Origin of the sequence: Planomonospora alba (genome assembly GCF_039534085.1) — a bacterium.
Taxonomy (GTDB): domain Bacteria; phylum Actinomycetota; class Actinomycetes; order Streptosporangiales; family Streptosporangiaceae; genus Planomonospora_B; species Planomonospora_B alba.
In genome coordinates this window covers 63695-120374 of record NZ_BAAAUT010000004.1, presented here as the reverse complement: position 1 = coordinate 120374, position 56680 = coordinate 63695, and the positions used below count along the sequence as shown (strand labels likewise).

The following is a 56680-nucleotide window of genomic DNA, read 5'->3' as shown; positions in this document are numbered from 1 at the left end:
GGTCGTGCGGCCTGCAGTGTCGGCCTCGATGACGGCGGTGGCCGCATCCGGTCGGTAGGCCCCCATCACCCGCAGACAGCCGTCTCCGGCGGTCACCACGGCGATCCGGGGTCCGCCGTACGGGAAGGCGAGGACGGGCCGGTCCGAGAACACGGCATCGGCATCGTCCGGGGTGGGCGGGTCGGCCTCCTCCGCCATCACCGTCCAGTCCGCTCCCGGCAGGTGCGCCGTCGTCTCGCAGGGCGGCACCATCACGGAGGTCACGTGCTCCAGCAGCTTCCGGCTCTCGGCCACCAGCCGCAGCCGGAACCCGCCCAGGAGCAGATCGACGTCGGACTCCATCCACGACTTCCGGAGGGCGCTCATCCGGCCGCCCTCCGGCCGGCCGGTGACTCCGAGCGGGGGCCGCCGCGCCTGCGGCGATCATCGCGGCCGGTGGACCTGCGGCCCGTCATGAAGGTGGGAGAGACGGGCCGCAGGGGTCTGTCAGGGATCGGGTCCTGCTCGACCGTCCTCCCGGGCCGCGGTTGCGGCGTCGCCGTACCGGCGTTCATCGCACGCTCCTTCCGGTTCGTTCGGCAGGTGCTTGAAGCGAACCGCAGCCGGGGCGCGCCGAACATGGGATTCCCGCTCCCGCGGTGGTCAAAGTGATCAAAGATCGTTTCGGTTCGAGCGCCTGTCAGGAACGGCTCCGACCATTCGCAGTGGAAATGCCGATGCCGGCGACTACGGTGATCTGAGGCGGCCATACCGCGGACACGGTTCGGCCGAAGTGGTCAAAGATTCGCCTGGCATGCGGAGGGACCGTCATGGCGCGCGAACGGAATGAGCGACTCGCCGCACTTCTGGAAGAAGCGGGCTGGTCACGGGCACAGGCGGCGAGCGCGTTCACCCGCGTCGCCCAGGAGAGCGGCCTGCTCGATTACGTGTGCATCGGCCGTTCTCACATCAGCATGTGGGTGGCGGGGACGAAACCGTCCGGCGCGGCGCCCGTAATCTTGTGCCAGGCACTGTCCCGTCGCTTGAAACGTGTCGTCACACCGGACGAGCTCGGATTCGCAGTTCCCACCGCACCGGCGCAGGAGGCGCTGGAATGGCGCGTCGACCCTCTGATCGCGTTGACCGACCTGGGGAGAACGGACTTGGACGCAGACCGGAGAAATCTTCTGTCGGGTGCGGTGTACTCGGTGGCCGCTCTCGCGCTGCCCGGCAGGGAGTGGTGGGAGACGATGGCCGGCGGGTCTCCCGCACCGGCGCCGGTGAAGCACCAGCGCGTGGGGCGCGGTGACGTGACCACCGTTCAGGAGCTCACCGCCGCCTTCTCCCGGGTCGACCAGCGGCGCGGCGGCGGCCACGGCCGGAAGGCACTGGTGCAGTACCTCCAGTCCGACGTCGCGGGTTTCCTCCAGGGCACGTTCCCCGACGAGCAGGTACGGCGCGACATGTTCTCCGCGGCCGGGGAGCTGGCTTACCTGGCGGGCTGGATGGCGTTCGACAACAGCGAGCACGCCCTCGCCCAGCGGTACTTCGTCCTGGCCGTGAAGTTGGCCGCCCGCGCCGGGAACCCGCCGCTGGCCGGTCACATCCTGCGGGCCATGGCGCACCAGGCCATCGACCTCGGGTTCGCCGGACAGGGTCTCGACCTGTCGACGGCCTCGATGGAGGGACGGCGCTACGCGTCGGCCACGCCCCGGGAGCGGGCTCTGCTCGGCGTCGTCCACGCCCGGGCGCTGGCCGCGAACGGCAGGAAGCAGGAGGCGGCCAAGGCCCTGCTGAAGGCCGAGGACGATCTCGCATCGGCGAGCGACGGGATCGAGGAACCCCACCGCACGTTCTTCTTCTCGGAGGCCTCGTTGGCTCACGAGACCGCCTGCACCCTGAGGGACTGCGGCGACCGGCAGGGCGCCATCGAGCAGTTCAGGCGCAGCGTGCGGACCCGGGGCGCCGCCTTCCGCCGCACGCACGTCGTGACGCTCGGATATATGGGAGCCACGCAGATCGCCGACGGCGGCGTGGAGGAGGCCTGCGCCACCTGGAGCGGTGTCCTGGACACGATGCAGGAGGGCATCCACTCGGGGCGGGCACGGCAGACGGTCGTCGACATGCGCAACCTGCTCTCCCCCTACCGGCGCCGGAAGATACCGGCCGTCGCCGAGTTGGACGCGCGAGCCGCCGCCTACCTGGCCCACGTAGATTGATCTCGACACGACGGAGGGATGAGGGAAGCCCATGGCAGAGTCGCTGGAGATCAAGCCCATCGGCGTCGTCGTCGGCGGGCGCACCGAGCCCACCGACGACCACTGGAGCGGGACAGCGGTCATCCGGCTGAACCCGGACTTCCCCGCCGAGGTCGTCCAGGGCCTGGAGGAGTTCTCCCACCTGGTGGTGGTCTGGCACTTCCACAAGGCCTCACCCGACGACGTCGCCCTGCACGCCCGGAGTCCGCGGAACGACCCCCGGTGGCCGGCCACCGGCACGTTCGTGCACCGCAACCACCGCCGGCCGAACCAGCTCGCGCAGTCCTTCCCCCGGCTGCTGAAGGTCGACGGCCTGGACCTGCACGTGACCGACCTGGACGCGATCGACGGCACCCCGATCTACGACCTGGCGCCGTACTTCAGGGAGATGGGACCCCGCGGCGACGTGCGCGAGCCCGCCTGGCCGGGCGAGATGCTCAAGGACTACTGGGGCGACCCGCAAGCTTGAGCGCAGATCAGCAGCGGGACCCGGACTCCGAGGTCTTGAAACGCGATGAGCACACGATTCTGATCTTCATCTCCTTCATCCCGGAATCGCAGCTCAGAGCAGCTGAACCCTGCAGCAGATCGAGGCGTACGGGCAGATGCCGGCCGGTGCCGCGCTTCCCCGCGGTCGCTAGCCTCACCATCCATGTATCCCGTCACGCTCGCCTCCCCCCGCCTCGCCCTGCGTGAGTTCACGCCGGACAACGTGGACGCGCTCACCGCCGTCTACGGCGACCCGAAGGTCGTCGAGCACATGAGCTTCGAGCCGCGCAGCCGCGAGCAGGTCCAGGCCACCATCGCCGCCGTGACGGAAGCCGCCCAGGCCGTACCGCGGACCGAGTACTCCCTCGCCGCGGTACGGCCCGGCGGAGGCCTGATCGCGTTCGCCCGCCTGGCCGTCGACACCCAGCACCCGGGCCAGAGCAGCGGGCAGATCGGATTCGCGCTCCGCGCGGATCAGTGGGGACAGGGCCTCGGTACGGAGGTCGTCCGGCTGCTGCTGCGTTTGGCGTTCGACGAGCTCGACCTGTATCGGGTCTGGGGTGCGCGCAGCCCGCTCAACGAGGCGTCGGCTCGGGTGATGAGCCGGGCAGGAATGGTCGAGGAGGGGCGCATCCGCGGGCACCTCCTGGTCCGGGGCCGGTGGCGGGACTCGATCGTGCACTCGATCCTGGTGCCGGAATGGCGCGAGACGGAAGCGGCTCCTCGGCGCCGATGACACCGCATCGCCGTCGTACGGCTTGAGCATTGAGGACGTCCATGGCTACTGGCGATAGTCCGGGGATTCCGGTGCTGACCGTGGTCAGCGGCCCTCCGGGATCGGGGAAGACCACCCTGGCCCGTGAGCTGGCGCGCACGCTCGGGTTCCCGTTGGTCTGCCGTGACGAGATGAAGCAGGGGATGGTGCACCGCACCCCGGCGGACGAGCCGGGCGGTGAGGATCTGCTCAACCGGCGGACGCTGGCGGCGTTCTTCGCCGTCCTGGAGACCCTGCTGAGGGCCGGGGTGAGCGTGATCGCCGAGGCCGCCTTCCAGGACCGGCTGTGGCGTCCAGGGCTGGAACCGCTGGCCGGGCTGGCGGAGATCCGGGTGATCCGCTGCACGGTCGATGCCGCCGTCGCTCATGAGCGGATCGCCCGGCGCGCCGAGACCGACGCCCACCGGGCCGCGCACGCCGACCACGACCTGCTGGCGGCGATCGCTGCGGGCGCGTACTCGGCGGACTCCTTCGTCGGGATCTCCCTGCCGGTGCCGGCACTGACGGTGGACACCGGGACGGCGCAGGGCTATGACCCGGCTCTCGGCGACATCGCCGCTTTTGCTGCGGGAAGAGTTGACAATACTGTCTGATCCCGTTTCACGGGAAATGTCGCCATGGGCTGCAGGGAAAATCTGGGGCGTATATAGCCGATCGGCGCGCTCTGGTGAGCATTCGTAGCTGGGATGTGTGAATTATTCCAAGACCCTGCTTTGATGATGCATCTCCGTATGGTCCCGCCCTGTAATCGTGATCCATTGTAAAACCTTGGTTGCTTGGAGTCCGTGAAGATAATCGCGTCCGGGTAGACCGATGAGGCGCGCCGTGCGCGTCGGTATCGGCGTTTCCGGAGGTGGCGAGTGGGTGTAGGACGGGTTCTTCCGTCGGAAAAAGGATTTAAGCTTTTCTTGCTCTCGTTCGTGGCGGCTGGCGTCGGGATTCCTCCCCTGGGCGGGGAGGCCGTGGCGGAGGTCAGGGAGCCGTACTGTCCGCAGCTTTCCCAGCAGGCACGCGAGACCTACGACGTCGAAGCGTGGTGCGCCGCGGTCAGGAGAGACCTCGAGAACGGCCAGGTATCCGACTACATGGGGCGGCTTGAGGAGTTCCGGCGCCGCCCAGTTGCAGGGACTTCGACCAGGCCGAGGAGCGCGCCGGTGGCTCAGGTGAGGCCATCGGCGGCCGGCGTCGGAGATTCCGGAGACCAGCGTCCTCGGAGAGCTGTGAGCATCGCGGGCCCAGGGACGGAGACGACGCGGGACAGGAGGGGAAGGAAACCGACCGGAGAGTGGCTGCCCGTAGGCGAAGCCGGGTCTCCGGATACGCCCCGAACGGAGATCGATAGAGAACGGGACGCCAAGAAGCCTGGTGCCGCATCCCCGGGAAATCCATCTCCTGCGGTTCCGAGGGGGACCGCTCCGGCACCACCACGAGGCCTGGACCCCCACTCGCCTCCGACCGCTCTGGGTGATGCCCCACCCCGACCGCAGCGCCTGTTCGAGTCCGTTCCGCGGCCCTCTCCGAAGGTGGCGCTGGATGATGCCTCCCCGGCGGCCCCGCTCGGTGCGGCGACCCTGTTCGGCGCCATGGTCATGGTGCTCAGCGCGCTGCTCGTCCGCCGCTTCCGCACCCTCTCCGCTGCGAGCGGGGCGACCGCTCTCTCCACCGGCGTGGAGACACCCGGGCCAGGAGCCCTTACAGGTGATGATCGGCTGGGTGAGAGAGCCTCTCTCAGGGAGGTGATTCCGCCTGCCCCGAGGAAACCGGCGGACGATACGGCACCGCCGTCGACAGGCGTGACCGGTGCCGCCCCTGAGCCTGCTGGGAAGCCTCAGCCTCCAGCGAACCCTTCCGAGAGCGCGGAGGATGCGCCTCCTGCACCTGAGATCGCGGAACCTCGGCCGGTCGTCTCCTCGACGGCCGCCCGCATCGTGGGTCAACTGTTCGGTGTGACGCACCTGAGGGTGGACGGCAAGGAGATCTCCTTCGGCCGCTCCGAGGGACGGGATCTGTTCGCGTTGCTCGCGGCGTTCAAGGACGGCGAGCTATCGGAGACCGTGGTGGAGCGGCTCTGGCCGGACGAGGGGGAACGCGGGAACCGCCGCCTGGAGACAGGTGTGCGCGACATCAACGCCACCCTGCGGCACGCGATGGGGATGTCCACCGACGTGAGGTTCGTGGTGAAGACCGGGCGACGGCGTCACCTGCCCGCGGCCTACTTCGACATCGACCTGTGGCGCTTCGAGGAGGCCCGCCTCCAGGCAGGCATCGAGGCCGATGACAACGTCCGGATGCGGGCGCTGCGGGAGATGGTGACCCTGTACAAGGGACCGCTGCTCGTCGACCGCGATGACCTGTGGTGCCTGCCGCTGCGTCAGGCCGCCGCCACCCAGGCGATGAACGCGGTGTTGAGCCTGGCCGAGATGGAACACCGGGCAGCCCCGGAGCGCGCGCTGGACCTGCTGAACCACGGTGTCGACCAGATCGACCCGTACAGCGAGGTCCTGTGGTGCCAGATCATGACCATCCACGGTGAGCTCGGCCGCCTGGCCGCCGTCCACAGGACGTTTCAGCAGTTCACCGAGCGGCTCAAGGAGATCGATGCCCAGCCGAGCCGGCAGGCCCGGCAGACCTACCAGAGCATCATCGGATGACGGATATCGAGGTCCTGGCCGTAGGCGGCCAGGACCTCGATCGCGCTATGCGGGCAAGCCGGCCGGGTCATGCCTGCCGCGGTCTGTGTGCGTCTCGTCGGCCAGGAGCCGGTCCGAGGTGGTGCCGTAGATCCGCGCCAACCGCTGAAGCGTCCGCGCCGAAGGGCGCCGTCCCCCACCAGGCCAGAGCTCGTAGTCGTACAGCCTGCTCTCGCGCAGTGACGCCGTACCCGAGGGGTCCAGGTCGTTGAAGACCGCGACCACCTGGGCGGCGGTGAGCCCGGCCGCGTAGCGGTAGAGCCGCAGAGAGCTCACCTCGTGGTCGAGCGAGAGCACGACGGCGATCTGGTCGACGGTGAAGCCGTGAGCGCGCAGCAGGAAGCCGCGGCGCCGGCAGTCGAGCAGTGTCTGGTAACCCTTCCCCGACATCGTCACTCCGTCCTTTCGATGTCCGCGCTGGTCAGCGGCGGGCGGATCGTATGCCGCCTTCCGGAGGCGATCGAGTCTGCGCGGGGTGATCGATCCGCCCGCGATGGGGGAGCGGTTGGCCGGGTGACGCGCGTCCGTGCAGGCCGTACGGGGTGGTCGCAGGGGTGGTCGGCGGGGCGGGTGGTGGGGGTTCGATCCGGACACCGAGTCGATTCATGGTGCTGGCCCCTCCCGGAACCCCGGGACGACATGGAGGTGGCCACACCATGGACGAGCACGGCAGCGCGGATGCCGACGCGTTCCCCGAACCCCGACCCGCTCTGATCACCAGGTCGCGCCTGTGGCGCGGCTTCGGCCCGCTGCTGTGGCGTAAACGCTTCCCCGGTCGGGGCGACCAGGCGGCGTCGGCCCGGCGGCTGGTACGGCTCCTGCTGGACGACACCGACCGGGCCGACGACGCCGAGTGGATCACAGCCGAACTCGTCAGCAACGCCCTGCTGCACACCCTCTCCGGCCAGCAGGGCGGCCACTTCGTGGTGGAGGTCCAGCGCGGTATGCGCTCGGCCCGCATCACCGTCTACGACCTCGGCGGGAACGGCGTCCCGGTCTTCGACCGCGGGCCACGGGAGGAGGGCCTCCGTGAGAGCGGGCGCGGGCTGCACGGGGTGGCGGAGCTGGCGGACAAGGCGGGCGTGCACGGTGACCCGGTCGTCGGGCACGCGGTCTGGGCACGGCTCGCCCTGCGCCCCCAGGACGCGCCGAGGAGCGCCTGATGGGCGGCCACGGCGGCTACGAAGGCTCGGTGCTGGCCTACCGCCTCGAAGAATCAGCCCGCCAGGAACTGCAGCGGCTGCGCCGCGACTACCCCAACTGGGGCTTCCTGGTCCTGAGCCACGTCTGGGTCGCGGTCCGCGGGCAGAACATCGTGATCGTGGCCCCTACGCCCCAGGATCTGCGCGCCGCGTTGCCACCCGCTCCGGCCGATCCGCCGGTGGCGCTTCCGCTGGCCACGACGCGCCCGATGGCGGCCGTTCAGGGCCGGGCTGGGGTGCTGCCCGCCGAGCCGACCCGGACGGGGACGTGGGCCGTTACGGGGCGCGCGTCAGCGCTGACGCGCCTGGGGCGGTCGCTGCGGCGCTGGTGCCGACGGCTGTCCGGGCGGGCTTGACAGCCCGTATGAAGCGGAGTGTCCATCGTCACGGGCAGGGTGTGGTCCCGCTGCGAAGGGAGACGGCGGGACCACACCCGGTCGAGTACGGCGGGAGCCGGGCGGCGATCCGGCCTCGGACGCTGAGGCGACCGGCCTGGGGACGTCGCCCCGGCTGGGCCGCCCTGCCTTCCTCGCGTTCCGTGTCGCGCTCGGCGTTGCGTTTTGCTGTGGCGTTCGGTGGCGCTGCTTAGACCGCATCGACGGGAAAGTGAGGCTCTTGCAGGTCGGGCCGGTTTCGTCCGATGCGTTCCGCGGCCCGACTCGCCCCAAGGGCGAGGCGTGAATATGTGCGGGCCCGTACGGATGCAGGCTCATGCTCCCTGCGGCGGTGTCTGTCCTACGCGGTCTTCTCCATGCTGATCGGTTCCTGCCGTGCGCTCTCCTTTCACTCCCAGGCTCCGCCGGCCTCTGAAGGGGAACCGCTGAGCAGAACCCTGTTCGGCTCGGCTTGCACACGGATCGCTGCCCGCCGAGACGCGGCGCGCCGAGCGGCGGCCGAGGCGGTCAAGGACGCGGCTGTGGTCATGACGGGCGAGCCGGTGGAGCAGCGCGGGGGCGCAGCCGTACGGCTCCCGCCGTGCCGCCTGTAGCGGCGGGCCCCGGGTTCCGTCTGGCTGGCCTGCTGGCCCGGCTCGTCAGGCACCCCGCTGAACCTTCCGGAAGCGCGCGGTGCCGCCAGGCCGGATTCACCCGCCCGGCGGATGTGCTCGGCTGTCCTTCTCGCATCGGGACAAGCCCGCTGGTCGTTCTTCTTCGCCTCAAGCTGCCCTCATATATAAGAGGCGGCCTCCTTTCGTGTGAATAACGGAAGAGCTTGTTTGGCGTCTGAAGTCAAGCCGCACGGCGAGCATTATCGGAGAAGAATCGCCGCAGCTCATGAGAGGTCTTGCTAGGTAAGCCTCTCCATCCGAAGGAGTAATGAAAAAAATTCCGCGACCGCTTGAAAAGGCCGCGCACCAGAGACATGGTCGAGCTCCAACGAAATCCGGACCGGCGAACAACCGCCGGAACCCAACGGGAAAGGAGCCCTACCAATGGCCGCAATCATCACCCCGGAAACCGCCGCTGACGCCCCGCAGACCCTCGACCCGGACGCTGACCCCACCTCCGCCCCCAACGCCCGCGTCGAGGCCCTGTGGGCCGCTCTGACGGCCAACCCCGGCGGAACCGCCATCATGATCGGCGCCATGGCCGGGATGAGCCGCGCCGCCGCCTCCAAGATCCTCAACCAGCTCGAGGTCGAGGGCCGGGCCACCCGCGTCCCCGGCGGTCACGACGGGCGCGGCCGGACGCCGGACCGCTGGCACCCCGTCATCACCGACACGCCCGGCCCGGACAGCGGCACCGACGCCGGAGAGCCCGAAGAGGAGCACAACCCCGAGCCGCTCGCAGCCTCCGTTCCGCACGAGGACGCCCCGGCCGAGACGCCCGGTGACGAGCAGGCGGCCTCTGTCGAGGAGTCCGCGCCGGACCTGGAGGAGTCGGTCGTCTCGGCAGAGGCCGACGAGACCGGCCCGGATCCGGAGCCGACCGGTGACGACGAGGCCGAGCCCGAGATCGGGGATGAGCTCGAGACCGGGGACGAGCCGGAGGAGCACACCGACCACGACGTTTCGGAGGCCACGGAAGAGCCCGACCAGCCGGAGGACCCGGCCCGTTCCCAGGCCCGCGCCGAGCTGCTCGAACTCTCCGACCTCCTCCTCGGCACGGTCAACGCGATGGACACCGGCGAGGCCATCCTGGCGCTGGGACGGCTGGAGATGTTCATCGCCAAGAGCGCCCAGGCACACCGCAACGCCCGCGCGGTGCTGACCGGTACCACCCCCGCCCCCGGCCGCAGCAGCGGCGGCAGCCGCAGCGCCTCGGGCGGGGCGACGGTCCGGCCCGGCCAGCTCCGCGACCGGATCCTGGCCCACCTGACCGCCCACCCCGACAAGGACTTCACCCCCTACGAGATCGGCCGGGTCCTGGAGAGCTCCTCCGGCGCGGTGGCCAACGCCCTCGACCGGCTCGTCAACCTCGGCCAGGCCGAGCTGACCTGCGAGCGCCCCCGCCGGTTCGCGGCCACGGCCGAGGCCGCCTCCCAGGCGGCCAGCTGATCCCGGCGGGCGGGCCGCCACGCGGCCCGCCCCACTCCCGACCCATCCCGCTCCTGTCCGTATTCACCACGCCCAAGGAGGCATCTGTCATGGCTCACGAGATTGAGATCTTCGCTGACGGCTCCGCCGGATTCGCCGCCGCGACCAGGCCCGGCTGGCACCGGCTCGGCTACACCGCCCCCGGCCCGATGACCGCCGAGGAGCTCCTGTCCAACGCCCGGCTCGCCGGATGGAACGTCCGCAAGGTGCCGGTCGGCACGGTCACCGACCCCGACACCGGCCAGCCCGTCACCGCCGACGAGGACTTCCTGATCGTCCGGACCAACCCCGTCACCGGATCCCCGGAACGGCTCGGCATGGTCGGCAAGGACTACAAGATCGTCCAGAACGAGGAGGTCGCCGACTTCCTGCAGACCCTCGTCGACGAGTCCGGAGCCGTCTTCGACACCGGCGGTTCGCTGAACGGCGGACGCCGCGTCTTCGTCACCATGAAGCTCCCCGAGCCGCTCATGGTCGGCGGGTTCGACCGGGTCGACCTGTACCTGGCGGCCTTCTCCCGGCACGACGGCTGGGGCTCCTTCACCACGGTCGCCACCCCGGTCCGGGTCGTGTGCGCCAACACCGAGCGCGCCGCGCTGCGCGACTTCGCCTCCATGTTCAAGGTCCGCCACACCGGCCACATCGCCGGGCGGATCAGCGAGGCCCGCGAAGCCCTGAAACTCACCTGGCGGCACGGCGAGGCCTTCGCCGCTGAAGCCGAGAAGCTCCTGTCCACCCCGATGGATCTCAAGGAGTTCCGCGAGTTCACCGGGGTGCTCCTGCCGCTGGCCCCGGACGCCAAGGACCTCACCCGCAAGAACCACGAGACGGCGATGCGCGAGCTGGAGTGGCTGTTCACCGACGCCCCCACCAACGAGCCCATCCGGGGCACCCGTTGGGCCGCCTACAACGCCGTCACCGAGCGGCTGGATCACCGCAGCCCGGTGGTCGGCCGCCGCGAGGCCGCCGTCGTACGGGCCGAGCGGGCCCTGCTGGACGACCACGCCCACAGCAAGCTCAAGGCCCGCGCGTTCTACCTGCTCGCCGCCTGACCACCCGCCCGTGTCCGGTACGGCCCGCGCGCCGGGCCGAACCGGACCCCACCCCCGTCGAATCTGGAAGGAGAACGCCATGGGACAGCTGGAGAAGCTGGCCACCGACCACCACAGCCGCGCCGCCGAGGAGTGGGGCGAGGCGGTCGGCAGAATCGCCTACGTCGCCGACGAGGGCGCGGACTTCACCGCCGAGGAGTTCGCCCGTGCCTCCGTCGCCCAGCACGCCTACGGCTGGTGGCAGCAGGTCATGGACCTGATCAACGGCGAGGAGGTCGACGGCGCCGAGGCGATCATGCGCACCCGGCACCGGGCCGAGCAGCACCTGATCCAGGCCGGGCCGGTCTGCTACGGCGACCTGTTCCACCAGGCCATGGCCCAGGCCAGGCGGCAGGCCGCCCAGCGGTTCCTCACCGCCACGCAGCGGCTCGCCGACGCGCTCACCGGTCCCGCCGCCCGCGCCGGGGACGGGACCGGCCACGCCACGGTCGAGGGAGCGGCCCGATGAACGGCAGCGCCGAGATGTTCCACCTGCTCGCCTGGAGGTGGAACGTCACCACCGCCAAGGCGTACGCGGCAGGCCGTACCCCCAACACCCACCTCAACCCCGCCAGCTGGTCCGGGCTGCTCGCCCTGATCGTCATCGACGCCGAGCACGCCCGGACGGTCGACCTGACCGAGCCGCTGATCGCGGTCCCGGTGCCCGACGGAGGCGGCCCGCTGGTCATCGACGGCTGGCACCGCATCCACAAGGCGCTGGCGACCGGAGTCGAGCGCCTGCCGGTCATCTTCCTCACCGCCGAGGAAGAGCTGGCGTGCCGCGTCCACGGCGGAGAGAAGGGCCACGGCTGGCACTGCTGACGAGGCCCACGGCGATTGGTGTCCCGCCGCTCATACTGCGGCGGGACACCAATCGTCGTGGTCGTATCCGCAGTGGACAGGACTTCCTTGGCCGTGACATTGACGATGACTGCCGTTGAGCTCCAAACCCTGTCATGTCACGGTGGCAAGAGTGCACATTGGACATCGCCGGACGGAGGCCTTGGTGGATCAGGTAGCGTTGTTCATCGACTTTGAGAACCTGGCTGTGGGTGCGAAGGAAAACCTGCCTCCGCAGGCTGATCCTGTGCCCTTCCATGCGCTTGAACTACTGTGCCGCAAGTATGGAAACACTTCCGTGCGCCGAGCTTACGCAGACTGGACTTCTCTTCGTTCTTCAGGCCGGCAGCAGGACCTCGCCCTCAACGGAATCGACCTCATCCAGGTAACTCGCTTCGGCGCCAATCAGAAGAACGCCGCTGACATGCGGATCGCCGTTGACGCGATGGAAGTCCTGTTCACGCGGGCGGAGATCGCCAGCTTCGTCTTGGTCACCGGAGACAGTGACTACGCTCCGCTGGTGATGCGACTGCGTGAGTACGGGAAGTATGTGGTCGGAGTGGGAACCCAGGCATCGGCCAGTCAGCGGTTGGTCGCGGTCTGCTCGGAGTACAAGTACTGGGGAACCCTTGTTGCGGAAGTGGACCCCGAGGTTCGTAAGATCGTTGGCAAGAGGTTCCACATCGCGGATGCCGAACAGTGGGTTCGAGCCGCGCTCGAAGAGCGTCCCGACGGGAGCGCGCCCGGTGCATGGCTTAAACAGAGAATGCGTACGCTGAGCCCTTCATTCGATGAGCGTAACTACGGCTGCCAAACCTTCCGTGAGTTCCTTGAGCGTCTTCCCCATCTCGTCCGAATCGAGCTTGTTCAAGCATCTGATATGCAGGTGGTTCTTCTTCGCTAGGTGAGTACAGCGGCTTGTGCTCGTGTTCATGAGCGGTGCCCTTCGCTCTGAAGGGCAGTCGACCAGGTCAACTGTCCGAATGGAGACGTGTTGTCTTGCTCAGCGGGAGGAGCTTTCTCCTGCAAGGTGGGCGGGCCGAGTGAAGCCGACCAGGTCGGGCCGTTGATACGGGGCGACCTTCACGACGTCGCCGGTGCGGGGTGCGTGGATCATCCGGCCGCCGCCGATCACGATGCCCACGTGGCCCGGCCCGCCCGCCTCCATCCGGAAGAAGACCAGATCCCCGGGCTGCTCCTGGCCGGGCGGGACGGGCGGCCCGTGCCGCCACTGGTCGGCGGCCACGCGGGGGACGGTGATCCCGGCGGCCTGGTAGGCGCGCATGGTCAGCCCAGAGCAGTCGAACGAGGCGGGCCCCTCGGCTCCCCAGATGTACGGCTTGCCGAGCTGGGCCTGGGCGTAGGCGATGACGGCGGCGGCCCGCTCGCCGGGGATGACCGCGACGCAGGAACCGGTGAGGGCGTCGACGGCCCGCTGGGCGAGCGGTTCCCACCGGGCATAAGTGCCGGGGAAGGCCGACCGCTGCACGGCCTGCGCGGCGCGGGCCAGGGGGAGCCGTTCCCAGTCGGGCACGGTGACGAGGCGCTCGTAGAACCGGCGGGCCGCGTAGGCGGGGTCGAGGATCTGCTCGCGCGTTCCCCATCCCTGGGAGGGGCGCTGCTGGAACAGGCCGAGGGAGTCCAGGTGCCCGTGGGCGACGTTGCGGAGGCCGGACTCCTGCATGGCGGTGGCGACCGCGATCACGGCGGCGCGGGCAGGGAGCCCCAGCTGCACGCCGGTCTGGACGATGACGGCGGCGTTCCCGCTCTGCTCGCCGTCGAGGCCCGCGACTGGGCCGCCCTCCCGCGTGCCGCCGCCGCTCGGTATCGCCAGCAGGCACCCGAAGGCCCCGGGGACGGCGGAGCCGGTGAGAACGCTCACGGCTGCTGCGATGAAGGCGGCGAACAGGCAGAGCAGGAGGGCGGCGCCGGCCGCGGCGGACTTCACCTCCCGTCGTCTCCGGCGGGTTCGGAGGCGGCGCCGAGGATCAGATCGGGCCAGGCGTCGGCGAGCTGGGCCAGCCGCAGCCGGGGACTGGGTGAGCCGACCGGCAGCCAGACCGGCCCGGCGGGGCCGTCGCCGACGGTGGTGTGCACGGCGGTGGCGACCGGCACGTCCGTCTCGCCGATGAGCTCGCGCAGGTGGCTCTCGCGGGCGCGGCCGGGCAGCCACAGCAGTACAGGCGTGGTGATGCGGGTGGCCTCGGCCAGGTCGGCGTAGCCGTTCAGCTTGGCGGCGACCCTGGCCAGCGGCTCGCTGCCGGTGTCGTGTTCGAGGAAGAAGTCGATCTCGCGGCCGTTCTCGGCCCAGCGGCCGTAGGCGTCGGGCCGGGCCAGGTCTCCCCAGAGCTGGGCGCAGCGGCGCTCGGGCCACCACGCGCGGACCTCGGCGGAGCCCTCGGATCTGCGGGCGTAGTGGTGGAGGTCGGCGAAGAAGTCGTTGACGCCGATCTGGTGGCCGAGCTTCTTCGACACCGAGACGGCCATGGCCACGTCGGGGTGGTAGCCGAGCTGGCTGACAGTGACGCCCTCCTTGGCCGCGAGGAGGGCGGCTCCGGCGCGGCCGAGGATCCAGTGGGCGGGGGCCGAGCCGCCGCCGTAGGCGGTCCAGGGCCGGAAGCGGGTCACGGTGTGCAACCGGTGCAGGATCGCCAGGCGGCGCCGGGTGGGCTGGGGCAGGGTGAAGAAGATCTTCTGGATCTGGTGGGTGGTCAGCACGCGGTGCTGGTGCAGGCAGCCGAGGATGTCGTAGTCGCGCGGGGTGAGGCGCGCGGCCAGCTCTACCAGCGCGTCGGCGTCGAGGCGGGGCAGCCCGAGCGGGATGCGGGTCACCGGCATGAGTCATCTCCTTGGTGATCGAGGCGGTGCGGTGGCTGGCCGGTTCACCGGCCGAGGTGGGTGGCGCGCGGGTCGTGCCCGGCGGCTCTGCGCCTGCGTTTGCGCTCCGCCCCGCCGGTCGGGGCCGGTACGGCGAACCGTTCGCGGGACGCCTGCCGTACGGCCTGCTCCCGTCCGGGGACCACGGGAGGCAACGGGCGGGTCCGCAGAGTGAAGGCCGGGGCCTGCCGACCGGCGACGACCAGCCGGGCGGCGGCCTGGAACGCCCCGAGGTGGATGAGGTCGTGCGGGGCGATCAGCGGTGCGGTGTGGGCCTTGAGGTCACCGGCGTCCTTCGGCGAGGCCGCGAAGTAGATCTTGTTGCGGGCGTCGGCGGAAAGCGCCTCGCGCAGGTCGGCGGGGAGCTGGTCCAGGTGCTGGTGGGCCAGGACCAGCGAGAGCCGGTAGCCCCGTGCCTCGGCGAGCACGTCGTTGATGTGGCCGGGCAGGTTGAGGAAGTTGTGGCACTCGTCGATATAGAGCGCGGCATCGGATCGCTTGGCCTCGGCGAGGCGGGCGCGGCTGGTGGCGGCCTGCCAGGTGTGGGCGAGCAGGACCGAGCCGAAAAGGCGGGCGGCGTCGTCGCCGAGGATGCCCTTGGGCAGGCGCGCGAGCACCAGGCCGCCGTCGTTGAGCAACTGGCCGACGGGCACGGTCGTGCTCGGGTTGGCCAGAGCGTGCCGGATGAACGGGCGGAGCAGGACGGCGCGCAGCTTGTTCATCACCGGCCCGATCACGGTCGCCTGCCCCGCCGGGGTGAGCGCCTGGTACGACTCCCAGAAGCCGGCCAGCAGCTCATCGTCCAGCCGCGCGGTGATCCGGGCGCGGTAGGCCGAGTCGGTCAGCAGCCGGGGCACCTCGGCCAGCGTCGCCCGCTGCCCGAGCACCTTGGTCAGCGTCAGGCAGGTGGAGCGGAGCAGGTCGTCGACCCGCGGCCCCCAGGCCGAGGAGAAGCAGCGGTGGAAGATGGTGACGATCGAGTCGACCGCGAAGGCCGGGTCGGGTCCGGCCAGCACGTTGATCGCCGGAGGCCGGGCGACGTCCTGCGGGTCGAAGACAACCGTCCGGCCGATCGCCGCGCTCGGCAGCCGCGCCAGCACGTCGGTGACCAGGTCGCCCTTGGGGTCGATGACGAGCGCTCCCCGGCCCGCCTCGGCGTCGGCGAGCACCAGGTTGGCCAGCAGGGTGGATTTGCCGACGCCGGTTCCGCCCAGCACGTGCACGTGGTGACGGGCGTCGGCGACCGGCATCGCCACCGGCCGCGCAGGGCCGCTGTCGGCGTCCCCCAGGACCCGTACCGGCCCGGCGGCCGACCCGCGCGGCACGGCCGGTGAGGGCGCGACAGGGCGGGCTCCGGCGCGGGTGATGCCGGGGGCGTCGGCGTCCCAGGGCAGATGGGCGAGCGCGGCCAGCTCGCCCGCCGACAGCAGGTGACCCGCGTCCAGCCGCCGGGAGGCCAGCACCTTCGCGGGGTGCAGCAGGCGGCGCCGGCGCAGGTACTGGTGGCCGGAGGAGAACAGGGCGAAGGCTCCGGCCAGGGTGTGCGCCTGCCCGCGCAGCCATCCAGAGACGGGGCGAGCCGTGGCGGTGGAGGCGACCGCGTAGCGGACGGCCACCTGGTAGCGGGGCTGGCTGGCTTTGGCCAGGATGGCGCGGACCTGCTCGGCCCGCTCGGGGAACATCCGCGCCAGCTCGCCGGGGCGGTCGTGGCCGGACATCGGGGCGAGCTCGTCCAGGACCTGCCCGATGGGGCTGGCGGTCCTCGCGCCGCGCAGGGCCGCCGCCGCGCGGTGCGCCCGCCGCAGACGCCGCCCGGTGGCGGGTCGGGCGAGGACTTGCACCAGCGCCTGCTCACCGGTGCGCAGGCCGCTCATGGCGGTCAGCAGCGAGCGCACCGGGTCGGCGTGGTGGTCGGTCTTGAGCGGGAGGTGCTCGCTGCGGCTAAGTACCAACCGGCCACCGGCCACTCTGGCTTCTTCCGGGAGAGGCGAGGTCGCCGGTCCGGTGGTGAGGGTGGCACCGGGCCACGCGGCCTCGACGGCCTTCTCCACCATGCCGGGCGGGACGCCGCCGGGCACCCACAAACGGATGCGGACGCCGGACTCGTCCCCGGCGTACTCCCAGACCAGGTGCGGCTGTCCGGCGGCCAGGCGCTTCCAGGCCGGGCGGAGCAGACCGGCGAGCTGGTTCCAGAACACCAGCGCACCCTTGGGGTCGGCCTGCGGCGGAGACGAGATCTCCACCAGCCGCGCCCCCGGCTCCAGCCTCGCGTGCCGGAACCGCCCCACCAGGCGGCGGGCCGCAGCCAGCACCGAGATTCCGGCGACGGCGGCGGCCCCAGCCTGCCAGCCGTACGCAAGCAGGAACTCCGGCAGCCGTGCCGGAAGCTCCCGCAGGAAACCGAGAACGGCCTCGACGTCCCGGCCGTCGAGATCGCACAGCAGGCCCGGGCTCACAGCGGATCGCCCTCCTCGTCGTCGAACAGGGTGAACGTCGCCTCGGCCGGTTCCAGATGGACCAGCTCGGCCGGGTCGCTGGTGATGAGCGCGGACTCGGCGTCGGAGGCGACGACCTGGAAGGCGACCCGGCTGGCCGACCCGGCGACCATGAGCGCCTCGCCCCGCTCCGCGGTGAGCAGGAACTGCCGCTCGCCCTCCGACAGGCCGAAGGCGTCCCCGACCGCGCCGATCGCCTGCGGCGCCTGCCGGAGCAGGATCTGGCTGGCGGCGTTGGCCACGATGGCCTGCCCGAGATCGGAGCCGAGCAGATCGGCGGCATCCTGGGTGACGACGGCGAGCCCGGCCCAGTGCTTGCGGGCGGCCTTGGCCATCCGGAACAGGAACCTCGCACCCTCGGCCTCGCGCATGAGCAGCCACGCCTCGTCCACCACGACGAGGCGCTTCCTGCGGTCGCGGGGGTTGGCCACCCGCCGCCAGATCGCGTCCAGCGCCAGCAGCGTGCCGACCGACTTGACCTCGTCCGGCAGGTCCCGCAGGGAGAAGACGATCAGATGTCCGGACGGGGCCGTGGTGGTCGGCCCGTCGAACAGCTCCCGGTAGGAGCCGGTCACGTACGGCGCGAGCTGCGCGGCCAGCTCCGCCCCCGACGTGCTGACGGCGAGCTGGGCGACGAGGTCGGCCAGCAGCGGTGCGGGGCTGGTCCAGCTCTTCGGATCGCGGGTGATGCCCGCGCAGGCGTAGGCGGCCAGCACCGCCGCATCCAGCGCCGCCCGCGCCTGCGCGGACAGCGGCTGGCCGACCATCGTGGCGACGAGGGTCTGCAGGAACATGGCCCGCCGGGCGAGCACGTCGTCGTGCGGGCCGCCCCGGGCGGGCAGGTCGAGCGGGTTCCACCGCACCCCGGCCGCGCCCAGCCGCAGGTGGGTGCCGCCGACCGCGCGGGCCAGGCGGGCGTACTCGTCCTCGGGGTCCACGACCGCGACCTCGACGCCCTGGTACAGCAGTCGCAGCGTCTCCAGCTTGGTGAAGAAGCTCTTGCCGGCGCCGGAGCGGGCCAGCACGACGGAGTTGTGGTTGTCCTGCGCGAAGCGGTCCCACAGCACCACGCCCGAGCCGCTCATGCCGTACAGCACCGTCGTGTCCCCGGCCGGGGCGGCCAGGTCGGGGGAGGTGAACGGGAAGGCGGCGGCCAGCGCGGTGGTGTCGAAGCTGCGCCGCAGCCGCAGGGCGTCGGTGGCCAGCGGCAGGGACGTGACCCAGCCCTGCAGCGCGCGGAAGGTCGTCGGCTGGGCGTCCAGCAGCAGGGAGGCTGCCAGCGCCTGGATCCGCTCGACCTCGGCCTCCAGCTCCTGCTCGGTGGCGGCGTGGACGGTGAGGTACAGGCCGACCGTGAACAGGCGGCCGTGGCCCCGGGCGAGGCTGGCGGCCAGGTCGGTCGCGTCGTCGGCGGCGGCCTCGGTGGCGAAGTCGGCCAGCCGCCCGTGCTCGGCGTCGGAGCGGCTGGCCGACTCCAGGCGGGCGAGCTGGCGGCGCAGCCGCATCGCCGCCACCGCCTGCGGGATCGGCTCGACGTGCAGGGAGACGTCCAGGCGGCCCGGGTAGGTCAGCAGCGGCTCCAGCCAGCCCGCGCCCACCTCCCGCGGGTAACCGGTCACCGCGAAGGAGGCGGCGACGCCACCAGGGAAGGCGAGGGTCCGCGCGCCGACGCGCAGTGCACCGGGGTGGGCCATCGTGCTCAGGGCCGGTGGTGTTCGGCGGAGTTTCACTGGTTCTCCTTGAAAGTGATCAGCTCGTCGGGCAGGGCGACCGGGGCCGGATGCCAGCTCCCGGGATCGAGGCACTCGGTCAGCACCTGGCCTGCGGCAGCGGCGTCCAGCACGGTCGCGGTGACGCCGAGCGTGGCCAGCGCCCGCTCCGCCTCGGCGGCACGGCGCAGCACCACCGCGGCCGAGGCGTCCCGGGAAGGCCTGCGCTGTCCCCGTGCCGCAGGCGGGTCCCGCAGGACGACGAGGACCTGGCGGCCCAGCAGGTCCCGCGAGGCGTTCAAGCGGGACAGGAACGCCAGATGCTCGGCGGCGGCCTGCTCCAGCGCCGGGTGCGGCAGCTCCGGTGCCCGCCGCTCGACCGCCTCGATCAGGCCGGTCAGGTCCACCGGCCGGGCGCGAATGAGGATCTGCGCGGGTGCGTCCAGGGAGTTGAGCCACCGGCCGAACGCCCCCACCAGCGCGGCCTGCTCCGCGGCCGTGCGCAGGTGGAAGGAGAGGGTGGAGGTCTCCACCAGCACCGCCGTACCGCCGTCGGCCAGCTCCAGCGCCCCGTCGGTGCGGATGGCTCGGACCGGCAGCCGCAGCGGAGCGGGGAGCTTCCCGCGCAGGCGGCACCAGCGCGGCGGGACCGGGACTCCCTCGGGCGCGGCTACCAGGTCCTTGCGCGAGCGTAGGAACACCAGGGAGGCCAAGATGAACCGGTCCAGGGTGAGCCCGTCCCGGCGGCCCAGGGCGATCACCGCCCCGAGCGCCAGCAGCGGCAGCAGCACCGCCGCGAGCACCAGGACCGGCAGCACCTGGTGGAAGGCGTAGTAGACGGCGGAGGCGAGCGCACCGGTGACGGCCAGGACGACGATCTGTCGCAGTGTCAGGCCGTAGGCGAGCTTGTCGGGCCGGGCGACGTCGGCGGGAATCCGGGTGATCAGCGGCTCGGCGTCGTTCATCGCTTATCCCTTCTCGGCATCCGGCGGGGCGGGGGATCGAGCCGCAGGTGCAGCTGTCGGGGCCGGGACGGGCGGGTCGGCATCCCCGGCAACCGGTCCTGCATGTACGGCGGGCGCGGGCGGATCCACGGTCCGGTCGGCGGCGGGACCGGTGCGGGCACCGGGGCGCGCGGGACCCGGGTCACCGGGAACGGCAGGGCGATCTGGCGTCCCCGCCGGTCGGGAAGGCCGAGCGGGAGCTGGAGTTGCTGGGGCCAGGGCGGCCAGAAACTCGTGGACGGCCGTGACGGGTTCGGGGGAGCGGTCGAGCTGGACGGGGTCATCGTCGGGTTTCCTCCGGAAGCGTGCGGCCCACCAGGGGAAGGCCGCGGAGAAGGAGAGGGCGGAGAGGAGGGGCGCGGGCCGGTGCCCTTCGGGCCGCGCCCGGGAGCTCCGCCGCCTGCGGGACCACCGCCACCGCGCCGAGGAGGCCGGCCGCGCCCGGCGGATGCGAGCTGCCGCGAGGACGCCGCGCCGGAAGCGGCTCTGGTCTTGCGGAGCGCGCCGCCGACCGCGCCGAGGGTCTTGTAGACGACCACGGCCTTGACCAGCCGCATCAGCAGCTGCGGCCTGGCCTGCTGCCAGACGCTGCGCGCCACCCAACCGGGAATCTTGATCAGCACGTACAGCAGGCCGATCAGGATCAGCACGTCGAGGGCATCGGTGACTGTGGTCTGGTTCGCTCACGCGGTGATGCCGCCGGGAGTGAAGGCGTCCTCGGAGTCGGTCAGGTGGACGGTGAACGCGAGGATCAGCACCAGCGCCTGGAGCACCTGCATCAGCAATACGCCGACGAACCCGCGCCACCACAGCTTGGCGACGCCCTCGGTCTGCGGCAGCGCGTGGCACAGCAGCGCCAGCGGCGCGGAGATGATCAAGAAGAGCAGCAGGGTGACGCGGATGATCGCGATGAACGCCAGGAGCGTGCCCATCAGCACCGTGACTCCGGCGATCACCACGAGGTAGAGCACGGTGCCGTCCGGGTCACGCACGATGTCCAGCACCTTGCCCGCCAGCAGGTTTCCGGCCCGCTCGGCGCTCACGCCGTCCCCGAGCAACCCCGCAACCAGGCCGTTGGCGAGCCGGACCGCGTACTCCGACACCGTCAGCGACCCGTTGACCAGGATCACCGCCACCACCAGGCGCGGAGCGACCTCCTTGGCGGTGGTGGAGGTCTGGGCGCTGCCGTACGCCATGACGATCACTCCGCCCGCCAGGACGAACAGCACCAGCAGTGCGTTGGCCACCGCGGCGACCTGACCGGTCAGCTCCCGCACCCGCGACAGGACCGAGGGCGGCGGAGACGACAGCAGAGTCCGGCTGACCAGGCTGAAGGCCGGGTTGATCGCGTCCTTCACCAGGTCGGTGAACCAGTCGTTGACCGCCTCGTTCACCTTGCAGCCGACGTCCAGCAGACTGCACTCGTCGTCCTGTGCCGGTGGTGGGCTGATCCAGCTCACCTGCGGCGACGGGGTCGGAGACGGGGCCGGGGTGGCGAGTGCCGGAGGAGCGATCCAGCCGAGCAGGGCCACCGCGGCGGCGATCACCACCACGCGGAGGGCTGCTCGCGTGCGGGCCGGTGCCCGGCCGGGCGGGCGGCGGGTCACCGCTACGCCCCCACGATGCCTTGGAGGATGTTGACCAGCAGCGGCGCGAGCGCGGCGACGCCGTAGCCGATCCCGGCGTACCGGAGCGTCTTCTTCGCCGCCTCCACCTCGCCGGGATCGCCTCCGGCGAGGATGTAGCGGACTCCGCCGATGGTCAGGAACAGCGTCGCCAGTCCGACCAGCAGGCCGACGATCACATCACGCAGGTTCTCGATGACCTGGTTGAGCGACGACGGAGCGGCCAGCACCTCGACGGCCGCGCAGGCGACGCCGGTCCAGGCGAGCGAGCCGATCACCGAACCGGCTGCGACGGCCAGCGCCGTCCAGGTGACCCGCCGCCGGGCCGGTCCGCTGGAGAGAGACATGATCACTACCTCCTCGGGTGGTCGCGGAGATCCGCGGATGGAGCAGGTGCGAGAGGGCGCGGGCCCTCCGGTCCACCGGCCGGGTGGGCGTCCTCCTTCGAAGCGGTGGAAGTGCCGGTGCCGGTGGTGACAGGGACCGGTGGCCGGGATGCGGCTCGGCGGATCCGGAGCGCCCGCGCTGCCCTCGCACCTGTGGAAAGACTTGGGATGAGGGCCGGGATAGGACACGGCCCGCCGGAAATCGATCAGGCGTCGAAGCGGGACAGCTCGCCGCTGACGAGGGCCGCGACCAGGCGAGCCTCGGCGCGCTGGCGGCGCTTGAGCGTGGCCCAGTAGTCCAGGCCGTGCCGCCGGCAGTAGACGCTCAGCGGGATGTTCTCCAGCCGGGTGACGCCGAGGAGCTCCGCCATGTCAGCGGTGATCACCCGCTGGCGCACCGCGCCGGCCAGCAGCAGGTCCACGTGGCCGTTCGGGTAGGAGAGGCTCGGCTCCCCGACCGGGTCGGGCTCCGGTACGGCCTGCGGCTCGTCGGCGGGGTGGGCGCGCAGCACCGCGGCCTGCGTCAGCCTCGCCAGCCGCAGTGCCGGGTGCGTCCAGGCCAGATTGACTCGGTCGAGCGCCTCCATGAAGCAGGTCAGGACGTCGGCTTCGAGGTCTTCGCGCTCCCGGTTGACCTTCTCGCCCAGCCCTCTGGTCAGGCGGCGCAGCATGGGCATCGCCACGGCCACCGCCGCGACCATCCACGCCCCTCGATGCGTGCGGGCCTGCGTCACCAGGTGACGCCAGACCTCGTCCCGGGTGACCCGCCCGCAGGACGGGTGGAGCAGGATCGCCCGCAGCTCGTCCAGCGGGATGGGCCGGGCGGGAAGGCCCGGGCCGAGCGCCGCTCCGTCGACGGACAGCGGCTCAGGTCCTGCCATGAGCAGCCGGAACGCTCGCTCCGCGACGTCGAGCGGCAACTGCGAGGTGCCGGGGTGGTACGGCTGGGCGCCGGAGGAATCAGAAGACTGACGGTGGGTCTGGTGGTGCGGCATGGCGGCTCCCGATGCGCGGTCGAGTCGGACCCCGCCATGCCGCCAAAGGCCCCGTACAGGACCCGGACGGTTCATGTACGGACACCGGATGCCGTAATGATCCGGGCAAGGCATACACGCCTGCCGGAATCGGTGATGAGCTGCGAAAACGTGGAATCAGACGAGCCCGATGTCGCCGAGCTATCCGACCTTCCGGTTCGACGGAAACGCGATGACCTGGGGAAACGTGTCGGACGAGATCCGGAGCTTCAAGGTTCGGGAAAGTGCTGCGAGGTTCGATGCTCGGCATGGTGAATCCGGATGCATCGGATGACGGCCGACCAGATGGCGGAGGTGGAACCCGGCGGCAGCGTGCTGCCGGTCACCGTCCGAGAGGTCAGCTCGCTTCGTAGCTGAGCTGGATCAGAGGGAACGCCTTCTCCAGGTCGGCCTGGGTGCGGATGCGGAGCTCCAGGTCACCGGTGCCGTAATGGCCGATGTTCCGGACGTCGCGGCTGAAGCCCTCCTCCAGCTCGACGCCGGTCGGATCGACCTTCACGTAGACCAGGATCGTCTGGGACCTGGGGTGGATCTCGACGCAGGCGAAGTTCTTGATCCGGCGGAAGGCGAAGTAGAACTTCAGGACCTTCTTGGTGACGTCGTCCCCCAGGCCCTCGATGAAGGCCTCCAGCGTGCCGTACAGGTCGGTGAGCGGTTGCGGCGCCTGCGCGAGGGACTCGGTCACGGTTCTCTGCGTCGGTGCCGTGCCACCACCGGTCTTGGGAGGTGTGCTGCTCGCGGGCTCTCCTGCTCCGCTGCGGGACGCGACCAGCTCAAGGGCCAGCAGCTCGCCGTCGAAGTCGCGATACCGGACCAGCTCGATCGACCGGTTCATCTGCATGATCGCGTGCTCGTCGTAGCGGTTGAAGTCGCCGGCGACGCACACCAGCCGGGGATTGCGCCAGTCGATCTCCTCCGCGGCCTGCGCCCCGAGCTTCCGCATGACCAGCAGCTCGAACTCGCCCCGGTGGTCGAGGAGCCAGTCCAGGTAGAAGAGCCCCTGGTTGATGACGTTCTCGTTGCTGGCGCGCTTGTACTCGAAGATGACCGGGGAGCCGTTCTCGTCGATGCCGAGCGAGTCGATGCGGCCGCGATGCTTGGCCCCGGTGGAGTGCTCCGTCTCCAGGAAACGGACGCCGAACAACGTCTCCATGTTGTTCTCGATCAGGCGCTGGAGCGACACCTCGACGGCGAAGGCGTTCCCCTGCAGCTCGGCGGCCTTGCCGTCTTGGATCCGGAACAGCTTCAGATCGCTCACGTGCCAAGGGTACCCAGGGAGACAGAGATCTGATCTTCAGAGTCTCGACGCAGCTTGAAGTCGACAGGAGGCGGCTCCCGCTCATGCTGGCTGCCTACGGAGGGCCGACCCCTGCCATGAGCTCACCGCAGAGCTCGATGCTCAATGAGCGGCGACCGTCCAGCTCCTGGACGGAAACTGTCCGAAAATGCTCTGACCTGCAATAACGAGAGGATCGAGGGTTGTGGTGGACACCGCAGCCCTCTAGGGTTTCGCCTCCGGCTGTCCCAACCGGTACTCGGCGGCAGGTATTTGCCCAGGTGACAGGGATCAGGTGGTCCGGGTGACCGGGCCACATCACCGTGACGACCTCACCCCGCCCCACCGCCGACATCTCCACGACCTCACCGGCGCGACGGCACCTGCCGCTCAGCGTCTGGCTGACCACCGTCCAGTACGAATCGATCGCCTCCTGCCCAAGCGGATGCTGCGTGCCGGTCACCGGCAGGCTCGCCCGTGAGCTGATCAAGGCATGTACCCGGCTCGGTGACCTCGTCATCGACCTGCAGGCCGACACGCCGGCGGTGGTCTCCGGCGCGCTGTCGCTCGGCCGCCGGGTCACCGCCTGCACGACCGACCTCGATCTCGCCGAAGACATCTGGGAGAGCGTGCGCGTCTTCCACCCGGTAGAAGACCTGCCCGGAGCCGACCTGCGCTTCGCCCGGCCGGAGGACACCTACCTGGATCTGGCCCACCTGCGGGGCCGGGCGGCCCTGATCGTGGCACGGCACACCTGCCGCCGCCTCATTCCCGGCGGTCCGGCGACTTTGGTGAACGCCGTGGCCGAGCCCGCCGCGCTGCTGAAGGCCGGAGGTCATCTGGCGGTCATCACGGGCCTGCGCCGTCAGGACGGCCGCGCGCATGACCCGGCTCCGGAGCTCGTCCGCCAGGCCCGGGAGGCGGGCCTGGTCTACCTGCAGCACATCGTGGCGCTGCGCATTCCCGCCCGCCCCGACGCCTATCCCGCCGCACCTACCCAGGCCGTCGCGGTGGCCACCGGCCTCACCGGCACACCGGGAGTGCCCACGGCCCGGCGGGCGCACTGCGACGTCCTGCTGTTCGCCAAGCCCCACGGAAAGGAAGCGCGTTGACCGGATCGATCCCGTCGGTATGGGCCACCGGGCAGAAGCCCTCCCGCAGCCAGCGGCTGGGCCGCTACCTGCCCGAGTCGATGCGGCACCCGGGCAAGATGCTGCCCGCCATCGCCGCATCCGTGATCGCCACCTACACCCGCCCCGGCGAGCTGGTCATCGACCCGATGTGCGGGATCGGCACCACCCTCGTCGAGGCCGTCCATCAAGGCCGCGACGCGGCCGGAGTGGAGTACGAGGACAGCTGGGCGCGCCTGGCCGTCGCGAACCTCGCCCACGCCGCCCGCCAGGGCGCGACCGGCACCGGACGGGTGGTGGCCGCCGACGCCCGCCAGATCCCGCGCGTGCTGCCGGACCTGGCCGGGCAGGCCGCGCTGGTGCTCACCTCCCCGCCGTACGGCTCCCAGACGCACGGGCATGTCCGCTCCACCCGCGACTCCGGGCAGCCGGGCATCTGCAAGTGGAACCACCGCTACTCCCGCGACCGGACCAACCTCGCCCACCAGAGTCTGCCGACCCTGCTGGAGGGCTTCATCCGGATCCTGGCCGGGTGCGCGCAGCTGCTGCGCCCCGGCGGCGTGGTAGCGATCACGGTCCGGCCGTTCCGGCAGCGCGGTGAGCTCATCGATCTGCCCGGCGAGGTGATCGCGGCCGGGGAGGAGGCCGGCCTGGTCTTCACCGACCGGATCGTGTGCCTGCTGTGCGGGGTCGGCGAGAACCGGCTGCTGAACCGATCGTCGTTCTTCCAGCTGCACGAGGCCCGCAAAGCGTGGGAGCGCGGGACGCCGGTCCACGCGACCGCCCACGAGGACCTGCTCATCTTCCGCACCCCGCCGGCGGGCGCGACCGCAGGCCAGGCGCTGAGCGCGGCGGGGGAGAGGCGATGAGGCGGCTGCGGCCGGGACGCCGCACGTCACGGGCGGTGAACCATCGGATTTCGCTTGACCCGGCCCGGCAAGGCGAGCGTCGATGCTCCCCGCCCCGTGCGGCCACCCGCGCACCGGGCAGGCCGGACCACCGTGCGCCGCGCCTGCCCGGTGCGACGGCCGTACAGGGCGGGCCAGCGCCGAGCCCGCGCCGCCATCACGACCGGAGGCCGCGATGAGAGCCGGGCTGACGCTGGCGCAGATCCAGCAACTGCCCGCCGTGGTCGATCTGGTCACCGCCGGGCGGGCACTCGGACTGGGCCGCACCAAGGCATACCAGCTCGCCCGAGCCGGTCAGTTCCCTTGCCGCGTCATCCGGATCGGCAAGAGCTACCTGGTGCCCACCACCGGCCTGCTCGCCCTGCTCGACGCCCGCGGCGGCGACACCGAGGAGGACACCGATGGCTGAAGGCTCGACCTTCAAACGCTGCTCCTGCAAGGACGACACCGGAAAAGCCCTCGGGCAGAAATGCCCGAGACTGCGCCGCCCCAGCGGCGCCTGGAGCCACCGCCACGGAAGCTGGAACTACCAGCTGGAGCTCCCGCCGACCCGGGACGGCAAACGGCGCGGCCCGCTGCGGCGGGGCGGCTTCGACTCCCAGGAAGCCGCCGAGACCGAACTGGCCCAGGCCCGCGAGCTGCTGGCCCTGGCCGACCCGCACGATCCGGTCACCGGTGCGCGGATCGCCGACCTGATCAAAAAGACGCTCGCCGAGACCGGGGCCCTGCCCGCCGTCGAGACCGTCCGCCGCAAGATCCGCACCGGCCACGACCTGACCGCCGAGATCACGGTCGGGGAATGGCTGGAGGAGTTCCTCAAACGCAAGCGCACCATCGAAGAGACCACCCGCCGCTCCTACGAGGGCCACATCCGCCTCTACCTCGCGCCCTACCTCGGGCACATCAGGCTGGACCGGCTGAAGGTCAGCGACATCGCCGACATGTTCGACCAGATCACCGAGTTCAACGCCGCCATCACCGAACGCCGCACCAGCGACGACCCACGCGCGCGGGCCAGTGTGAAGCACCGGCGGCCGATCGGGATCTCCACCATGCACAGCATCCGCGCCACCCTGCGCCACGCCCTGAACCTCGCCATCCGCCAAGACCGCTTGCTCGACTTCAACCCCGCCGCCGTGCTGGAGATGCCACCCAAGACCCGACCCAAGGCGCTGGTGTGGACCGACGAACGAGCCCGGCGATGGCAGCAGGACTTCCGCACCCACCTGGCCGAGGAGAAACAGCGCCGCGGCGGACGCCGGGTCGACCCGATCGACGCCTACGTCAGCACACCCCGGCCCTCCCCGGTCATGGTCTGGACCCCCGCCCAGACCCGCCTGTTCCTCGAAGAAGCCCTCCAGCACCGCCTGTTCGCCCTGTACCGGCTGATCGCCCTACGCGGACTGCGCCGCGGCGAGGCCTGCGGGCTGCGCTGGAAGGACGTCGACCTGGAGGGCGGGACCGTCACCGTCGCCTGGCAGCTCGTCCAGCTCGCCTGGCAGGTCCACGAGGGCCGGCCCAAGACCGACGCCTCCGAGCGGACCCTGGCCCTGGACGCCGACACCACCGCCATCCTGCGCGCCCACCGCACCCGGCAACACCAAGAGCGCATCGCGCTGGGCGCGGCGTGGAAGGCCACCGGGTTCGTCTTCACCCAACATGACGGCGACCGGCTGCACCCGCAGCACGTCTCCGACCAGTTCCTGTGGCTGGCCTACCAGGCGGGCCTGCCACCGGTCCGGCTGCACGACCTGCGCCACGGCGCCGCCTCACTCATGCTCGCCGCCGGGGTGGAAATGAAGGTCGTGCAGGAAACGCTCGGCCACACCTCCAGCGCCTTCACCGCCGACACCTACACCAGCGTCTTCCCCGAGGTCGCCCGCGCCGCTGCGGAGAAGACCGCCGCCCTGCTGTTCGACAACGACACGGATCTTGCGCAGCCCGCCCGCCTGCTGTCCTTCCAACGCTGAACAACCAGCAGGGCCGCTCTCCTGCCCGGTGCACCGGCCGAGCAGGAGAGCGGCCCTTGTCGTCGCGCGGTCATGGAAGATCCGGAACGCTTGCGGAACGCTCGGGAAGGAGTCATCGCGGCGCGGGGCGACGTCATGACCGGTGAGAGCGGCGCTGCGGGCCCGTTTTGATCATGGTGTGTGCACGATCCGTGCACGCGAGCACGCCACGAGCGCGCAGGGACCGAAACTTCATTCCAGAGGAGGCCTGTCCTCCGAGTTTCCGCAGGTCAGGCCATGATCAAAAGCGCGCCCTGCAGGATTCGAACCTGCGACCGTCGGATTAGAAGTCCGGTGCTCTATCCAGCTGAGCTAAGGGCGCTCCTGCCTAATTGTGCATGATCCGGCGAGTGCCCATGCATCGGTTTTCTTACCGTGTCGTGAAGATCACTCCTCGAGGGGGGCCGGTATCCCATCCGGATGGTGCGTCCCGGGCCGGGAAGAGCGGGCCCGACGCGGGCGAACGGCGGCAGGGGAGGTGATGCGGGAGGATCCGGTCCGTTCGCCGGGACGCGTCCGGCCTCTCCGGGGCCGTCCCGCAGGGCGCGCGGCCGAATTACCGGCCGGGCCGGAAACGGTACAGAAGCAGGCCGGAAAGGATCGGAACCGGCATCATCATCGGATGGACAGGTCTAGGCTCAATTGCCATGTTCGTCGCCACGTCCCGCCGGGAGGTCCCCCTGCTGGGCGGTGATGTGACGGAAGGGGTGGTGCGCGTGGGCGACACCGTGCGCAGGCCCACCCGGCCGTCCACGCCGTCCGTCCACGCGCTGCTGCGGCACCTGGAGGCCGCGGGCTTCGACGGGGCGCCCCGGGTGCTGGGCATCGACGAGCGGGGACGGGAGGTCCTCACCTATCTCGAGGGCGAGTCCGGGATCCGCCCGCTCCCGCCGTACGCGGTGACCGACGAGGCCCTGACCGCCCTGGCCGGGCTGCTGCGGCGCTTCCACGACGCCGCGGCGACCTTCCGACCGGCTCGCGACGCGGTCTGGGAGGACGGGTCCAACGACGACCGGCCCCCCGAACTGGTCGGCCACTGCGACGTCAATCTCGACAACGTGCTCTTCCGCGACGGCCGGCCGTACGCGCTCATCGACTTCGACCTGGCCCGGCCGACGACCCGGCTGTTCGACGTGGTGACGGCCCTGCGCCACTGGGCGCCCATCGCCGACCCGGTGGACCTGGACCCCCTCCAGCGGGACCTGCGGGTCGGGCCGCGCCTGCGCCTGTTCTGCGACGCGTACGGCCTGCCGCCCCGCGACCGGCGCCGCCTGCTCGACCTGGCCCGCCTCCGCTTCAGCCGTTCCTACGTCATCATGCGGGCCAGGGCCGCCATCGGCGGCGGCTGGGCCCGGATGTGGGCCGAGGGTGCCGGGGAGCGCATCCGCCGGGCCGGTGCCTGGCTCGACGCCCACCAGGACGACCTCCATGCCCACCTCGTCTAGGAAGGCGACCGTGCCCGGGAAGACTGCAATAGCCGTGCAGGCCGTGAAGACCGTGCAGGCCGCGAAGAGTACGGACCTCGGGGGGAGGGCCCACGCGCTCGGCATGCTCGCCGGCGTCGTGCTCGACGCGGTCTTCGCCGACCCGCGCCGCGGCCACCCCGTCGCGCTGTTCGGCGCGGCCGCCGCCGCACTGGAGCGCAGGACGTACGGCGACGCCCGCGCCGCCGGCGTCGTGCACGTCGCCCTCTGCGTCGGATCCGCCGCGCTGCTCGGCGCCGCCGCCTCCCGGTCGCGCAACCCGTGGGCGCGGGGCGCGGTGAGCGCCGCGGCCACCTGGGCGGTGCTGGGCGGGACGACGCTCGGTCGGGAGGGCGCGGCCATGGCGGCCTTCCTGGAGGCCGGTGATCTGGACGGGGCGCGGGGGCGCCTGCCGCACCTGTGCGGGCGGGACCCGTCCCGCCTGGAGGAGGCGGAACTGGCCCGCGCCACGGTCGAGTCGATCGCGGAGAACACCTCCGACGCCGTGGTGGCGCCGCTGGTGTGGGGGGCGGTCGCCGGAGTCCCGGGACTGCTCGCCTACCGCGCGGTCAACACGCTGGACGCCATGGTCGGGCACCGCAACGCCCGCTACGAGCGGTTCGGCTGGGCCGCCGCCCGGCTCGACGACGTCGTCAACGCCGTGCCGGCCCGGATCACCGGGGCGCTCGCGGCCCTCGGCGCCCCGCTGGTGGGCGGCTCGGTCCGGCGGGCGGCGGCCGTGCTGCGCCGGGACGGCCACCGTCACCCCAGTCCCAACGCGGGCCGGTGCGAGGCGGCGTTCGCCGGTGCGCTCGGTGTCACGCTCGGCGGCGTGAACGTCTACGGGACCCGCACCGAGCACCGGCCGGAGATGGGTGACGGGCCCGGACCGTCGGTCGCGGACATCCGCCGCTCGGTGCGGCTGGCGCGCGCGGTAGGGTTCGCCGCTGCGGGACTCGCCGTCCTCGCCGCGCTGCGCGGGTGACCGCCGCGCCGGACGGATACGGCGCGGCCCGCGGTCGTGCCCGGGTGTCCCCGGGCCGGGAGGGAATGCGGCGGCGCCGCGACCGCCCGGCGCGGGGAGGGGTCCCGGGCGGAGTACGGCGGAGCCCGGCGCCGGGGACGGCGGCCGGAGGAAGGGCGGCACAGGGATGAGGGGCGCGCTGCTGGTCGCCGGGACGACCTCCGACGCGGGAAAGAGCGTCGTCACCGCGGGGATCTGCCGGTGGCTGGCGAGGCGGGGGGTGAAGGTCGCTCCGTTCAAGGCGCAGAACATGTCGCTCAACTCCTTCGTCACCGCCGACGGCGCGGAGATCGGCCGGGCCCAGGCGGTGCAGGCCGCCGCGTGCGGTCTGGAGCCGAGCGCCGACATGAACCCGATCCTGCTCAAGCCGGGCAGCGACCGGCGCAGCCAGGTGGTGGTCATGGGCCGGCCGCTCGCCGACGTCGACGCGATGGAGTACTGGCAGGTCAAGGACCACCTCCGGGAGATCGCGGTCGAGGCGCTGGCCCGGTTGCGGGACCGCTACGACGTGGTGGTCTGCGAGGGGGCGGGCAGCCCCGCGGAGATCAACCTGCGCCGCGGCGACATCGCCAACATGGGCCTGGCGCGGGCCGCGGACCTGCCGGTCGTCGTGGTCGGCGACATCGACCGGGGAGGGGTCTTCGCCTCGCTCTACGGGACGGTGGCGCTGCTGGAGCCCGCCGACCAGGTGCTCGTGGCCGGTTTCGTGATCAACAAGTTCCGGGGGGCGCGCGAGCTCCTCGAACCGGGCCTCGACATGATCAGAAGGCTGACCGGCCGAGAGGTGTACGGGGTGCTGCCGTGGCTGGACGGCCTCTGGCTCGACGTCGAGGACTCCCTGGCCCTGGACGGCAGGCCCGCGACCGCGGCGCGCACGCCGTACGGCCGGCAGACGCTGCGCGTGGCGGTGGTCCGGCTGCCGCGCATCTCCAACTTCACCGACGTGGACGCGCTGGCGGCCGAGCCGGGGGTGGTGGTGCGCTTCGTGACGTCCCCGGCCGAGCTGGACGACGCCGACCTGGTGGTGCTGCCGGGCTCCCGCGCCACGGTCTCCGACCTGGCGTGGCTGCGCGCCAGCGGCCTGGCCGAGGCGTTGCGCGACCGGGTGGTGCTGGGCGTCTGCGGCGGCTACCAGATGCTGGCCCGGACCATCCGCGACGACGTCGAGTCGGGCGCCGGGCTGGTCGAGGGGCTCGGGCTGCTGCCCGCGGCGGTGGAGTTCGCCCCGGACAAGGTTCTGGGCCGCCCGGTGGGCGAGGCGTACGGCTGCCGCGTGGCCGCCTACGAGATCCACCACGGCGTGGTGACGCCCGACGACGGGGCGGAGCCGTTCCTGGACGGCTGCCGCGCCGGGACCGTCTGGGGGACGACCTGGCACGGGGCGCTGGAGAACGACGACTTCCGCCGGGCGTTCCTGCTCCAGGTGGCCGCGGCCTCCGGCCGCGACTTCACGCCCGCGCCGGACACCTGCTTCGCCGCGCTGCGCGAGCAGCGTCTGGACGCCCTCGGCGATCTCGTCGAGCGGCACGTGGACACCGAGGCCCTGCTCCGGCTGCTGGAGGGCGGTGCCCCGCAGGGACTGCCGGTGCTCCCGCCCGGCGGACCCCTCCACGAGGCGCCGGATTTCTCGCAGAATGGGGGCATGGACGGTGAACCGTGATCGCCCGGCTCGCGGTGGTGCTCCTCGTCGTCGCGGTGGTCGTGGCGGTGGTGCTCGGCCTCGCCCTCGTGCTCCACACCTCCCGGGCGCGCCGCAGGCCCGTCGCCGACGACCCGAAGGAGATCCTGAGGCGGCGCTACGCGGCCGGTGAGATCGACGAGGACGAATACCTCCGTCGCATGTCCGGTCTCTCCCAGGACTGGTAGTCCGTTCCCCGGAGCCCCGGAGCCCCGGAGCCCCGGAGCCCCGGAGCCCCGGAGCCCCGGAGCCGTGTCAGGAGATGACGGGATTCACCGGCATGTCGCCGCCTTTCCGGTGATCATGGACGGTGGATCACCCGCCGTGCCGAGGAGACCTGGATGCCCGCGCTCGGAGCCGTCGCCACCGCCGCAGGGAAGGCCGTCGCGGAGCGGGCGGTGCGCGAGTGGCTCACCGCGCGCGGGAGCGGGGCCGAGCGGAACGCCGACCTGAAGGACCTGATCCGGACCGGCTTCCCCGACCGGTTCGTGCGCCGCAGCTTCGAACGCCAGCTGGCGGAGATCGCCGACGGCGTCGAGCGGCGGCTGGCCGTACTCGTCGAACAGGAGTACGCCGGGCTCACCGAGAACGACAGGGCCGCCGCGCTGCAGGAGGCGGTGGCGGTCCTGCGCGCCGCCGACCTGTCGGACCGGGTGCTCCTGGCCGCCGACCTGGACCCGGTCAGGCTCGCCGAGGACGTCCGGGCCGGCCTCCCGGACCCTGCGCGTCAGCTCGGTGGGGCCGGGGCGCGACTGTACGGCGTGCTGCTGGACGAATGCCTCGACTGCCTGGCCCGGATCATCCCGCCCCGCAACATGGCGGAGGCGAAGACGCTCGCCCTGGCGGGGGAGGAGGTGCTGCTCCTCCGCCTCCCGGGCGACCTCGGCGGACTCTCCGAGGCGCGGGCCGCGGCGACCGTGCGGGCCTGCTGGCTGGTCAACGGCCAGGAGGCGCTGGCGAAGCTGACCGCGCTCCGCCACATCCGGAAGGTCAAGCATCTATCCGTCTTGTCCGACTTGCCGGATGGGCTCCGCTTTCTCCGCTCCATGGCACCGCTGAGCGCGCTCTACGTGTACAGCTTCGACCGGGGAGACCCCGAGGATCCGGCGTTCCAACCGGAGCTGGAGGAACTGGTGATCCACGCCTATCCGGAGTGCTCACTGGACCCCGCTCCGCTCGGGCGGCTGCCGAGATTGCGCTCCCTGGTGATGGATGGGCTCGAACGGGGAGGAGGTCTCGCTTTCCTCGACGTCCTGCCCCGGCTGACCGAGCTCACGCTGTTCGGGCTGGACGGAGTCCGCGACTTCACGCCGGTCGCACGCCACACCGATCTGCGCGTCCTGAGGCTCTACGGGGCGGAGCAGCTCAGGGATCCGGCGTTCCTCGCCCGCTTCCCCGCCCTGGAGACCCTGGGGTTCGGCGCTTCCGGCGGCACGATCGACCAGCGGGCCGTCACCGAGGGCTGGCCTCGTCTGTCCGGTGTGGAACTCCACGGGTTCCGTGATGTGGACGATCTCGGTCCGCTGAACGCGCTCACCCTCACCTGGCTGCGGCTGTCCGGCATGCCGAAGGCGGCCGACATCTCCCCGCTGGCCCGCCAGCGTGGACTGCCGTGGGTGCATCTGGAACAGACCGCCGTCACCGACCTCGGGCCGCTGCGCGGACTCCCGTCACTGGAGACGCTCGCCCTCAGCGGAAGCCCGGTGGCGGACCTGGCGCCGCTGGCGGGCCTGAAAGCGCTGAGAACCTCTATCTGCAGAAGACGGCCCCCGTCCTCGACCTCGCCGTCTTCGCCGGCGGCCGGAACCTCGACATCCACGTCGACGCCCGGCAGGAGCTCCGCAACACCCACCTGCCGCACAGCACCGTGCGCGTCCGTCGTTCCTGACCCGGCGGGGCCGGGAAGAGACCGCGCCGGGCGAGCACCGCCGGACCGCCGGAGAGTGGAACGCTTGCCGGAACCGGGCAACGAAGACGAGCGCAAGTGTCAAGAACAGGTCATGGTCCGGGCAGCGGCCGCAGGGCACGATCTGGGGCATGACAGCGGTAGTGACGACCGAAGGACTGACCAAGTTCTACGGCAGGCGCCGGGGGTTGGAGGATCTCGACCTGGAGATCCGCCCCGGAGAGGTGTTCGGTTACCTCGGCCCGAACGGCGCGGGCAAGACGACCACCATCCGGCTCCTGCTCGACGTGATCCGGCCCACCCGCGGCCGGGCGAGCGTGCTGGGCACGGACCCGCGCGATCCCGGGGTCCGCGCGCGGGTCGGATACCTCCCCGGTGAGCTGGCCCTGGAGGGCCGGGAGAAGGCGAGCGAGTATCTCGCCTTCCTGGGCCGGGTCCGGGGCGGCGTGCCCGCGGCCAGGATCGCCGGGCTCGCCGAGCGGCTGGAGGCCGACCTGTCGGTGCCGATGGGCAAGCTCTCCAAGGGCAACAAGCAGAAGGTCGGCCTGATCCAGGCGTTCATGCACGAGCCGGAGTTCCTGATCCTGGACGAGCCGACCGGGGGCCTGGACCCCCTGGTCCAGCAGGAGTTCCTGGCGATGGTCCGCGAGGTGCGCGCGGCGGGCCGGACCGTCCTGATGTCCTCGCACGTGCTCGCCGAGGTGGAGGACGTCGCCGACCGGGTGGGCATCGTCCGCGCCGGGCGGCTGGTCGCGGTCGAGGAGGTCGCGGCGCTGAAGGAGAAGGCGGTGCGCCGCCTGGAGCTCCACTTCGACGCGCCCGTGCCGCCCGAGGCGTTCGCGGACCTTCCGGGGGTGCGGGACCTGAGGATCAACGGCGCGAGTCTGAGCTGCACCCTCGACGGCCGGCCCGACGCGCTGATCAAGGCGGCGGCCCGGTTCACCGTCGTGCACCTGGCCAGCGCGGAGCCCGACCTGGAAGAGATCTTCCTGGCGTACTACAGCGAGAACGACGAGGAGGGGCGCCATGCCCGCGCTGCTGTCTAAGACCCTGCGGGACTACCGCAGGACGCTGATCGGCTGGGCGGTCGGCATCGGGGCGTTCTTCGCGTTGTATCTGTCGATCTACCCGAACATCTCCCGGAACAAGGACATCTACGGCCCGGCGGCCCTGGCCAAGTATCCCGACGTGCTGCGCGACCTGCTGGGCGGGCTGCAGGACTTCACCTCGGGAGTCGGATACCTGCACAGCGTGGTCTACCAGATGTTCGGCCCGATGCTGTTCGTCGGGTGCGCGGCGGTCCTGGGCAACCGGGCGATCGCCCGGCCGGAGGAGTCGGGCACGCTGGAGCTGACCGTCACGCTCCCGATCGACCGCAGACGGCTGGTGGCCGAGCGCTTCGCGGCGATGGCCCTCGGCCTGCTCGCCGTCGCCGCGGTGACCTTCCTGCTCGCGTGGGGCGCGGCGGTCGCCGCCGACATGGACGTCCCCGCCGGCCGGATCCTGGCGGCGCACACCGGCGTCCTCCTGCTCGGCCTGTTCTTCGGCACGCTGGCCCTGGCGGTGGGTGCGGCCGCCGGTCGCCGGGGACCGGCGACGGCGGTCGTCGGCGCGCTCGCGGTCGGCGGCTACATCGTGGAGACCATGGGCAGGAACGTGGACGCGCTCTCCTGGCTGCGCTGGATCTCGCCGTTCCACTACTACCTGGAGGGCCGGCCGCTTTACGAGGGCTTCCCCGTCGGGGACTATCTCGTGTTGGCCGGGGCGACCGTCGTGCTGCTGATCGCCGCGATCCTCCTGTTCGACCGGCGCGACGTAGGGGTGTGATGGACGAGGCCGCGAGGGTGGCCGCCGACCTGCTCGGCGGCCACTCCCGGACGCTGCGTGAGGCGGCCGCCACCGGACGGCTGCCCGGCCGCCAGGCGCTCGACGGCTACCGGGCGGCCGGGGTGCGGGCCGCGGAGCTCGGCCTGCCGCTGCGGGAGCTGGTCGACGCCGCCCTGGCCGCGGCCGAGCGGTCCGGCCCGGAGGAGGCGGGCCGCTCCGGCCGGGCCGAGCGTCCCGCGGCCGTGCTTCCCGCGGTCGTGCTCACCGTGCTGAGGCGGGCGGTCGCCGCGCTGATGGAGGGGTATGAGAGCGCCCAGCGGCTGGCGATCCGGCGGGAGGAGGCGGCGCGCCGGGAGTTCGTCGACGACCTGCTCCAGGGGCGGGCCGACCGGCTCGCCGAGCGCGCCGAGCACTTCGGCCTCCGGCTCGCGGAGTCCTACGTGGTGGCCGTCGCCCGGTCGGCCGGGCCCGCGCCGCGCGGCGCGGAGGAGACCCGTCCCGAGGCGGCCGATGCCGGGGAGGCGGCGCCGCGGGAGGCCGATCCGGTGGTGCGGCGGATCGAGGAGGCGCTGATCACCCGCTTCGGCTCGCACAACGTCCTGGTGGCCGTCCGGGACGGCCTGCTGGTGTGCGTCGCGCCGGGCAGCCTCGCCGCGGCGACCGGCGAGTTCGCCCATCACGTGCGACAGGCGTTCGAGCCCGGCTGGCGGGTCGGCGTGGGGCGCCCGCACCGGGGACCCGGCGGGGTGGTCACGTCTTATAGGGAGGCGGCCAACGCGATCGAGCTGGGGGACCGGCTGGGCCTGCGGGCCTCCGTCCTCAAGGCGGCCGACCTGCTGGTCTTCCCCGTGCTGCTGCGGGACCGGGAGGCCATCGACGATCTGGTCACGACCGTGCTGAGCCCGCTGCTGACGGCCCGGGGCGGCCCCGGGCCGCTGCTCGACACGCTGGAGGCCGTCTTCGCCGTCCAGGGCAACCAGGCCGCCGCCGCGCGCCGGCTCGGTGTCAGCACCCGGGCCGTGACCTACCGGTTGGAGCGCATCCGCAGGCTCACCGGTTTCTCGCCCGACGACCCCACCCAGCGGTTCACCCTGGAGACCGCCGTGCTGGGCGCCCGCCTCCTCGACTGGCCCGCCCAGCCCTTGGAGTCGGAGCGGCGGACCTGAGCGTCGGGGGGGAGCCGAGAGCCGAGGTGGCGCGCCGGGGTCAGCGGGCCGCGGGCGGCGTCCCGGCCCGGACGTCCCCGCCTGCGGTCCCGGCGCTCCCGGTCCCGTCGGCCGAGCTCCTCGCGGTCCCGCCTGCGGTCCGGAGGCTCCCGGCGGGCGCGGCTTCGGCTTCGGCTTCGGCGGCGGTGACCGAGCGGGCCGTGACGGACCGGGAGACGAGCAGGACGGTCAGGACGCACAGTGCGGCGGCGGCGTAGAACACCGCGGGCAGCCCGGCCGCCGCGCCGAGGGCGCCGCCCGCCGCCGCGCCCAGCGGCCGGGACCCCATGCCGATCAGGCGCATGGTCGCGTGGACGCGCCCCATCAGCGCTTCGGGGACGAGCCGCTGCCGCAGCGAGACGAGGATGGTGTTGGAGACGGCGTTGGTCGCGCCGAGGAGCACGGCGGTGACGGCGATCGCGGCCGCGGTGGGAGCCAGGACGGGGACGAGCAGCAGGAGGGCGTTGACCAGGTTGACGGTGATCAGCGTCCTGACCTGGCCGGCGCGCCGCGCCAGCCGCTCGGCCAGCAGCGAGCCCGCCACCGCCCCCGCGGCCAGGAGCGCCGCGAGCACGCCGTACCCGGCGGAGGTGAGGCCCACCCGCGACCCCTCGCCGACGATCCAGAGCACGAAGACGGCGAAGTAGGCGTCGTTGGCGAAGTTGAGCACGCCCGCGAAGACGGCCAGGCTCCGCAGTACGCGGTGGTTCCACAGGTGGCGCAGGCCCTCGGCGATGTCGTAGCGGAGCGACCGGGTGGAGGGGTTCTCGACGCGGAAGCGTCCGCGCATGCCGAGCACGGCCAGCCCCGACAGCGCGTACAGCAGGGCGGGTGCCCCGAGCGTGACGGCGGCGCCGGTCGCGGCCAGGACGCCGGCCGCCGGCGCGCCGAGGAAGTTGTTGCCGACCGTCTGCGCCGCGACGAGCTTGCCGGTGGCGTCGGTGAGCCGCTCGCGCGGCACGGTCATCGGCACCATGGATTGCGCGGAGGTGTCGGCGAAGACCTCCGCGGCGCCGAGCAGCAGCGCCCCTGCCAGCAGCACCGGCAGGCTCAGCGCGTCCAGCCAGGCCGCCGCGGCGAGTGCGGCCAGCACGCCCGCCCGCGTCCAGGCCGCCGCGATCATCATCCGCCGCCGGTCGTGCCGGTCGGCCAGCGCGCCCGCGTGCAGGGAGAGCAGCAGCCACGGGAGCGTCGCCGCCGCGCTGACGAGCGCGACCAGGAACGGCGAGCGGGTCAGCGCGACCGCCAGCAGCGGCAGGCCCACGACGACGACGCCGTCCGCGGTGTTGGACAGCGCCGAGGAGGTCCACAGTCGGCGGAAGGATCGTCGTGGCATGCCCGCTCTCGGTAACGTGTGTGCAAAGGGAAGTATGCAAACGTTTCTTTGCAAAGATAAGGCTGCAACCGATGGATGACAAGAGCCGTGAACTCGACGCCTCGGCGCTCAAAGGGCTCGCGCATCCCGTACGGCTCCGGCTGCTGGAGCTGCTGGAGCGCGACGGCCCCGCCACGGCGACGCAGCTGGCCGCCAGGACCGGGGAGAGCACCGGATCGACGAGCTACCACCTGCGCCGGCTCGCCCGGCACGGTCTCATCGAGGACGCCCCCGGGCAGGGCAAGGGGAAGGAGCGCTGGTGGCGGGCCAGCCGGTTCGGCTTCGACGGGGACAGGTTCCGCCGCGACCCCGACACCGCGGACGCCGCGGAGCTGGTGCTCGCCGACCTCGTCCGCAGGCGTGGCGAGGACCTCGGCCGCTGGCTGGAGGAGTCGCGGAGCACCCCGCGCGAGTGGATCGAGGCCACGCTGGACCTGCGCGCCGTCCTGCGCCTGACCCGGGAGGAACTGGCGGACCTGGTCCGGGAGGTCGCCCGGGTCGTCGACGCCCACCGGGAGAAGGCGAAGGGGCGGCCGGAGGACGCCCCGGGCACCGCCCGCGTCATCGTGCACTTCGACGCGTTCCCGGTCGGGCTGGGGGAGCGGGACGCACCGGAGTGACGTACGGCGGCGCCGGTGCGGACGCTCCCGCCGGCCCGGAGAAGCCGGGACCCGCGGGGAGACCGGGACGCGCGGGAGCCGGTGACCTGCCGGGACGGCGCGCGGCCGCCGCCTCACGGGAGCGGGACGGCGTGCGGCCCCCGCCTCACGGGAGGAGGCGGCGGCCGCGCACGGGGAGGGGACGCGGCCGCCCCGAGCCGGGTGCGGCCGCGCCGGGAGCGGTCAGGGGATCAGCAGGAGCTTGCCGGTGGTGCGGCGGGCCTCCAGGTCCTCGTGGGCCCGGGCCGCCTCGGCCAGCGGGTAGCGCCGGGAGACGTGCACCCGGAGCTCACCGGAGGCCAGCCAGCCGTACAGGTCGGAGGCCCGCCAGGCGAGCTCGTCCTTGGTGGCGATGTAGGCGCCGAGGCTGGGGCGGGTCAGGAACAGCGACCCCTCCCGGGCCAGGACCTGCGGGTCGATCGGCGGGACCGGGCCGCTGGCCTGGCCGTACAGGGCCATCATGCCGCGCGGGCGCAGGGCGGCGAGGCTCTCGGCGAAGGTGGTCGCGCCGACCCCGTCGTAGACGACGTGCACGCCCGAGCCCGTCAGGTCGCGGACCGCGTCGGCGAAGCCCTTGTAGCGCAGGACCTCGTCGGCGCCGGCCCGGCGGGCCAGCTCCTCCTTCTCCTCGGTGGAGACCGTGCCGATCACCCGGGCGCCGCGGAGCTTGGCGATCTGGACGAGCAGCAGGCCCATGCCGCCGGCCGCGGCGTGCACCAGCACGTCGTCGCCGGGCTTGACCTCGTGCACCGAGTGGGTCAGGTAGTGCGCGGTCAGCCCCTGGAGCGTGACGGCCGCCGCGAGCTCGGGCTCCACCCCCTCGGGGACCATGAGCAGGTGGGAGACCGGGACCACGGCCTTCTCGGCGTAGCTGCCCATGACGTTCGCCCAGGCGACCTTGTCACCGACGGAGACCCCCTCGACGTCCTCGCCGACCGCCGCGACCGTGCCGGCGCCCTCGTTGCCGGGCACGAAGGGCAGCGAGAGGGGGTAGCGGCCCATCCGGTGGTAGACGTCGATGAAGTTCACCCCGCCGGCGGCGACGTCGACCAGCACCTCGCCCGGGTTCAGCTCGGGGTCCGGGTAGTCGGAGTACTCGAGGACCTCCGGACCGCCGGTGGCGGAGACGACTATGGCGCGCATCGTGGGGACTCCTTCGCTTCGGTGCCTTTTTCGATCATCCCCAACCGCGGAAGGGTCATTCACCGTCCCGCGGCCGGGGGCCGGGCCCGCATTCCGCGGTGCGCGGGCTCCTCGGCTCCCGGTCCACGCCCCCGGAACCCCCGCGGAGGGCCGTGGTCCTCAGGGCTGCTTCTGCGGGGGCGTGCCGCGCATCGTGAAGTTGTCGAAGCCCGCCTTCAGCGTGGCACCGCTCTTCTCGCCGACCCGGACGATCATGCCGACCTCCCCGCGCGGGAGCGGGTCGGCGTCCGTGGCGGACTGCACCCGCTCGCCGTCGACCCACATGGTGAGTTCCATCCCCTCGGCGCCGGCCGAGCACTCGGCCTGGATCCGGACCGGCTTGCCCTTGGGCAGGTCGAGGCGGACGGGCTCGGTCAGGTCGCCTCCGGCGCTCTTGACGGCGCGGCGGATGCGGGCGTTCCCCGAGGTGTCGATCAGGAACTCGTAGCGGGTCGCCTGGGTGGTGTCCTCGCCCCGGCAGAACAGCCCGTACTCGCCCAGGCCCGAGCTGCCGTTGCGCACGGTGACGTCGACGCCGAGCAGCAGCCGGTCCGGGATGACCGGGGTGGGGGTGACGGAGGGGTCCGGCGTGGCCGGCGGGGCGGTCGCGAAGGGGACCGGCGCGATCACCCGCTGGACCGGGTCGTCGCCGTCGGCGTCGGCGGCGTAGTACCCCTCGGGCACGTAGCCGTAGTTGCCGGTGGCCGGGTCGTAGGTGCCGCCTCTCCAGTCGCTGTTCTGGGTGAAGTCGTCCTGGTAGAGCAGCGGCAGGTCGGTCGGCGGGCCGCCCGCTGCGAGCGCCAGGTAGAGCCCGAGGCCCCCGGCGGCCGCGACGAGGGCGGCGGCCGCGGCTCCGGCGATCAGCTTCTTGCGCCGGGTCACCGCGGCCGGGGCGGCCAGGGCGGTCGGAGCGGTCAGGGCGGCCGGGGCGGCCAGGGTGGCGTCCGCCCGCCCGGGTCCGCCCGTGCCCCCGGGGCCCGCCGGTCCGTGCGCCGCCGTCGGCCCGGTGCGGGGAACCGGCCCGGGGTGCGCCGCGGGTCCCGGCTGCGGCCCCGGTCCCGCCTGCGCCCCGGGCCCGGGGTACGTGCCCGGTCCCGCCTGCGCCCCGGGTCCCGGGTATGCGCCCGGACCGGCGTACGCGCCCGGCCGCCCCTCCGGTCCGGCGTCCCCCTGCGGAACGGTCTCCCGCGGCGTCGGCGGGCCCTGCTGCCAGACCGCCTGGACCGAGTGCGCGGTCTGCTCCGGCGGGGCGGACCGGCCGACCAGGTGGTCGAGGAGCTGCTGGGCGGTGGGGCGATGGCCCGGGTCCTTGGCCATGGCGCGGGCCACCAGCTCGCGCAGGCCCGGCTCCATGCCCTCCAGCACCGGCTCGGTGTTGAGCACCTGGTAGAGCACCGCGTGCAGCGCCTCCCCGCCGAACGGCGCCCGGCCGCTCGCCGCGAACGCCACCAGGCAGCCCCAGGAGAACACGTCGCACGCCGGCGAGACCGGCTCGCCGCGCAGCACCTCCGGCGCCATGTAGCGGGGGGTGCCGATGATCTCACCGGTCCCGGTGACGCCGCTGAGCGTGTCGAGGGCCCGGGCGATGCCGAAGTCGATCACCCGGGGGCCGACCGGGGAGAGCAGCACGTTGGACGGCTTGAGGTCGCGGTGCACGACCCCGGCCCCGTGGATCGCGGTCAGCGCGGTGGCCACGCCGACCGCGAGCGCGTCGAGGCTGGAACCCCGGAGCGGGCCGCCCGACCGCACGGCCTCCTCCAGGTTCGGGCCGGGCACGAACTCGGTCACCACGTAGAGCTGGTCACCGTCGAGCGCGGCCTCCAGCACCGCCGCCGTGCAGAAGCGGCGGACCCGCCGGGCCGCGTCGGCCTCCCGCCGGAACCGCATCCGGAACTGCTCGTGCTGGCTGTACTCCGAGTTGATCACCTTGAGGGCGACCCGCTGGCCGTCGGGGGCCTCGCCGAGGTAGACGGTGCCCATGCCGCCCCGGCCCAGCCGGCTGAGCACGCGGTACCGCCCGATCTGCAGGGGGTCGCCCGGACTGAGGTTGTTCACTCGTGACACCTAACCGCAAACGCCGTCAAATGGGGAGCTCAGCGTACCGAGATCCATCGGCGTCCATCGGCCGGAGACGGCAGCGGCGGGGGGAAGGGGACGGGCCGTGAGGAGGGCGGGCCGCGGGGTCAGAAACCCTGGTAGGCCAGGCCGGGCAGCTCCGGGCCGAACCGCCCGGCCGCGGTCCGGAAGCGCAGGGCGCTCTCCGTCTGGATCCGGGTGATCCGCTGGACCGTCAGCCCGCACAGCAAGGCAGAGACGACCACCGCGGCCAGCTCGGGCAGACCGATGCCGGTCAGGTCGGCCGTCCCGTGAGCGGGGGCCAGGGGGAGCCGGAGCAGGAGGGCGAGGGTGGCCAGGCAGCTCAGCCACCAGGCGGTCAGCAGCGCCAGCCAACGGCCGCGGTGCTCCACCTGCGGGCGGGAGTCGCGCCAGAGCCGGTCGACCAGCACCGGCGGGGCCACCAGGTTCAGCCCCGGCACGAGCCAGCCCGCCAGGACCGGCGCGGCCGAGGGGGCGCGGGAGCCCGCGGGCGCGGCGGGGCCGGAGGGCGCGCCGGCCCACCGCCGGGCCCGCACCAGCCAGAACAGGTAGGCGGCGGCCGCGGCGGCCGTGGCCGCCGCCACGAGGATGACCAGGACGGCGAAGGTGGTGACCGCGCCGACGAGGGCCTGCGCGCCGGGGGCGCGGGGGTCGCCGCCGAGTGCCGCGATCTCCCGGGCCAGCCGGCCTCCCCGCACCCACTCGAACACGGCGAGGGCGGTGACCGCGGTCACCTGCAGAGCGAGGGCCGCGTAGACGAGCGCGGCAGGCCTCGTGCTCGGCGGCGGGGCAGGGCGCATGTGAATCTCCCCCCGGGCATGCGCTGAAGGGCTTGCCCTTCTTCTATCCCGCCTGTCGTCGCGCCAATCAACTCACCACGCCGGACTCCCACGCCCAGGCGGCGATCTCCACGCGGTTCCTCGCCCCGAGCTTGGCCTGGATGCTCCCCAGGTGGGTCTTGACCGTCGAGAGCGAGACGAACAGCTCGGCGGCGACCTCCTGGTTGGTCCGGCCCCGCGCCACCAGCCGGACCACGTCCAGCTCCCGCTCCGTCAGCGGCTCGGCGGGCGGCCGGGAACGGCCGGCCGGAGGGCGGGCCAGGTGCTCCAGCAGCCGCACGGTCACCGACGGGGAGACCAGGGCGTCCCCGGCGGCGGCGGCGCGGATCGCCTCGATCAGCAGCGTCGGCCCGCTGTCCTTGAGCAGGAACCCGGTCGCTCCGGACCGCAGCGCCCCGTAGACGTACTCGTCCAGGTCGAAGGTGGTGACGATGACCACCCGCATCGGGTCGGGGACGCCGGGACCGGCCAGGATCTTGGTGGCCTCCAGGCCGTCCAGCCGGGGCATCCGGATGTCGAGCAGGCACACGTCGGGCCGCAGGCGCCTGGCCTGTTCGACCGCCTGGGCGCCGTCGGCGGCGGTCGCCACGACCTCCATGTCCGGCTGGGCGTCCAGGATCATCTGGAAGCCGGTCCGCACCAGCTCCTGGTCGTCGGCGATGAGCACCCGAATCGTCACCCGGCAGATTCTGCCAGGTTCCGGGCCGATCCGACTTTCGGCCGACCCGGCACCCGCCGGATCGCCCCCTCGGCCGATCCGCCGCACCTCCGCCACCCGCGAGAGTGCTGCCATGACTGCTGTTGTTCTCGAAGGGTCCGGCCTGGTCAAGCGTTTCGGGCCGACCGTGGCGCTGGCGGGCGCCGGACTGGCGATAGGCCGCGGCGAGGCCGTGGCCATCATGGGGCCGAGCGGGTCGGGCAAGTCGACACTGCTGCACTGCCTGGCGGGGATCATGAAGCCGGACGAGGGGGAGGTGCACCTGCTCGGGCAGCGGATCGACACGATGGGGGAGCGGGAGCGCAGCGCGCTGCGCCGTACCCGGTTCGGGTTCGTGTTCCAGTTCGGCCAGCTCCTGCCCGAGCTCCCAGCCGACGAGAACGTCGCCCTGCCGCTGATGCTGGGCGGCATGTCCCGGGGCGACGCCGTACGGCGGGCCCGGGAGTGGTTCGGCCCGCTCGGCCTGGGCGGCATGGAGGAGCGCCGCCCCGGTGAGCTGTCCGGCGGCCAGGCCCAGCGGGTGGCGATCGCCCGCGCGCTGGTCACCCGGCCCGCGGTGGTCTTCGCCGACGAGCCGACCGGCGCGCTCGACCAGGCCACCGGCCACGACACGATGCGCCTGCTGGTGGAGGCGACCCGGGGCAACGACGCCTCCCTGGTGGTCGTCACCCACGATCCGCAGGTGGCCCGCTGGTGCGGCCGCACGGTCGAGGTCCGCGACGGCCGGATCCTGACCGGGGCGGGCGTGTGAGCGCGCTGCCGGGGCTCAGCTGGCGGCTGCTGCGCGGGGGCGGGCGCCGGAACATGCTGGGCGCGGCGCTGACCGCGGTGGCGGTGGCGGTCTCCACCGCGCTGCTGCTCTTCGCGGTCTCCGCCAACCTCGCCTTCCAGGGACGCGGCGACCGGGAGGCGTGGCGCAACCCGGTCCCGGCGCAGGGCGGGGCCGTCGCCGTCCAGGCCGTGCGCACCGACTACGTGCGCGAGGAGCGGATCACCGTCGTGGAGCTCGCCGCGCTCTCCCCTGACGCGCCCCCGCCGCCGGGCCTGGAGCGCTTCCCCGCGCCGGGCGAGGTCTGGCTCTCCCCGGCGCTGGCCGAACTCGCCCGGCGGCTCCCGGCCGACCAGCGGGCCGCCCGGTTCGCCGGGAAGGGCGGCGGCACGGTCGGCGACGAGGCGCTGATCCACCCCGGCGAGCTGGTCGCCGTGCGGGGATGGGCACCGGACGCCGCGGTGTTCGCCGTACGGGACGGGCGGGAGACGGACGGGCCGCGCGAGGGCGTGGCGCCCACGCGCATCTCGGACTTCACCGGGAAGCCGTCCTTCGACGCCCAGGGCTACCAGGCGCTCGCGCTGATCGCCAGCGTGCTGATGGTCGTGCCGCTGCTCGTGTTCGGGGGCGCGGCGGCCCGGCTCACCGTGGCCCGCCGCGACCAGCGGCTGGCCGCGCTCCGGCTGGTCGGCGCGACCGGGGGCCAGGTGGTCGCGATGACCGCCGCCGAGGCGGTGATCACCGCGTCCGCCGGGGCGGTCGCGGGCGCGCTCCTGTACGGCCTGCTGATCCCGCCGCTGACCCGCATCGAGATCGGCGGCGGCCCCTGGTTCGCCGCCGACCTGTGGCCGGGCGTGCCGTACACGCTCGCCGTGCTGGCGGCGGTGCCGCTCCTCGTCGGCCTGTCGGCGGTCGTCGGCCTGCGCCGGGTCGTGGTCAGCCCGCTCGGCGTGGCGAAGCGGGAGACGCCGCCGGCGATGCGCTTCGTGCGGGTCGTCGCGCTGCTGGCGGTCCTGGCCGTGGTGCCCGCGCTGAGCGCCGGGACCGGCGCCGGGGTGATCGCGGTGGTGCTGGGCCTGGCCTTCCTGTCGATCAACCTGGCCGGGCCGTGGGTGGTCGGCGTGATCGGCAGGGTCACCGCGCGCACGGCGCGCGGGCCCGCCCGGCTGCTGGCCGGGCGGCGGCTGGTGGACGACCCCAGGTCGGCCTGGCGGACCGTGAGCGGCGTGGCCCTGACCGGGTTCGTCGCGGGATTCATGCTCCTGCTGAGCCCCACGGCGGACATGCTCGGCGAGTCCGACGCCTCCCGGCTGCGGATCACCGTCCCGGCGGAGCGGGCCGCCGCGCTCACCGGGCAGGCGCGCGAACGCCTGGCCGAGGCGGGCGTGCCCGCCGGGGTCGAGGTCACAGGAAAGGGCGAGGAGCGGACCCTCGTCGTCGCGCTCGCCGGCGGGCGGGACGCGGGGGAGGTCCAGGCGGGCCGGGGGACCCGGGGCGCCTCCGGGGACGCGCAGGGGAGCGCCTCGGGCGGGGACGGCGGGGCGGCGGCCGCCCAGGTGGACGCGGCACTGGCCGACCGGGCCCGCACCGCGCTCGACGGCCTGGTCCCGGGCCGCAGCGCCACCTCCGAAGCGGACGAGGACCGGTTCGGCCTGGTGCTGATCGGGGACATCGGCACCGGGACGCTCGTGGTGCTCGTGGTCTCGTTCCTGGTCGCCGTCGTCAGCGCCGGGATCACCGCCGTCTCCTCGGTCCTCGACCGCAGGCAGACCTACGCGCTGCTGCGCCTGGCGGGCACCCCGCTGCGGGTCCTCGACCGGGCCCGCCGCGCCGAGACGCTCATCCCGCTGGCCGTCATGGGCGGAGGCTCCATCGCGGTCGGCGTGTTCTGCGCGCTGCCGTTCGCGGTCACCTCGGTGAACACCCGGGGACTGGTCACCCTGCTCGCCTGCGTGGTCCTCGGCTTCGCCGGGGTGATCGGGGCGGGGGCGGCGAGCGCCCCGGTGCTCCGGTCGGTCACCGAGAACCCGGCGCCGCGCCCGGACTGAGCGCGGTCGGGGATCCCGCCGACGGCCGCGGCCGGGGGATCCCGCCGACGGCCGCGTCGCGGCCGTCGATGCAGGACGGCCGCGGCCGTCAGCCCAGGACCAGGTCGCGGATCGTGCGCAGGGAGGGCTCGTCGCCCGGCCCCATGACGAGCAGGTGCGTCACAGGGCTCTTGCGCCAGGGCTCCAGCCGCTCGCGGATCCGGCCGGGCGGGCCGACCAGGGAGATGCCGTCGGCCAGCTCGTCCGGGATCGCGGCGAACGCCTCGTCCCTGCGCCCGGCCAGGTAGAGCTCCTGCACCTGCCGCGCGGCGTCGGCGTAGCCCATCCGGCCGATGATGTCGGCGTGGAAGTTGCGCTCACGCGCCCCCATGCCGCCGATGTAGAGGGTGAGCATCGTCTTCACCCCGTCCAGTGCCGCCCGCACGTCGTCGGTGACCAGCGTCATGACCATGGCCGCGATGTCGAACCCCGGCCGGGCCGCGGTCAGCGACGGCCCGTACATCTGCTCGATCTTCTCGGGGAACGCGAACAGCGGGAGCCAGCCGTCGGCGATCTCGGCGGCGAGGGCGACGTTCCGCGGCCCCTCGGCGCCGAGGTAGAGGGGGATGTCCGGGCGCAGCGGGCGGGTGATGAGCTTCAGCGGCTTGCCGAGGCCGGTGACCCCGGCGCGGTCCCCCGGCCGCACCGGGAGCGGGTAGTGCTCGCCGTCCGCGGTCACGGGCCCCTCGCGCCGCCATATCCGGCGCATGATCTCGACGTACTCGCGGGTGCGGGCAAGCGGTCTGCCGAACGGCACGCCGTACCAGCCCTCGACCACCTGGGGGCCGGAGGCGCCGATGCCGAGCAGCAGCCGCCCGCCGGTGAGGTGGTCCAGCGTCATCGCGGTCATGGCGGTGGCCGCGGGGGTCCTGGCGGCGATCTGCGCGACCGAGGTGCCCAGCTTGATGCGCGTGGTGCGCGCGCCGTACCAGGCCAGGGGAGTGAAGGCGTCGCTGCCGTAGGCCTCGGCGGTCCAGACCGACTCGTAGCCGAGCCGCTCGGCGGCCTGGACGAGCGCGGTGGCGTCGTCGGGGTCGCGCTGCCAGTAGCCGAGGTTCAGGCCGAGCCTCAGATCGGTGCTCATGGTGGGGCCTTTCGTCCGGGTACGGCTCCGTATTGGAACAGGTTCTATTCCACTTGGCGGAAGGTCCGGTGTCGAGACCGGGACTTCGGGGAAACGTGACACCGTGTTGAACGCCGCCCGAAAGGCCCTTTGCCTGTTTCCCCTGCTCACCCTCGGTGCGTCCACGGCTTTCCCGGCCGTGGCCGAGGTGTCCCCGCGGCCGAACGTCGTGTTCGTCCTGGTCGACGACCTGGGGGTGGGAGATCTGCAGAAGTTTCCGAATATCTGGAACGAGTTCGTCCGTGCGGGCACCGGTTTCGACCGGTTCTTCGTGCCGAACTCGTGGTGCTGCCCGTCCCGCGCGTCGATCCTGCGCTCCCAGTACGTCCACAGCCACGGTGTGCTGACCAACACGGCACCGGAAGGAGGGTTCGAGCGCTTCCACGCCAAAGGTCTGGAACGCTCCAATATCGGGGTCTGGATGAAGAACGCCGGATACCGTACGGCGCTGATGGGCAAATACCTCAACCACTACCCGGGCGCCGCGGCCCCGGCCACGCACGTGCCGCAGGGCTGGGACGAGTGGCACGTGCCGGTGCGCAGGCTGTACGAGGAGTACGGCTACACGCTCAACGAGAACGGCAGGCTCAAGGCCTACGGGCACGCGCCCGAGGACTACCTGACGGACGTGCTCAGCGCCAAGGCCGACGCGTTCGTCTCCAAGGGGGACGACCCGTTCTTCCTCTACCTCGCGCCGGTCGCCCCGCACCTGCCCGCCAACCACGCCCCGCGGCACGCCGGCGCCTTCGCCGGGCACACGGCCCCGCGCACCCCCTCCTTCGACCAGGAGGACCTGTCCGCCGAACCCCGGTGGCTGCGCGGCCGCAAGAGGCTGACCCCGCGGCGGATCGAGAAGATCGACGAGATGTACCGCGACCGGCTCCGGGCCATGCTCGGCGTGGACGACCTGGTCGGATCCCTGGTCAGGGCTCTGCGCGCCGCGGGGAAGCTGGAGGACACCTACCTGTTCTTCGGCTCGGACAACGGCTTCCACCTGGGCCAGCACCGGCTCCCCCAGGGCAAGACGACCCCGTTCGACGAGTCGATCCGGGTGCCGATGTACGTCCGGGGGCCGGGGATCGCGCCCGGCCGCACCATCCGCGAGGTCGCCTCCAGCGTTGACCTCGCGCCCACCTTCGCCGCCCTCGCCGGCGCCCGGCTCCCCGCCTTCGCCGAGGGCCGCTCCCTGCTCCCCCTGCTGCGCGGCCGGACCCCCGCCTCCTGGCGGCAGAACGTGCTGGTCGAGTTCCACCGCCCGGCGAACCCGTCCTCGGCCGCCCAGACCCCGGTCCCGCCGTACCGGGCGATGCGCACCGCCCGGCACACCTTCGTCCGCTACGCGACCGGCGAGTACCAGCTCTACGACCTCGTCGCGGACCCGTACCAGCTGCGCAACCTCGCGGGCAAGGTGCCGCGCTCGGTGATCGCCCGCTTCGAGCGCCAGCTCGACGCCCTGGCGGCCTGCTCCGGGGCGTCCTGCCGGGCCGCCGACTCCGTCCCCCCGCCGGCCTTCACCGTCCCGCCGCCGGACCCTCCGCCGTTCGACCCCCCGCCGCCCTCCCCGCCGTCCGGCCCGGACGGCTGGGAGAGCGGCCCGGCGGACACGCTGTGGACGGGCCCGGCGGGCGGCGGCCTGTGAGCGGCGTCCAGAGGCGCGACGCCCCCGTGGACGTCAGAAGCGGAACACCGCGGCGATCTCGCCGGGAACGTCGAGTTCGGGGACGAACCACAGCTCGGCGTCGGTCGCCGCGATCGCCCGGGCCAGCGCGGCGTCCGCCCGGTCCTGCACCGGCTCGGCCACGCCCCACTCCTGCATCTCCTCGCGCTCCACCGCGAGCTGGCCCCCCTCCGGGCCGACCCACATCAGGGCGTCCGAGTCCGGCCGGTCGACCATCAGCACGGTGTCCACCCGGCCCTCGCGCAGGGCGCACGCCACGTCGGACAGGCCGCAGGCCGCCAGCTCCTTCGCGGACCCCTCCTCGTAGCGTTCCAGCAGCTCCTTGCGCCGCCGATCCAGCCAGGAGTCGATCGCGGCCTCCACGTCCTGGTTGAACGGGAACGGGTCGCTGCCCGTGGCCCGGCTCCCGTGGTCCACCACGACCAGCCGGTCGGACGCCTCCTTGCCGAGCTTGTCCACCAGCAGCGGCCGGGACTGCGGGTCGCCGGCCACGACCACCAGCTCCGCCCCGACCCGGCGGACCTCCTCGTCCACCGCCTCGGCCACCGCCCGGGCGTTGCGCGCCCAGGTCTCCTCCACGTTGTTCTCGTAGTGCCGCTGGGACCAGCCGCCCTGGGAGGTCTTCTGATGCGGCCAGTCCTGCACCTGCACCGACGTACGGCGCGGCGCGCCCGGACCGACCGTGACCACGTCCGCGCCCAGGTGGTCGATGATCACCCGCACGTGCGGCACGTTCTCGCCCCGCTGCGCCAGCAGCGGCATGACGTGCGGCAGCGGCGACCAGCGGGCGGTCGCCCGGCGGGGCGGCTCGGCCAGCGCCTCGGTGTAGAGGATCTCGCCGCCCGCCGCGAACGCCGCCCGGCCCGGAGCCGCCGCGTTCACGTCGGTGAACAGCTTCTCGAGAACCGCGAGGGTCGCCTTGTCGGTGTCCGCCAGCTGCTCACTGAGCGCCTTCCAGCGCAGCTCGACCTGGTCACCGCCCTGCTCCATGGCGCGGTCGGTGTTGAGGTACGCCGATGCGTACGGCCCCTCCCGCTCGTACAGGGGCCGGAGCATGTCCAGTTTCATCCCTGATCCTTCTTCTCCGTGACGGAGCCGAGCTCCTCCGTGCCGTATCCGAGTGCCTGCGCCACGTCCGCCATGTTGGTGAAGGTCGCGTTCGGCAGTGACCGGACGGCGGCGAGCACCGAGTCCGGTGCACCCTGCTCCTCGGCGCGGGCCAGCAGGGTGTCGCGGTCGGCGGGGAAGACGCCTGTGCCGCTGATCCACTTGGCCAGGTTGCCCCGGCGTTCCACGTCCTCGTAGGTCATGCCCTCCGGAGCGCCCGGCTCGCGGTCGGCCGGCCGGGACGCGGAGCGCGACAGGCCGCCCTCCCCGGGAGCCGGCATCGGCTCGGGCTCCTTCCACTCCTCGGCATGCGTAGTGCCGCCGCTGCGGGTCATCCCCTCGGTCTCGTGCTTCTGCTGCTCGTCCAGTCGCGAACCGTGCTTGGCACTTCCGCGTTCCATCAGGAGTCACCCCTCTCACGCTGTGGATAATCCACACCCATACCCGGCGGGTCCGGGGCAAACATGCAGGCCGCGCCGGTCTCGTCTCCCGGTGCCGTTTCCGGGAGGAGCGGGACCGCGACGGCGGAACGGACTGGTCCGGCGGGCGCCGTGCCGCCACCCTGAAGGCAGGGTGACGGCACCCGGAGGCGAGGACGGTGAGCATCGATGATCACGGTTGTCGGGGTCGGCGGACGGGGGGTTCCGGCGCGGGCGCGCGCTCGGCTGGAGGAGGCCGCCCTGCTCACCGGGCCCGACCGGCTCCTGGAGCGCGTCCGCCCGCTGCCCGGCCGGGCCCGGGTGGTCACCGGCCCCCTCCGCCGGGCCGTGGCGGCCCAGCGGGAGGCCGGCGGCCGGCTGGTCGTGCTCGCCGCGGGCGACCCCGGGTTCTTCGGCGTGGTCGCGGAGCTGCGCGCCTGCGGCGTCTCCCCCGAGGTGATCCCCGCGCCGTCCCTCGTGTCGGAGGCCTTCGCCCGGGCCGGACTGTCCTGGGAGGACGCCCTGGTCGTGACCGGGGAGCGGCTCGACCGGGTGGCGAACGCCTGCCGGGCCCATCCGAAGGTCGCCGTGCTCGCGGCGCCCGGCACCGGGCCCGCCGAGATCGCCAGGGAACTGGCCCCCACCACCCCTCGGACCCTGATCGTCTGTGAGGACCTCGGCGGCCCGGACGAGCGGATCACCCACAGCCGGATGGGGGAGGCCACCACGCGGCCGTGGAGGAACCCCGAGGTGGTGATCGTCCTGGACCCGCTGCACCGCGCCCCCGCGGAGCCCGTGTGGGTCTCCGGGGCCCGGCCCGGCCCCGCCGGATGGGCGCGCGACCCCGGCGGCCCGGCGGCGGGTCCCGACGGTGTCCCCGACGGTGTCCCCGACGGGGCCTCCGGCGGGTCCGGCCGCGGCCTGAGCCCGCAGGTGCGGGCGTTCGTGCTGGCCCGGCTCGGCCCCCGCCTCGGCGACCTGGTCTGGGACATCGGCGCGGGCGGCGGGGAGATCGCGGTGGAGTGCGCCCTGTTCGGCGCGGCCGTGGTCGCGGTGGAGCCCGAGGAGGAGGCGTGCGCCCGGCTGCGCCGCGCCGTCCTCGCGCACGGGGTGAAGGTCGCGCTGGCCCGGGGCCGCGCTCCCGCCGCCCTGGAGCCGCTGGCCGACCCGGACGCCGTCTTCGTCGGCGGCGGCGGCACCGACGTGATCGCCGCCTGCGCGGCCCGGCGCCCCCGCTCCCTGGTGGGCGCCTTCGGGACGGCCGAGCGGGCCGCCGCCGCGCTGGACGTCCTGCGCGGGCACGGCTACCGGGCCGAGGGCGTGGAGATCCGGTCCTCCCCGCTGTCCGCCGGCCGCGGGCGGCCGGACGGCCTCCCCGCCGCGGAGCGGGCCGCCGGGCAGGCCGTGCGGCAGGCCGCGAAGAAGACCGCGGAGAAGGCCTTCGTCGTGTACTCCACCGGCCGCGGGCCGGAGGAGACCACCGGTCCGTGACCTGTCCGGAACGGGCCGTCATGGACTATCCTCGGCGGTCGCCGCTGCGTAGTTCCAGGTCAAGGTCATTGGAGTCCCCTTATGAAGCCGCCGCTGCTGCTCATCGGGCAGGGCTCGCTCGACGACGGCGGATCCGCCGAGTTCGGCAGGTTCGTCCACCGGCTCCGCTGCCGTCTCGACGGGGTCGCCGCCGACGTCTCCGGGGGATTCGTCACCAAGGCCAGGCCGCGCCTGAGCGAGTCGGTCGCCTCGCTGGTCGCCCGCGGGCACCACCGCATGGTGGCGGTCCCGCTGAGCCTGGCGGGGGACCGGCGGACCGGCGGCGAGATCTTCGCGATGGCCCGCGAGCAGGAGCGCCACCCGATGCTCACCTGCGACTACGGCCGTCCTCTGGGCCGCGACCCCCGCCTGCTCGCGCTGCTCGCCGAGCGGCTGGCCGACGCCGCGGCCGAGGTGCCCCGCCTCCGCCTCGTGCCCGCCGCCTCCGCCGCCTCCGGAGGCGGCCCGCCCGACGACGAGCCGGAGCGGATCGAGCCCGGCGAGACCGCCGTGGTCCTGGTCGGCGACGGTTCCACCGACCCGGGGGTCAACGCCGACGTGCACGGGGTCTCCCGCCTGTTCTGGGAGACCCACGCGCCCGAGTACCTCACCGTGGAGACCGCCTTCGCCTCCCTCACCCCGCCCGGCGTGCCCGGGGGGATCGAGCGCTGCCGCCGCCTGGGGGCCCGGCGGGTGATCGTCCTGCCCTACCTGCTGTTCGCCGGGGGCCTGCTGGAGAAGGTCTGGGCGCAGGCCATGGCCTACGCCGCCGGCCACCCCGAGCTGGACGTGCGCTGTGCGGAGGTCGTCGGCGACTGCGAAGGGCTGGCCGACGTGGTCGTCGAACGCTACGAGGAGGCGCTCGGCGGCGGCGCCCGCTGAACTTCTCCGCAAGACCGGCTTTCCGGGAGACTGAGGGCATGACGTCCCTCGAGCAGACCCTCGCCGCGATCCGCCCCGCCGATCCGCAGGCCGTCGCCGACGCACGTGCCCACCAGGACCGGCTGACCAAGCCCCGCGGCGCGCTGGGCGTGCTGGAGGAGGTGGCGGTACGGCTCGCCGGTGCCGCCGCCGCCAGCCCCCCGCCGATCCCCGCCCCCGCAGCGCTGGCCATCTTCGCCGCCGACCACGGCGTCCACGCCCAGGGGGTCACCCCCTGGCCGCAGGAGGTCACCCAGCAGATGGTGGCCAACTTCCTGGCCGGCGGCGCCGTGGCCAACGCCTTCGCGGCGCAGGTCGGCGCGAGCGTGACGGTCGTGGACGTCGGCGTCGCCGCCGACCTGCCGCCCGCGCGGGGCCTCGTCGTCGACAAGGTCGCGTACGGCACGGCGGACCTGTCCCGGGGCCCGGCGATGACCGGGCGGCAGGTCGTGGCCGCGCTGGAGGCCGGGATCGCGGTGGCCGGACGGCTGGTGGGGCAGGGCGCCCGCTGCCTGGTCACCGGGGACATGGGCATCGCCAACACCACCGCCTCGGCCGCGCTGATCTGCGCCTTCACCGGCCACGACGCCGCCGAGGCGACCGGCCGGGGGACCGGCGTCGACGACGAGACCCTCGCCAGGAAGGTGGAGATCGTCCGCCGGGCGCTGCGGGTCAACGGCCTGGCGGACCCGGCCCCCGGCATGACCGTCGCCGAGGCGCTGCGCAGGCTCGCCGCGGTCGGCGGCCTGGAGCACGCCGCGATCGCCGGGTTCATCCTGGGGGCGGCGTCGCTGCGGGTGCCGGTCATCCTGGACGGCGTGATCGCGGGATCGGCGGCCCTCGCCGCCGCGGCCCTGGCCCCGGACGCGGTGGACCACTGCGTGGCGGGGCACCGCTCGGCCGAGCCGGGACACGCCCTGGCCCTCGCCCACCTCGGGCTGCGCCCCCTGGTCGAACTGGAGCTCCGGCTGGGCGAGGGGACCGGCGGGCTGCTCGCCCACCCCCTGGTCTGCGCGGCGGTCCGGGTCATGCACGAGGTGGCCACCTTCGACTCGGCCGGGGTCTCCGAGAAGGAGGCCTGACCTGCGGCGGGCCCGCCGCGGCGGGCCCGGGCGCGGAGATCACCGGTCTCTTTACCCTTGTTAACAGGGGTGAAGCAAACGACACACCGGAAGCCGGTAGGTTTACCTCCTAACGCACGCTGCTTCACCCTTCGTCGTGAACGGGAGATCTGTCGCCATGTCGCCCTACCTGCTCGGCCTGCGTCTCTCCGGGCGGCGGGTGCTCGTCGTGGGCGGAGGCCGTGTCGCCCAGCGGCGAGTCCCGGCCCTGCTGGACGCCGGGGCTCTCGTCACCATCGTCTCGACGAGCGTCACGCACGCCCTCGACGAGCTCATCGCGAGCGGCCGGGTGATCTGGGAGGCCAGGCCGTACCAGGTGGGCGACCTCGACGGCGCGTGGCTGGTGCACGCGTGCACCGACGACCCGGCGGTGAACGCCGCGGTGGCCGCCGAGGCCGACGCCAAGCGGATCTGGTGCGTACGCGCCGACGACAAGGATGCCTCGGCCGCCTGGACCCCCGCCAGCGGGCGGGTGGGCGAGATCGGCGTGGCGGTCACCGCGGGCGGTGACCCCAGACGGGCCGCGGGGATCAGGGACGCCGTCGTCGAGGCGCTCCGCGACGGCACGGTCGACGCCCGGCGCAGCCGTACCAAGCCGGTCGGCGTCGCGCTGGTCGGGGGAGGCCCCGGCGACCCCGGGCTGATCACGGTCCGCGGGCGGCAGCTGCTCTCTCAGGCGGACGTGGTGGTGGCCGACCGGCTCGCCCCGCAGGCCCTGCTCGACGAGCTGCCCCCGGACGTCGAGCTGATCGACGCCGCGAAGATCCCCTACGGGCGCTACCTGGCCCAGGAGAAGATCAACGAGCTGCTGGTCGAGCACGCGAGGCAGGGCAAGTTCGTCGTCCGCCTCAAGGGCGGCGACCCGTTCGTCTTCGGCCGCGGCGGCGAGGAGATGCTCGCCTGCGCCCGGGCGGGGATCCCGGTCACCGTCGTCCCGGGCATCACGAGCCCGGTCGCGGTGCCCGCCGCGGCGGGCGTCCCGGTCACGCACCGGGGGGTGAGCCAGGAGTTCCACGTGGTCTCGGTGCACGTCCCGCCGGGTGACGAGAGGTCCACGGTCGACTGGCCCAGCCTGGCCCGGTCGAACGGAACCCTGATCCTCATGATGGCCGTCGAACGGATCGAGGCGATCGCCGGGACGCTGGTCCGCGAAGGACGTTCGCCGGAAACTCCCGTAATGGTGGTACAGGACGGTACTCTTCCCACCCAGCGAGCTCTCCGAGCCACGCTGTCCACCGTGGCGGAGCGCGTGACCGCGGCGGGGATCCGGCCACCGGCGATCGTGATCGTCGGCGACGTCGTGAAAGTCGGCCAGGAGGTCGAGATGGTTCGAGCGGAGCGGGTTCCGTGAAATCGGCTGCCAACAAGCCCGTGCACCCGGCCGAGGGCGGTCACCGGCCCGGTGACGCCAGCGGGGAGACGGTCGAGGCGGTCCCGGCCCCGGACGACGCCGCGTCCCTGGGCGAGCAGACACTGACCTTCCAGGCCGTCGGCCTCGGCGCCGGCGAGATGCCGGACCCGGCGTCCGGCGCCGCCGCGTACGGCCGGGAGCCCGGCGAGGTTTCCGATGGGGCACCCGGGGCCGGCGCGGTCCCGGCCGGAGACGCCGCCGGTGCGGCCGAGGACGCCGGGGAGACCA

General features: G+C 72.9%; 52 protein-coding genes, 1 tRNA gene and 1 pseudogene (1 of these 54 only partly in view). 33 read left to right on the top strand and 21 right to left on the bottom strand.

The genetic code is table 11. The annotated features are described in order from the left end of the window. Positions 1-366, bottom strand: the 5' portion of a protein-coding gene (locus tag ABD823_RS03550; RefSeq protein WP_344855820.1) for a hypothetical protein. It extends 702 nt beyond the left edge of the window; only the first 366 of its 1068 coding nucleotides appear in the window; it begins with the start codon at positions 364-366; its stop codon lies beyond the left edge, outside the window. Between the two features lie 443 nt (positions 367-809). Here ABD823_RS03550 and ABD823_RS03545 point away from each other — a divergent pair, with 443 nt between their 5' ends. From ABD823_RS03545 to ABD823_RS03525, 5 genes are all read left to right on the top strand, one after another. After that, entirely contained in the window at positions 810-2198 is a 1389-nt protein-coding gene (locus ABD823_RS03545) for an NsdA family TPR-like regulatory protein (protein ID WP_486352079.1), read from the top strand. A gap of 31 nt (positions 2199-2229) precedes the next feature. Beyond that, on the top strand, positions 2230-2706 hold the full coding sequence (locus tag ABD823_RS03540) for an SAM-dependent methyltransferase (protein WP_344855816.1): 477 nt from the start codon (positions 2230-2232) through the stop codon (positions 2704-2706). Positions 2707-2889: 183 nt separating this feature from the next. Then, a complete protein-coding gene (locus tag ABD823_RS03535; protein WP_344855815.1) occupies positions 2890-3462 on the top strand; it encodes a GNAT family N-acetyltransferase in 573 nt (190 codons plus the stop codon). 41 nt (positions 3463-3503) lie between these two features. Next, positions 3504-4094, top strand: coding sequence for a P-loop nucleotide/nucleoside kinase family protein (locus ABD823_RS03530; RefSeq protein WP_344855814.1), 591 nt, complete (start codon positions 3504-3506; stop codon positions 4092-4094). Positions 4095-5447: 1353 nt separating this feature from the next. Next, entirely contained in the window at positions 5448-6152 is a 705-nt protein-coding gene (locus tag ABD823_RS03525; RefSeq protein WP_344855813.1) for an AfsR/SARP family transcriptional regulator, read from the top strand. Between the two features lie 45 nt (positions 6153-6197). Here ABD823_RS03525 and ABD823_RS03520 read toward each other — a convergent pair whose 3' ends face one another. Next, positions 6198-6581: a helix-turn-helix domain-containing protein gene (locus ABD823_RS03520; protein ID WP_344855812.1), complete on the bottom strand. Its 384-nt coding sequence runs from the start codon at positions 6579-6581 to the stop codon at positions 6198-6200. Between the two features lie 266 nt (positions 6582-6847). Here ABD823_RS03520 and ABD823_RS03515 point away from each other — a divergent pair, with 266 nt between their 5' ends. The 7 genes from ABD823_RS03515 to ABD823_RS03485 all read left to right on the top strand — a co-directional run bounded on the left by ABD823_RS03515 (position 6848) and on the right by ABD823_RS03485 (position 12764). Continuing rightward, the gene (locus tag ABD823_RS03515; protein WP_344855811.1) at positions 6848-7354 is read left to right on the top strand and encodes an ATP-binding protein; all 507 of its coding nucleotides are present in this window, start codon (positions 6848-6850) and stop codon (positions 7352-7354) included. Then, positions 7354-7749 (top strand): hypothetical protein, encoded by a 396-nt coding sequence (locus ABD823_RS03510; RefSeq protein WP_344855810.1) that lies wholly within the window; start codon positions 7354-7356, stop codon positions 7747-7749. Before ABD823_RS03515 ends, ABD823_RS03510 begins: the two co-directional genes overlap by 1 nt. Positions 7750-8825: 1076 nt before the next feature. Then, on the top strand, positions 8826-9890 hold the full coding sequence (locus ABD823_RS03505) for a MarR family transcriptional regulator (protein WP_344855809.1): 1065 nt from the start codon (positions 8826-8828) through the stop codon (positions 9888-9890). Positions 9891-9979: 89 nt separating this feature from the next. Continuing rightward, positions 9980-10981 (top strand): DUF932 domain-containing protein, encoded by a 1002-nt coding sequence (locus ABD823_RS03500; protein WP_344855807.1) that lies wholly within the window; start codon positions 9980-9982, stop codon positions 10979-10981. A gap of 79 nt (positions 10982-11060) precedes the next feature. Then, positions 11061-11489 carry a hypothetical protein gene (locus tag ABD823_RS03495; RefSeq protein ID WP_344855806.1) on the top strand — a complete coding sequence of 143 codons (429 nt, stop codon included), beginning with the start codon at positions 11061-11063 and terminating at the stop codon, positions 11487-11489. After that, positions 11486-11842 (top strand): ParB/Srx family N-terminal domain-containing protein, encoded by a 357-nt coding sequence (locus ABD823_RS03490; RefSeq protein ID WP_344855805.1) that lies wholly within the window; start codon positions 11486-11488, stop codon positions 11840-11842. The genes ABD823_RS03495 and ABD823_RS03490 overlap by 4 nt, the downstream gene beginning before the upstream one ends. A 184-nt stretch (positions 11843-12026) precedes the next feature. Next, positions 12027-12764 (top strand): NYN domain-containing protein, encoded by a 738-nt coding sequence (locus tag ABD823_RS03485; protein ID WP_344855804.1) that lies wholly within the window; start codon positions 12027-12029, stop codon positions 12762-12764. Between the two features lie 99 nt (positions 12765-12863). Here ABD823_RS03485 and ABD823_RS03480 read toward each other — a convergent pair whose 3' ends face one another. The 10 genes from ABD823_RS03480 to ABD823_RS03435 form a co-directional block, all read right to left on the bottom strand. Then, complete coding sequence (locus ABD823_RS03480) at positions 12864-13808, bottom strand: NlpC/P60 family protein (protein ID WP_344855803.1); 945 nt, start codon at positions 13806-13808, stop codon at positions 12864-12866. Continuing rightward, a complete protein-coding gene (locus ABD823_RS03475) occupies positions 13805-14698 on the bottom strand; it encodes a replication-relaxation family protein (protein ID WP_344855802.1) in 894 nt (297 codons plus the stop codon). The genes ABD823_RS03480 and ABD823_RS03475 overlap by 4 nt, the downstream gene beginning before the upstream one ends. A gap of 44 nt (positions 14699-14742) precedes the next feature. Then, entirely contained in the window at positions 14743-17193 is a 2451-nt protein-coding gene (locus tag ABD823_RS03470) for a type IV secretory system conjugative DNA transfer family protein (RefSeq protein ID WP_344855801.1), read from the bottom strand. Next, the gene (locus ABD823_RS03465) at positions 17190-18962 is read right to left on the bottom strand and encodes a VirB4 family type IV secretion system protein (RefSeq protein ID WP_344855799.1); all 1773 of its coding nucleotides are present in this window, start codon (positions 18960-18962) and stop codon (positions 17190-17192) included. The genes ABD823_RS03470 and ABD823_RS03465 overlap by 4 nt, the downstream gene beginning before the upstream one ends. Next, complete coding sequence (locus ABD823_RS03460; protein ID WP_344855797.1) at positions 18959-19906, bottom strand: PrgI family protein; 948 nt, start codon at positions 19904-19906, stop codon at positions 18959-18961. Before ABD823_RS03460 ends, ABD823_RS03465 begins: the two co-directional genes overlap by 4 nt. Next, positions 19903-20595 carry a hypothetical protein gene (locus tag ABD823_RS03455; RefSeq protein ID WP_344855795.1) on the bottom strand — a complete coding sequence of 231 codons (693 nt, stop codon included), beginning with the start codon at positions 20593-20595 and terminating at the stop codon, positions 19903-19905. Before ABD823_RS03455 ends, ABD823_RS03460 begins: the two co-directional genes overlap by 4 nt. A 33-nt stretch (positions 20596-20628) precedes the next feature. Beyond that, positions 20629-21498 carry a TrbL/VirB6 family protein gene (locus ABD823_RS03450; RefSeq protein ID WP_344855793.1) on the bottom strand — a complete coding sequence of 290 codons (870 nt, stop codon included), beginning with the start codon at positions 21496-21498 and terminating at the stop codon, positions 20629-20631. A gap of 56 nt (positions 21499-21554) precedes the next feature. Next, complete coding sequence (locus ABD823_RS03445) at positions 21555-21917, bottom strand: pilin (RefSeq protein WP_344855791.1); 363 nt, start codon at positions 21915-21917, stop codon at positions 21555-21557. A 245-nt stretch (positions 21918-22162) separates the two neighbouring features. Next, complete coding sequence (locus ABD823_RS03440; RefSeq protein ID WP_344855789.1) at positions 22163-22951, bottom strand: hypothetical protein; 789 nt, start codon at positions 22949-22951, stop codon at positions 22163-22165. A 376-nt stretch (positions 22952-23327) separates the two neighbouring features. Next, positions 23328-24248, bottom strand: coding sequence for a DUF5655 domain-containing protein (locus ABD823_RS03435; RefSeq protein ID WP_344855787.1), 921 nt, complete (start codon positions 24246-24248; stop codon positions 23328-23330). A gap of 341 nt (positions 24249-24589) precedes the next feature. Here ABD823_RS03435 and ABD823_RS03430 point away from each other — a divergent pair, with 341 nt between their 5' ends. From ABD823_RS03430 to ABD823_RS03415, 4 genes are all read left to right on the top strand, one after another. Then, entirely contained in the window at positions 24590-25378 is a 789-nt protein-coding gene (locus ABD823_RS03430; RefSeq protein ID WP_344855785.1) for a hypothetical protein, read from the top strand. Further along, positions 25375-26265, top strand: coding sequence for a TRM11 family SAM-dependent methyltransferase (locus ABD823_RS03425; RefSeq protein ID WP_344855783.1), 891 nt, complete (start codon positions 25375-25377; stop codon positions 26263-26265). The genes ABD823_RS03430 and ABD823_RS03425 overlap by 4 nt, the downstream gene beginning before the upstream one ends. A 214-nt stretch (positions 26266-26479) precedes the next feature. Beyond that, a complete protein-coding gene (locus ABD823_RS03420) occupies positions 26480-26713 on the top strand; it encodes a helix-turn-helix domain-containing protein (protein ID WP_344855781.1) in 234 nt (77 codons plus the stop codon). Next, positions 26706-28274 (top strand): site-specific integrase, encoded by a 1569-nt coding sequence (locus tag ABD823_RS03415; protein ID WP_344855779.1) that lies wholly within the window; start codon positions 26706-26708, stop codon positions 28272-28274. Before ABD823_RS03420 ends, ABD823_RS03415 begins: the two co-directional genes overlap by 8 nt. Positions 28275-28561: 287 nt before the next feature. Here ABD823_RS03415 and ABD823_RS03410 read toward each other — a convergent pair. Beyond that, positions 28562-28635 (bottom strand) — tRNA-Arg (locus ABD823_RS03410). A 325-nt stretch (positions 28636-28960) separates the two neighbouring features. On the opposite strand from ABD823_RS03410, the gene ABD823_RS03405 reads away from it, so the two are divergent. The 8 genes and pseudogenes from ABD823_RS03405 to ABD823_RS03375 all read left to right on the top strand — a co-directional run bounded on the left by ABD823_RS03405 (position 28961) and on the right by ABD823_RS03375 (position 37377). After that, positions 28961-29758, top strand: coding sequence for a phosphotransferase (locus ABD823_RS03405; RefSeq protein ID WP_344855777.1), 798 nt, complete (start codon positions 28961-28963; stop codon positions 29756-29758). Then, positions 29742-30761, top strand: a complete 1020-nt coding sequence (locus ABD823_RS03400; RefSeq protein ID WP_344855775.1) for a cobalamin biosynthesis protein — start codon at positions 29742-29744, stop codon at positions 30759-30761. The genes ABD823_RS03405 and ABD823_RS03400 overlap by 17 nt, the downstream gene beginning before the upstream one ends. A 166-nt stretch (positions 30762-30927) precedes the next feature. Continuing rightward, the gene (locus ABD823_RS03395; RefSeq protein ID WP_344855773.1) at positions 30928-32460 is read left to right on the top strand and encodes a cobyric acid synthase; all 1533 of its coding nucleotides are present in this window, start codon (positions 30928-30930) and stop codon (positions 32458-32460) included. Further along, complete coding sequence (locus ABD823_RS03390) at positions 32457-32666, top strand: SHOCT domain-containing protein (RefSeq protein WP_344855771.1); 210 nt, start codon at positions 32457-32459, stop codon at positions 32664-32666. Before ABD823_RS03395 ends, ABD823_RS03390 begins: the two co-directional genes overlap by 4 nt. Before the next feature lie 153 nt (positions 32667-32819). Continuing rightward, positions 32820-33302: pseudogene (locus tag ABD823_RS34555) on the top strand (NACHT N-terminal Helical domain 1-containing protein); the annotation flags it as partial. A 1213-nt stretch (positions 33303-34515) separates the two neighbouring features. Continuing rightward, complete coding sequence (locus tag ABD823_RS03385) at positions 34516-35430, top strand: ABC transporter ATP-binding protein (RefSeq protein ID WP_344855769.1); 915 nt, start codon at positions 34516-34518, stop codon at positions 35428-35430. Beyond that, positions 35411-36211 (top strand): ABC transporter permease subunit, encoded by an 801-nt coding sequence (locus ABD823_RS03380; protein WP_344855767.1) that lies wholly within the window; start codon positions 35411-35413, stop codon positions 36209-36211. The genes ABD823_RS03385 and ABD823_RS03380 overlap by 20 nt, the downstream gene beginning before the upstream one ends. Continuing rightward, positions 36211-37377 (top strand): PucR family transcriptional regulator, encoded by a 1167-nt coding sequence (locus tag ABD823_RS03375; protein WP_344855765.1) that lies wholly within the window; start codon positions 36211-36213, stop codon positions 37375-37377. Before ABD823_RS03380 ends, ABD823_RS03375 begins: the two co-directional genes overlap by 1 nt. A gap of 40 nt (positions 37378-37417) precedes the next feature. On the opposite strand, the gene ABD823_RS03370 is transcribed toward ABD823_RS03375, so the two are convergent. Further along, entirely contained in the window at positions 37418-38752 is a 1335-nt protein-coding gene (locus ABD823_RS03370; protein ID WP_344855763.1) for an MFS transporter, read from the bottom strand. Positions 38753-38823: 71 nt separating this feature from the next. Between ABD823_RS03370 and ABD823_RS03365 the strand changes: the two genes are divergently transcribed. Then, complete coding sequence (locus ABD823_RS03365; RefSeq protein ID WP_344855761.1) at positions 38824-39411, top strand: helix-turn-helix domain-containing protein; 588 nt, start codon at positions 38824-38826, stop codon at positions 39409-39411. Positions 39412-39633: 222 nt separating this feature from the next. Here ABD823_RS03365 and ABD823_RS03360 read toward each other — a convergent pair whose 3' ends face one another. From ABD823_RS03360 to ABD823_RS03345, 4 genes are all read right to left on the bottom strand, one after another. Further along, positions 39634-40593, bottom strand: coding sequence for a quinone oxidoreductase family protein (locus tag ABD823_RS03360; protein WP_344855759.1), 960 nt, complete (start codon positions 40591-40593; stop codon positions 39634-39636). 159 nt (positions 40594-40752) lie between these two features. Further along, the gene (locus ABD823_RS03355; protein ID WP_344855757.1) at positions 40753-42687 is read right to left on the bottom strand and encodes a serine/threonine-protein kinase; all 1935 of its coding nucleotides are present in this window, start codon (positions 42685-42687) and stop codon (positions 40753-40755) included. Positions 42688-42815: 128 nt separating this feature from the next. Next, positions 42816-43529, bottom strand: coding sequence for a DUF4328 domain-containing protein (locus ABD823_RS03350; protein ID WP_344855755.1), 714 nt, complete (start codon positions 43527-43529; stop codon positions 42816-42818). A gap of 67 nt (positions 43530-43596) precedes the next feature. Beyond that, a complete protein-coding gene (locus tag ABD823_RS03345; RefSeq protein ID WP_344855753.1) occupies positions 43597-44247 on the bottom strand; it encodes a response regulator transcription factor in 651 nt (216 codons plus the stop codon). A 112-nt stretch (positions 44248-44359) separates the two neighbouring features. Between ABD823_RS03345 and ABD823_RS03340 the strand changes: the two genes are divergently transcribed. Beyond that, complete coding sequence (locus tag ABD823_RS03340) at positions 44360-45037, top strand: ABC transporter ATP-binding protein (RefSeq protein ID WP_344855750.1); 678 nt, start codon at positions 44360-44362, stop codon at positions 45035-45037. Next, positions 45034-47103, top strand: a complete 2070-nt coding sequence (locus tag ABD823_RS03335; protein WP_344855748.1) for an ABC transporter permease family protein — start codon at positions 45034-45036, stop codon at positions 47101-47103. The genes ABD823_RS03340 and ABD823_RS03335 overlap by 4 nt, the downstream gene beginning before the upstream one ends. Positions 47104-47191: 88 nt before the next feature. On the opposite strand, the gene ABD823_RS03330 is transcribed toward ABD823_RS03335, so the two are convergent. Further along, entirely contained in the window at positions 47192-48226 is a 1035-nt protein-coding gene (locus tag ABD823_RS03330) for an LLM class F420-dependent oxidoreductase (protein ID WP_344855746.1), read from the bottom strand. Between the two features lie 178 nt (positions 48227-48404). Here ABD823_RS03330 and ABD823_RS03325 point away from each other — a divergent pair, with 178 nt between their 5' ends. After that, a complete protein-coding gene (locus ABD823_RS03325) occupies positions 48405-49904 on the top strand; it encodes a sulfatase family protein (protein WP_344855744.1) in 1500 nt (499 codons plus the stop codon). A 33-nt stretch (positions 49905-49937) separates the two neighbouring features. On the opposite strand, the gene ABD823_RS03320 is transcribed toward ABD823_RS03325, so the two are convergent. Next, positions 49938-51011, bottom strand: a complete 1074-nt coding sequence (locus tag ABD823_RS03320) for a baeRF2 domain-containing protein (RefSeq protein ID WP_344855742.1) — start codon at positions 51009-51011, stop codon at positions 49938-49940. Further along, a complete protein-coding gene (locus ABD823_RS03315; protein WP_344855740.1) occupies positions 51008-51451 on the bottom strand; it encodes a DUF2795 domain-containing protein in 444 nt (147 codons plus the stop codon). Before ABD823_RS03315 ends, ABD823_RS03320 begins: the two co-directional genes overlap by 4 nt. A 207-nt stretch (positions 51452-51658) precedes the next feature. On the opposite strand from ABD823_RS03315, the gene cbiE reads away from it, so the two are divergent. The 5 genes from cbiE to ABD823_RS03290 form a co-directional block, all read left to right on the top strand. Continuing rightward, positions 51659-52960: a precorrin-6y C5,15-methyltransferase (decarboxylating) subunit CbiE gene (gene cbiE, locus ABD823_RS03310; RefSeq protein ID WP_344855738.1), complete on the top strand. Its 1302-nt coding sequence runs from the start codon at positions 51659-51661 to the stop codon at positions 52958-52960. An 81-nt stretch (positions 52961-53041) separates the two neighbouring features. Beyond that, positions 53042-53881 carry a sirohydrochlorin chelatase gene (locus ABD823_RS03305; protein ID WP_344855736.1) on the top strand — a complete coding sequence of 280 codons (840 nt, stop codon included), beginning with the start codon at positions 53042-53044 and terminating at the stop codon, positions 53879-53881. 38 nt (positions 53882-53919) lie between these two features. Further along, complete coding sequence (gene cobT / locus ABD823_RS03300; protein WP_344855734.1) at positions 53920-55002, top strand: nicotinate-nucleotide--dimethylbenzimidazole phosphoribosyltransferase; 1083 nt, start codon at positions 53920-53922, stop codon at positions 55000-55002. A gap of 157 nt (positions 55003-55159) precedes the next feature. After that, complete coding sequence (gene cobA / locus ABD823_RS03295; protein WP_344855936.1) at positions 55160-56392, top strand: uroporphyrinogen-III C-methyltransferase; 1233 nt, start codon at positions 55160-55162, stop codon at positions 56390-56392. Continuing rightward, positions 56389-56680 (top strand): hypothetical protein (locus tag ABD823_RS03290; protein ID WP_344855732.1); only part of this gene is annotated, 292 nt, incomplete at its 3' end. The genes cobA and ABD823_RS03290, both read left to right, overlap by 4 nt.

Coding starts and splice junctions, on each gene's coding strand:
- ABD823_RS03545 (WP_486352079.1), top strand. CDS start 810: ATGGCGCGCGAACGGAATGAGCGACTCGCCGCACTTCTGGAAGAAGCG.
- ABD823_RS03540 (WP_344855816.1), top strand. CDS start 2,230: ATGGCAGAGTCGCTGGAGATCAAGCCCATCGGCGTCGTCGTCGGCGGG.
- ABD823_RS03535 (WP_344855815.1), top strand. CDS start 2,890: ATGTATCCCGTCACGCTCGCCTCCCCCCGCCTCGCCCTGCGTGAGTTC.
- ABD823_RS03530 (WP_344855814.1), top strand. CDS start 3,504: ATGGCTACTGGCGATAGTCCGGGGATTCCGGTGCTGACCGTGGTCAGC.
- ABD823_RS03520 (WP_344855812.1), bottom strand. CDS start 6,581: ATGTCGGGGAAGGGTTACCAGACACTGCTCGACTGCCGGCGCCGCGGC.
- ABD823_RS03515 (WP_344855811.1), top strand. CDS start 6,848: ATGGACGAGCACGGCAGCGCGGATGCCGACGCGTTCCCCGAACCCCGA.
- ABD823_RS03510 (WP_344855810.1), top strand. CDS start 7,354: ATGGGCGGCCACGGCGGCTACGAAGGCTCGGTGCTGGCCTACCGCCTC.
- ABD823_RS03505 (WP_344855809.1), top strand. CDS start 8,826: ATGGCCGCAATCATCACCCCGGAAACCGCCGCTGACGCCCCGCAGACC.
- ABD823_RS03500 (WP_344855807.1), top strand. CDS start 9,980: ATGGCTCACGAGATTGAGATCTTCGCTGACGGCTCCGCCGGATTCGCC.
- ABD823_RS03495 (WP_344855806.1), top strand. CDS start 11,061: ATGGGACAGCTGGAGAAGCTGGCCACCGACCACCACAGCCGCGCCGCC.
- ABD823_RS03490 (WP_344855805.1), top strand. CDS start 11,486: ATGAACGGCAGCGCCGAGATGTTCCACCTGCTCGCCTGGAGGTGGAAC.
- ABD823_RS03475 (WP_344855802.1), bottom strand. CDS start 14,698: ATGCCGGTGACCCGCATCCCGCTCGGGCTGCCCCGCCTCGACGCCGAC.
- ABD823_RS03460 (WP_344855797.1), bottom strand. CDS start 19,906: ATGAACGACGCCGAGCCGCTGATCACCCGGATTCCCGCCGACGTCGCC.
- ABD823_RS03445 (WP_344855791.1), bottom strand. CDS start 21,917: ATGTCTCTCTCCAGCGGACCGGCCCGGCGGCGGGTCACCTGGACGGCG.
- ABD823_RS03440 (WP_344855789.1), bottom strand. CDS start 22,951: ATGCCGCACCACCAGACCCACCGTCAGTCTTCTGATTCCTCCGGCGCC.
- ABD823_RS03420 (WP_344855781.1), top strand. CDS start 26,480: ATGAGAGCCGGGCTGACGCTGGCGCAGATCCAGCAACTGCCCGCCGTG.
- ABD823_RS03415 (WP_344855779.1), top strand. CDS start 26,706: ATGGCTGAAGGCTCGACCTTCAAACGCTGCTCCTGCAAGGACGACACC.
- ABD823_RS03405 (WP_344855777.1), top strand. CDS start 28,961: ATGTTCGTCGCCACGTCCCGCCGGGAGGTCCCCCTGCTGGGCGGTGAT.
- ABD823_RS03400 (WP_344855775.1), top strand. CDS start 29,742: ATGCCCACCTCGTCTAGGAAGGCGACCGTGCCCGGGAAGACTGCAATA.
- ABD823_RS03395 (WP_344855773.1), top strand. CDS start 30,928: ATGAGGGGCGCGCTGCTGGTCGCCGGGACGACCTCCGACGCGGGAAAG.
- ABD823_RS03385 (WP_344855769.1), top strand. CDS start 34,516: ATGACAGCGGTAGTGACGACCGAAGGACTGACCAAGTTCTACGGCAGG.
- ABD823_RS03380 (WP_344855767.1), top strand. CDS start 35,411: ATGCCCGCGCTGCTGTCTAAGACCCTGCGGGACTACCGCAGGACGCTG.
- ABD823_RS03375 (WP_344855765.1), top strand. CDS start 36,211: ATGGACGAGGCCGCGAGGGTGGCCGCCGACCTGCTCGGCGGCCACTCC.
- ABD823_RS03370 (WP_344855763.1), bottom strand. CDS start 38,752: ATGCCACGACGATCCTTCCGCCGACTGTGGACCTCCTCGGCGCTGTCC.
- ABD823_RS03365 (WP_344855761.1), top strand. CDS start 38,824: ATGGATGACAAGAGCCGTGAACTCGACGCCTCGGCGCTCAAAGGGCTC.
- ABD823_RS03360 (WP_344855759.1), bottom strand. CDS start 40,593: ATGCGCGCCATAGTCGTCTCCGCCACCGGCGGTCCGGAGGTCCTCGAG.
- ABD823_RS03350 (WP_344855755.1), bottom strand. CDS start 43,529: ATGCGCCCTGCCCCGCCGCCGAGCACGAGGCCTGCCGCGCTCGTCTAC.
- ABD823_RS03340 (WP_344855750.1), top strand. CDS start 44,360: ATGACTGCTGTTGTTCTCGAAGGGTCCGGCCTGGTCAAGCGTTTCGGG.
- ABD823_RS03330 (WP_344855746.1), bottom strand. CDS start 48,226: ATGAGCACCGATCTGAGGCTCGGCCTGAACCTCGGCTACTGGCAGCGC.
- ABD823_RS03320 (WP_344855742.1), bottom strand. CDS start 51,011: ATGAAACTGGACATGCTCCGGCCCCTGTACGAGCGGGAGGGGCCGTAC.
- ABD823_RS03315 (WP_344855740.1), bottom strand. CDS start 51,451: ATGGAACGCGGAAGTGCCAAGCACGGTTCGCGACTGGACGAGCAGCAG.
- cbiE (WP_344855738.1), top strand. CDS start 51,659: ATGATCACGGTTGTCGGGGTCGGCGGACGGGGGGTTCCGGCGCGGGCG.
- ABD823_RS03305 (WP_344855736.1), top strand. CDS start 53,042: ATGAAGCCGCCGCTGCTGCTCATCGGGCAGGGCTCGCTCGACGACGGC.
- cobT (WP_344855734.1), top strand. CDS start 53,920: ATGACGTCCCTCGAGCAGACCCTCGCCGCGATCCGCCCCGCCGATCCG.
- cobA (WP_344855936.1), top strand. CDS start 55,160: ATGTCGCCCTACCTGCTCGGCCTGCGTCTCTCCGGGCGGCGGGTGCTC.